The sequence below is a fragment of the Pseudodesulfovibrio sp. 5S69 genome (assembly GCF_037094465.1).
Classification (GTDB): Bacteria; Desulfobacterota; Desulfovibrionia; order Desulfovibrionales; family Desulfovibrionaceae; genus Pseudodesulfovibrio; species Pseudodesulfovibrio methanolicus.
The window spans coordinates 3,416,022-3,473,692 of sequence record NZ_CP146609.1; the positions used below are offsets into that span (position 1 = coordinate 3,416,022).

Here is a 57,671-nt window from a genome sequence, read left to right on the forward strand (position 1 = left end):
CTCGGTGTCTCCGAAATCCCTGTGGCCGGGATCGGGCTCGTCTGTTATGCGCTTCTTGTCTCTGCTACCTCCCCATATCCTCAGTGTACCCAGGACAAAGAAATTCCCAAGGTGTTGGATACGTAGTCCTCCGCATACCGCTCCGCATCGTTGTCCTTGAAACGATAGTTGAGGCTGCAGGTGAAGTCTTCCGAGAGTGCGTAACGCAGGTTGGCCAACAGGAACAGGTACTTGTCGCTGTCCGGATTCGTATCCATTTCCATGTAGACATTGTAGTCGAGCCCCAGCCGCTCCGTGAGTACGTGCGATCCCTGTATGCTCGGCCGCCAGTAAGTCGTCCTGCTGGAGGTGGTTTCCGATTGGTAATCCCGGTATTCCAATTTGATGCCGACGTGCCCCCGCTTGTACTGATGATCCAGCCCCACCCCGTGGTTGAATTGGTTCTTGGTCACGGCCGATTTCGGATCCTCCGAGAAGCTCATCTCGGTATAGGCTGTGGCGATCAGCGTATCGGTAAAGGCATGCGTGATGCGCAACGAATAGGGGACGTACTGCTTGTCCGAGGAGCCCTCGATGACATAATCCGTGTAGGTGGGCGAGATGCTCATCTCCACGAAGGAGTTCTCCGCATACGCGTACTCGGCCCCAAAGGTGGTGCTGTAGCGATTGAATCCGCCCTCCTCGAACCGAGGAGCCTGTTTGTCGTAAGCCGCGCCTACCTGAAGGGACAGCCGCTCGGTCAACTCGTGGTTCACATTGGCATAGAGAGAGTACACCCGCTTGTCCACATTGCCCTCTTTCGCATACCAAATATCCTGAAACCGGCCGCCCGTTGTCAACATCGTCCGTTCCTGCAAGGGGAAACTGAAATACGGATTGAGGGTAAAGGTGTTCTGGTCCGTGGTCCCATTGCTGGTATCGCCTTCCGGCACATCGCCCCTGTTCACATTTTCGTAAACTTTTTGATACGTGTCGGAAACGTCTACGTAAAAAAGGTCTTTGACGGCTTCCACGGCCAGTGCCGAATTCAGATAGTTGTTGTACTCGTCGCCCTTCACCTTGTTGCGGTAACGTTTGTGCTCGAAATCGTAGGACAGGTTCATGAGCACCCTGCTGTGGTCGTACGTCATGCTCAGGCCGGGTTTGACGATGGCCAACCAGTCCCCTTTCCCGCCTTTGGTCTGCTCCACATTGTCGTTGTACTCCCCCGTCACCCGTATACGGGGATGAAAGGTCAGATCCGCGGCCGACGCCACCGGGCACAGGCACGCAAGAAGCAGCGCGGTCACAATCAGTTTCGGGAGGGTTGATGGCATCACGGGTTCCAGAAAAATCAAAACGGTTTATGTCCGAACGATAAAAAAACGCCTCAGATATACTCTGCTTTACGTTCAACATCAAATATTTGCAAGTGTCCGGCGCCATATTATTCCCCTCCGAACAACAGCCTGTAGGCCCAACTTCTCTTGCGGGGCCGCTCGGGCTCCTCGGCGGGCCGGGCCGGGGTTTCCATCCGGGTGAGCATCACCCGATCCGGCATGGAGAGCCTTAACCCTTCGAGTTGCTGCCTCTGCAAAGCGACCTGCTTTTCCAGCTCCTCGATTCGGTCCAGGAGACCCACCATGGTCGAGGGGGAATTTCTGTTCTCCTGGCGCTCGAGATAATCCATCCGGTCCTCGAGAGTACGGATGGCGCGCAGGACCTTCTGGGCCTGGCCGGGCATGCTGCGTCCACGGCTCTGAACCATGCCGGAGGCAGGCCGTTTACTTTTCTTTTCCGGCCAGTATTGCCGCTCGAAATCCAGTTCCGCGATGATCTCGGTCACGTCCTGCTCCCCGACCTCGCGCCGACCGGCGGCAAAGGCGTCGATAAGCAGATAGTCGCACAGGATATTGATGAGCCGGGGGACCCCTCGGGTCTGCTCGGCGATCAGGGCAAACGCTTCGTCGGAAAAATCGACAGCTTCCCGGTTGCCCGCGCATTCCATACGGTAAAGGATATAGTCCCTAACCTCGTCGGGCTTGAGCGGCGACAAATGGCAACCGATCTGGATGCGCTGGCGCAGTTGCAACAAGGTCGGGCTGTTGAGCGTCTCTTTGAGTTCGGGCTGACCCGCGAGAATGATCTGCAACAGCTTCCCGCCGTCCGTCTCCAGGTTGGAGAGCATGCGCACCTCCTCCAGGAGTTCGGCGGACAGATTCTGAGCCTCGTCGATGATCAGGACGCACCGCTTGCCCAGGGCGTACTGGTCAATGAGGAATTCATTCAGCTCCCGCACCAGGGCGGCTTTGGTCCGCCCTTCGGTTTCGAGACCGAAATCGTCGTTGATCATGGTCAACAGTTGATGGGAGTCTACCTTGGTGTTGGTCACCTTGGACAGGACCACATTGTCCAGGTGGTCCTTGATCAGCAACCGGATCAGCGTGGTCTTGCCGGCGCCCACGTCGCCGGTGAGCAGGATGAACCCCGCCCGTTCCTCGATACCGTACCGCAGGTACGACAACGCCTTGCCGTGGGTCCGGCTCAAATAGAGCAGGTCCGGATTCGGCAGGAGGTCGAACGGCTTGGAGCCAAAATTAAAGAATTCTTCGTACATTAGGATCCGGTCATGTCCGTTTAGCTGGCATAGTGGTAGTACTTGTACTTCATGTACGCGTCCGTGTTCAGGCTGCGGTGCGTCCGGCTGGCCTGTGTGTACACCGCGCCAAGGATGTTGGCCCCCTGCAAGGCTTCGATGGTATCCCGCAGGTCCGCCTGGGACGCCTGCCCCTCCTTGATGACCAGGACCACAGCGTCGGCCAGGCGGCTCAGGTTGCGTGATTCGGCAAAGGGCAGCACCGGCGGCGAGTCGATGATGATGTAGCGGTCGGCGTACCGATTCTTCATCTCGGCCAGGGACTCGGTCATCCGTTTGGAGGCCAGGAGCTCGCCCACGTTGGGCACGACCGAGCCTGCGGGCAGGAAGGAAAGCTTGCCGATGCCGGTCTTGACCAGTCCCTTGCTGATGGGAGAGCCGTCGACCAGGCAGTCGGACAGGCCGTAGCCGTTCTCCATGCACAGGAGTTCATGGCAACTGGGGGAGCGGATATCGGCGTCCACCAGCAGCACGGTGTGGTCGAACTCCTGGGCCAGGCTGATGGCCAGGTTCACGGCGGTCACGCTCTTGCCCTCCCCGACCGTTCCGCTGGTCACCAGGATGGTGTTCTGGAACCCCTCGCGCTTGGTCTTCCGGACCAGGATCTGCTTGAGCTTGCGGAATTCCTCGGCGGCCAGAGAGACCGGTTCGTTCATGGCCACCAGCATGCGCTGCTGCCGTGCCCGGTCCAGGCAATCCGACTGCACCGGCAATAAATCCAGGGAAGGCTTTTCCACGGGGCCTGCGGCCTCCATGACGGGTGCCGTGACGGCCGCCTTCTCCGGCTCCCGGCGCCGGGTCTCGTCCCGTTTCTCCGAAGCCTTCTTCAGTGCGTCTTCTATTCTGCTCATGCCTTATATCCTCCATTGCTGCACGACGGCCGCGCCTTTCTCGATCAACTTGTCGACAATACCCAGGCTCAGAAACTCCGTGCCGAAGAAAGCCAGGACAATCAGAAAGCCCACGGCACCGATAAGATAAATTCGAAGATTGCGCCGGGAGATCTTTCGTTCCTCCTCGACGTTCTTGAGCTTGGGGATGACCGCGAGCACCGGGATGCCGAACGCGCGCAAATCATCCACGTTCTTGATGGACGGATCGATGAGATCCATAAGGAAAATCACCCCGAAAGCGATGCCCACCCCGGCGGCCATGCCCGCGAGCATGATCAGGGGACGGTTGGGGCTGGCCGGGATGGTCGGGACCACCGCCGGGTCGAGCACCCGGAAGGAGACCGCCTTGTCCTGCAGTTCCATCTCCTTGGAGACCTCGGACTGCCCATAGCGGGAGACCAGCTTCTCGTAGATGATGACCTCGTTCTGCTCCTTGCGCTGAAGCTCCTGCAACTGGGCCTGAGCCTTGGGCAGCTGATCCAGGAGGGCCTTGTTTGCCGCGATCTCCTCTTCGATATTTTTCTTCTGGGCCTTCAGGGCCTTTATCTGAACTTTAATATGCTGGTATTCCGGCGAGCTGTAGATGAGGGACAACTCCTCCTCGCCGTTGTGCGCTATCTGCCGCTTGGTCTCGGCAATGGCGCTCTCCAACTGTTTCACCTGCGGATGATTTTCGGTGTAGCGGGCAAGCATATCATTCAAGGCCTGTTCCTGTTTCCTCAGGCGAGTTCGGGAAGGTGAATTGGTCAACAACACCTTGCGTGAGGCCTCCTGAGAGTTCATTTGAATATCTATGGCCTTGATCTCATCCTCTCCTCTCTCGATCTCGCGCCTGACCGTGTATTCGTTGGTGGCCAGCACCTTGCCCGAAGCCACCTTGAAGTCCTCGATATTCTTCCTTGCCTCGTCGATGCGCTTTTTAAAAACGTCGATCTGCTCGGCCAGGAAGCGGGTTGCTTCGAAGGACTCCTTGCGCTTGTTGGACACGCTGTCCTCAATATAGACGCGGGTCAGGGTATTGACCACGTCCCGTGCGAGCACCGGGTCGGTATCCGCGAAACGGATGTCGAACACCCCGCGCCTCTCGTCCAGTCCGATTCGAATCCGCCCGCGCAGACTCGCGATCAGCCCATCCAGGGAGACTTTGTTCTTGAGGCTCACATCGAGGTCCAGCCCTTGGATGACCTTGGAGAGCATGTTGCGGCTGAGCATGGTCACCTTGATGGCCTTGATCTTGGTGTCCATGGACGGCGTGACCGCGATACCCTTGACCAGGTCGCTGATGACGTTTTCTTCGATGAAGACGATACTCTTGGCCTCGTACTTCTTGGGCAGGACGTAGCTCGTGACGACGGCCGCGAACATGACCGTCAAGGCGATGAATACAAACAATCCCTTGCGCTCGCCCACCAGGTGGACGTAGCGCATGATGTCGAATGAGGCGTCAGGCCCCGACGTATCGAATTTGTTGTCCGTCATCGGTTCAGCCTAGAAGAAGCTTTCACTGGCGACGATATAGTCGCCCGCCTGGAGCAGGACATTCTGGCTCAGATCACCTTTTTTGATCAGGTCCTTGGTCTTGACGGGAATGGTGATCTTCTTGTCGCCGTCCTTGCGGATGATCAGGACCTCGTCCTCATCCGCGTATTTGCTGAAACTGCCCGCCTGGAGCAGGGCGTCCAGGACGGTGAAACCCTCATGGAAAAAGATCGCCTTAGGCTGATTCACCGCGCCGATGACAAAAACATTGCGCTCATATTTCACCGGCAGAAAAATCATGTCCCCGGGTTCGAGTTGAATATCCTTGTCGAATTCACCCTTGCTGAACAGTCCGGAAAAATCGGACATAACCTTTTTCCCCTCGCGATAGACATAGGCCTTGGTCAAATCTGCCGCATCCAGGGAGCCCACCGAGGCGAGCACGTGCAGCAGGGTAGTGCGCTGCGGCATGTCGTACACCTGCGGCTGGACGCCGCCGCCCACCACGAAGACGCGGCTGTTGACGCTCTTGAGCAGGGAGATGCTGACGATGGGACTCTTGACCAGTTTGGAAAGCTGTACAGTGACTTCCTTTTTCAACTCGGGCACGGTCTTGCCTGCGGCCATGATGTCATCGATGCCCGGCATGGACATCTTTCCGTCGGGACGGACGATGACGGTGGACTTGAGTTCATCCTCGCCCCACACGTGTACGGACAGAGTGTCTCCTTCACCCACGACGTAATCCTCCGCATGGGCCAGGACGGGCAAACACAATACGACCAGCAACACCAGCAACAATTTTTTCACGGGATCACCTCATTCCTTGCCTACCGGCCCATCTTCTTCAACACGACCGACACGGTCTTGAACATAATCTTGAAGTCGAACCAAAGGGAATAGTTTTTAATGTAATACAGGTCATAGCGCAATTTTTCAAAGGCGTCCTCCACGGAGGCCCCATACGGATAGGAGACCTGCGCCCAGCCGGTAATCCCCGGCTTCACGAAATGCCGCTCCGCATAATAGGGCACGATCTTCTTGAGGTCCTGCACGAACTCGGGCCGCTCGGGGCGGGGGCCGATCAGGCTCATGCTGCCCGTGAGCACGTTGAACAGCTGCGGAATCTCGTCGATGCGGGACTTCCTGAGGAACTGGCCGAACCGGGTGATCCGGTTGTCGTTCTCCTGGGCCCAGACGGCGCCGGACTTCCGTTCAGCGTCCTGGCGCATGCTGCGGAATTTGTAGATGATGAATTCCTTGTCGCCCTTGCCCACGCGAATCTGTTTGAAGAGTACCGGCCCGGGGGAATCCAGCTTGATGCCGATCATGACCAGGGGCAGGATGGGCGAAACAAGAATGATGCCGACCATGGAAAATGCCAGATCCAGTACCCGCTTGATGAAGCGGCGAATGCCTATGATCTTGAACCCCTTGGCAAAGATGAACCAACTCGGGGTGATTTTTTCGAGCATCAGCTTCTGATTGACCCGTTCGTAGAACTCCGGAGCCTCGAGGACCTCGATGCCGCTCAACTTGCAGTTCAGAATTTCCTGGAGGGGGAAGGCGGCCCTGCGCTCGCTCAGGGAAACCACGATCTTGCTCGCCTTGGCTCGTCTGGCTGCCTCAAGGATTCTGTTGGTGGGCTGGTCCACCTGGGCCGCGGGGTCGGCAAAGTCCCCGGACTTGCATTCCACATAATCCTTGAACTCGTATCGTCCACCCGACTGGGCGGCCAACAGGCGCATGTCCTGGGCCAACGCGCCGTTGCCCACGATGATAACCCGATGCACCATGATCTTTCTCCAATAGGAGGAGAACAGGAGCCACAGGGTGTGGTTGAGGCCGAACAGGCACAACAGAACCAGGATCATCTCCTCAAGCCGCTTGAACAAGTCGGTCTGCCAATAGATGAAGAAGGTCATGTTCGACGCCACGATCAGGCTGATGACCAGTCCCAGCACTCCGGCATTGCGCGCCGGGGCCATGTAATGGACGATGATATGCACGACCAGGAACGAAATCAGAATGACTCCGATCAGTATCGACACGTCCGCCGGACGCCCTTCCAACAGGGCGAGCATCTCGGTCGGCTCATTGAACAACATCACCGAGCACAAAAACAGTGCCACGACCAGGAGCAGGAAGTCCTTAAAAACCCTGACGGATGCTATTGCTACCATTGTCTCTCTCCTTCCTAACGTTCCCGAACTATTCGCTCTTGATGGCGGCCAGGAGTTTCTTGGCCTCACCAGCCTGTGAACAGTTGGAACAATTCGCGACCTTCTCCAGCAAGGGCAAGGCCTTATCGATCTTACCGGACTGCTTGTAGGCATATCCGAGGTGGTATTCTATTTCCGAGTTTTCCGCGTCGGCCTCCAAGGCCTTTTCCAGGATCTGCACGGCCTCGTCGTTGCGCCCGTTGACAGCCAGGGCATACCCGAAGGTGTCCAGAACCGCGGCCTCGCCGGGCTGCTGCATGTAGGCGGTGTAGCTCAGCCTCAGGGCCTCGAGCCGGGTCTTGGGATCCTTCAGGTAGAGCATGGCCAGATTGTTCAGGGCCGGGACATAACGCTGAGACAGTTGGAGCGCCTTGTTGTAGCTCTCCACTGCATCCTTGTCCTTGCCCAGCACCGTGCAAATGTTGCCACGGACGGTTCTGGCCACGTGATTGTTCTCGTCGCGTTTGATGGCCGCGTCCACGTAGCTCAAAGCCTTCTTTGCCTCCCCGGAGGCGAGATAAACGTTGCCGAGGGCCACCAGGATGGGCGAATCGGCTTCGCAATGTTTCCGCCCCTCTTCCAGGGTCGCCAGTTGGTTGGTCTTGTCGCCCATGCTGCCATAAATTTCGGCCAGGGTCAGGTAACCCACCGACTGGTCGGGGAAGAATTCGATAATTTGCTTGGCCGACCCCACGGCCTTGTCGGAATCGCCTTTGAGCATATAGGTCCGGGTGCGCAGCCCCAGGGCAGCACTTCGGCTGTGCTCTTCCAGGTCGTCGCAGAGCGCCAGTACGTCGTCATACCGCTTCATGGACAACAGGGCCTGCGCCCGGAGACGTTCTATGGCAGCGTTGAAAGGCAGCTTGCCGCGGCCGTCCTCAAGCACGGCCAGCGCCTTGTCCTGCTCGCCGCTGCGCATCAGGCTCTCGGCATAGCTGATATATGCTTCGGGGCTGTTGGTCTTCAACGCCTCCTGGAAGCTCTGGTCGGCCTCGTCCGGGCGGTGCAGGAGTTGCAGCACCAGGGCCTTGCCCAGCCAGGCGCGGGCATAGTTGGGCTTGCGCTCAAGCAGGGCCGTATATTCCTGGAGTGCGCCGTCGGGATTTTTCTGGGCCAGGTGCAGGGCGGCAAGGGTCAGATAGGGATCGGGGTTGTCCGGGTTGCTCTCCTTGGCTTTGGAAAGATATTCCTTGGCCTTGTCGACATTGTTGTCCGAGAGTTCCACCCTAGCGAGGAGGAAATAGAGGATGGAATCATTCTTGCTCCCGTTCAGTCCTCCTTCGAGGGTGCTCCGGGCCATGTCCTTCTCGCCGTTCTTAACATAGAAGGCGGAGAGAATAACCATGGGACGGATGGAATCCGGCGACGCGGTCACGGCACGGGTCAGGTCGCTCTCGGCCTGCTTCACGTTGCCCATCGAATAGTTCAGCGCTCCCATCTTGAGGAACGTGGTGCTGTCGTCGGGACGTTTCTCGGCGACGGCCTCATATTGCTCGATAGCCTGTTCGGTCTCGCCCTTCATGGTCAAGGCGTCGGCCAAGGTCATCCTGGCGGCGGTATTGTCGGCATCCTTCTCAAGGATCTTGCGGGCCTCTGCGATGGACTCGTCCAACCGGTTCTGCTGCAGGAGAATGACGGAAATCATCTCCCGGGCCTGGACATAGTCCTCCGCGCGGTCCACCGCCAGCCGAAGATGGCTGATGGCCGTCTCCAGATCGCCCACGGCGTAGTAACTCAAGCCAAGGAAGAACTCCGAATCGACGTCGGGCCGTATGGACAAGGCCCTGTGATAGGCGTTGATAGCCTCCCGATAGTTCTGCTGCAGATACATGGACAAGCCGATGATCTTGTCGCTGTAAGGCATCTTGGGAGCCATGGCCTTGAGTTCCTGGGCCAATTGGTCAGCCTTGTCGAACTTCTTTTCCTCCAACAGGGCCTGGGCCTTGATGTATTTGGCATACAAATCATGGGGGTAGGCATCGCTGATGGCGGTGAACGTCTGGCGGTAGGCCTTCTTATCCTTCTGCTCCAATTCGCGGGATGCCTTGAAATAGAGGGCGGAGCGGTTGGTCGGATCCTTGGCCAATATCTCTGCGATGGCCTTGTCCGCGGCATCCATCTGGCCCCGGCTCCTGTAGACCGTGGCCATACCGATGCGCCCTTCATAGCGATCAGGGGCCATCTGGAGCGCCTTGCGGAACCACTCCTCGGCCTGCTTGTCCTTTCCATCCTCGAGCAAGAGCTGTCCATAGAGCAACGCGCCGTCCACGGAATCCGCATGATCCGAACAATAGGCACTGATATACTCCAACGCCTTGGGCCGGTTCTTGGAAAAACGCTCCAGGCGGGCCAGATCGTAATTCAGTTCCTTGTCGTAAGGATTCTGGAGCTGGTATTTCTCGAAATTCTTGCGGGCCTGGTCCAGCTTCCCGGTGGCCAGGTACGACTTGGCCAGGCCAAGCCGGGCCTTCAACTCATTGGGATGCTCGTCGAGGATCGTCTTATAGATAACAATGGCGCCGGAATAGTTGCCATCGGTCCGGTACTGCTCACCCTCGTTCAGCATGCTGGTGACGTCGCTTTTCCCGCAGCCGGCGAGAACTATCAGGACCAAGATCAGGTATATAAAATTCCTCAGCTTCACGGCAACCTCCCAAAACGGTTCTTCGTGCTCCAGGCGAGGCTATCTAGCTAGAATCATGCCAGTAGCATTTACAGAATTAAATACAAATTAAAACAAATGGTTAAATATATTATCCCCATTCAGAAAATAAAATTCCGTATGAATGAGTCCGGTAAATACAGACTTTTCATCCCTTGCTCAATACGGTTTTGGGAGACAGCAAATTGTCTAAAAAAAGACGAGTAACAATCTAAAAAATAATCTTGAAACTTTTCCACAGGGGGAATCTTTTTTTTCAGAAGCGTACGATTGTTTTTACCGGATTAGCATCTTGGTCTATCAATCATCAGCGTTTAGATAGACTTGATCTATTCATAGATTCCACTCTGTCTGATTATGAATTAAAACCAAATTATCTCGATATGATATATTATGGAAAACACTACTGTCCGATTTTCCCGGACCAAATGACGGCGCTATTCCGGACACAATGCGAGGGCCGGGGATCGGACACGGCCGCATCCCCCCTGCCAACCATTATTTTGCACAAACGTCATGGATGCCGAAACATACGGTGGATGGCATCTTTCCGGTTGGCACCCTGGCTCTAAATTTGCTATTTGATATAGTCATCAACGAGAACAACCAAACCACAATGATTACAACCATAGCCTGCCAGAACCTCCTTCACGACAAGCTCCGCCTGGTCGTCACTCTGACCGGGATCGTCTTTTCCGTGGTCCTGATCACCATCCAGGTGGGCCTCTTTCTTGGGTTCACCACGACCATCTCGTCGGTCATCGACAATTCCGGTGCCGACGTCTGGGTCACCTCGCCCGGTGTCAAGAATTTCGACATCGCCCTGCCGCTCAAGGAAAGCAAGTATTACGACACGTTATCAACTCCTGGCGTGGCCTCGGCCGCCAAGTTCATCACGCAGTTCGCCAACTGGAAAAAGCCGGACGGCGGCCAGGAATCGATTCAAATTATCGGGTTCGAGCCGGCCAAGGGAATGGGTGGCCCCTGGGGCCTGAAGGTCGGGTCCACCGACCTCCTGGACCTGCGCGACGGGATCATCCCTGACCAGCTCTACGCGGACAAACTCGGTATATCCAAACAGGGAACGGTCGCGGAGATCAACGACAAGCGGGTCCGCGTGGTCGGGTTCAGCCAAGGCATCCGCTCCTTCACCACCTCGCCCTTCGTCTTTGCCAACCTGGATACGGCATGGAAGGTTTCGAGTCTCAAACCGGGTGAATTCACTTATATTCTGGTGCGAGCGGACAAGGGCGTCTCGCCCGAGGCCTTGCGCGACTCCATCCGTCGGCACGTCCAGGGAGTAGACGTATACACCACCAAGGAATTCAGTTGGAAGACCCAGCGTTACTGGATGTTCAATACCGGCGCAGGCACGGGCATCCTCATCGCCGCCTTTCTCGGCCTGGTTGTCGGCATGGTCATCGTGGCCCAGACTCTGTACGCCACCACCCTGGACCACATCTCGGAGTTCGCCACCCTCAAGGCCATGGGCGCGCCCAATTCCTATATATACGGCATCCTGCTCACCCAGGCATCCCTGAGCGCCCTGCTCGGCTACGGGTTCGGCATCGCCATCTCAATCATTGTTTCCCGGTTCAGCAATTTTTCGGCAACGGCCATTGTCATCCCCCCCCTGCTGGGTGGGGGCATGTTCTTCCTGACATTGTTCATGTGCGTCAGCTCGGCGGTTATCTCCATCCGCAAGGTCATGACGCTCGACCCGATCCTGGTCTTCAAGGGGCGGTAGGATGACGGCGAAAACAGCCATCGTGCTCAAGGACATCTCCAAGGCATACGGCCCGGCCAACAACCGGGAGTACGCCCTGCGCAGCGCCACCCTGGACGTGCTCCGGGGAGAGCTGCTCATGCTCATGGGCCCGTCCGGCAGCGGCAAGACCACCCTGCTCTCCATCATGGGCTGCATCCTCAAGCCTACTTCCGGCTTTATCTCCGTGGCGGGCCGCGACGTCGCCAACCTGTCCGAACGTGCACTGGGCAGGATCCGCCTCGACAACATCGGCTACATCTTTCAGGAATACAACCTGTTCCCGACCCTCAACGTCCTCGAAAACGTCATGGTCGCCCTGGACCTGCGCGGCTACACCCGACGCCGGGCCAGAGACACGGCCATGAAGACTCTGGCCGACGTGGGACTGGACGACAAGGCCCACGTCAAGCCCTCGACCATGAGCGGCGGGCAAAAGCAGAGGCTGGCCATTGCCCGCGCCCTGGCCGGATCGCCGCAGGTTATCCTTGCCGACGAGCCCACGGCCGCCCTGGACTCGGTCAACGGCCACCAGGTTATGGAACTGATGCACTCCCTGGCCAAGAAGGGCGATTGTGCCGTGGTCGTTGTCACCCATGACCCGAGAACCGTGGGATTCGCCGACCGCATCGTGACCATCGAGGACGGCCTGCTTCACCCACAGCCCCTGGACGGGGCAAAGGCTCCAGAGAGGAAACCATGAAAATCGTACTGCTGCTCCTGGCCATCACCATCGGCGCCGCGGTCTATGTGGTCCAGGCATCGCCGCAATGGCTGTCGGACTACCTGCCCGACGTCGGCACCTCCACCGAGAATATGGCCGCGACTCCACCGCTCAGCGACCGCTCCCCGTGGGTGGCGGCATACGGCCGCGTCGAACCGGCCACCGAGGAGCGCGACCTCGCCTTCGAGATCAGCGGGGTGATCGAATCCGTGGTGGTTGAAGAGGACGAGCATATCACCAAGGGGCAACCCCTGGCCTATCTCCGCGATGCACAGTATGTGGCGCACCTGGCTACGGCCAAGGCCAACGCCCAGGCCAAAAAGGCCTACTACGACAAACTGGTGGCCGGGGCGCGCAAGGAGGAAAAGAGCGAGGCACAATCCGTGGTCCAACGGACCCGATCGGTCATGATCAACGCCCGCAACGAGATGAACCGACGCAAGGAACTGCTCGCCAAGAACCTCATCGCCAAGGAAGAGGTGGACCGGGCGACCAAGGACTTTCTGGTGGCCGAAAAGCAGCACGAAGAGGCTGTGCAACGCATGCTCATCACCGAGAACCAGTCGCGCAAGGAGGACATCCTCATGGCCTGGGCCGAGTATCAGGCTGCGGTGCAGAGCGCCCTGGAAGCCGAGGCCCAGCTCGACCAGACCGTGCTCCGCTCGCCCATTGACGGCATCGTCCTGCGGCGGCACCGGCTGCCGGGCGAACACGTCTCGGTCTTCGTGGAGACCCCGGTCATGACCGTGGCCGACGTCAGCAAGTTCAACGTCCGGGCCGAGCTGGACCAAAAATTCGTCACCTATGTCCATGCGGGACAGGAGGCCTTCTTCACCAGCGAGGCCTTTGGCGACGAACGGATCAAGGGCCGGGTGCTGCGCAAGGCGGGCACCATGCAGCTGACCGAGATACCGCCCCGGACCCCCGGCGAAAAGGTGGACAAGATCGTGCTCGAAGTCCTTGTCGAGCTGGAACCCAGGGAAGGCATGGTCACGGGGCTGACCGGCGATGTCTTCATCCTGACGGACAAGGCCGCCGGCTCCGAATTCAACTCCATCGTCAACGGCCAGCCTTGAGGTTCCCATGACGCCGCTCATCGACCGCATCCTCCCATTCTGCCTGTACATGGCCTTTGTCGCGGTCCCGGAAATCGGGAGCCGGTCGGGGTTGTTCGAGATCTCCGCCCACACGGCGGCCGCCCTCTACCCGCTCAAGATCGGCCTGGTCGGCCTGAGCCTGCTCTGGCTGTGGAAGCGCTACGACGAACTGCGCTGGTCGGAACTCGCCCGCACCCGCGACACGCTCTTGAGCCTCGGCCTGGGCGCGGCCGTGTTTCTCCTGTGGATCAACCTCGACCTGCCCTTCGCCACCATGGGCGCCTCCCAGGGATTCGACCCCAACCAGTTCGGGGGATTGCGGCTGCCCATGATCGCCGTCCGGCTGTTCGGCGCTGCCGTGATCGTGCCGGTCATGGAGGAACTCTTCTGGCGCTCCTTCCTGACCCGCTACCTGGTGGACAAGAATTTTACCGCGGTCCGGCACGGCACCTTCACCCTCTTCACCTTCACGGCCACGGCCGTCCTGTTCGGCCTCGAACATCACCTGTGGCTGGCGGGCATCCTGGCCGGTGCGGCCTATAACTATATATATATGCGCACCGGCAGCGTCGTGCAGTGCGTCGTGTCCCACGGACTGACCAATCTCCTCCTCGGCGGCTACGTCCTCGTCACCGGCCGGTGGCTGTTCTGGTAACTGTCAAGTGTACCGAATATTCCGTCGGGATATCTTACAGTCTATGGCGAGTCCGTAAGTTTTAGAATTAAAAACTCAATGAAATCAAGGAAAAACAATTTGGCACACCCCTTGCTACCATGTAGGGAAACGCACACCTTTATGGAGGCAACGACTATGAAGAGACTTACTGCAATTTTCGCGACTTTGGCCCTGACGCTGATGCTCACCAGCGTCGCTCAAGCAAACTTCCTGGGCATGGACAGCGGCGACTCCACCTACCTGTGGAACTTCAGCATGTCCCAGCAGATTACCAACGGAAGCGGTGCCCAGTACGCAAACATCGACACCAGCAGCCCCGGCGCCGCCATTGCGGGCATTCAGGCTAATCTTGATGCCGGTAACGCCATGTATCTCTGGGGTGTTTACGACGTCAACCAAGTATCGGATACCGGCGTGGATCCGGCCACATATAACTGGGTGAAGACCGCGGATACTCCGCAATCCGTGACGGGTGTTTTCTGGGGCCTGAGGATCGCGCGTGTCGAATACGAGGGTGCTACCCCTACCGCCCTGTTGTTCACGGGTGGTCACAGCGCTCTCTACTCCGGTGGTACGGTAAACGCAGCTTTTGCCGCTCCCGGCGCGGATTTCGACATGACGGACGGTAATCTCAACCTCTCCTGGTTTGAAACCTTCTATGGCACCTCCCGGGCCTTGGGCGAACAGTTTGCCACCTTCGACTTCGACGAAGGCATTCTGCCCGGTTACACTCAGCTTGCCCAGTTCTCCGGCGGCACGAGCGCGACTCAGTCTCAGGGTACGTTCTTCGGTAGCGTGACTTCCAACAACAACTTCAGCGAGCTCATCGACTCCAACGCTTACAACAATGGTGAGTCTGACATCTACGGCGCCGTCAACGTCCAGTCCGGCACCGGCGGTTGGGATTTCGCCGCCCAGTCCGGCGAATTGAATATGACTACTGTTCCCGAGCCCAGCACCTTCCTGCTGATCGGCCTGGGCATGATCGGCTGCTTCGCCTACGCTCGTCGCCGCCGCAACAACGCCTAACCGAACGGTTGCCTTCAATTAACCGATACGCGGGGCCAACAATGTTGGCCCCGCTTTTTGCTATTCGGAGCCCCCATGAGCATCCCCCCGCGCAAGCTTGAAGAAGAAGTGATGATGGGCCGCGAGGAGGCCGCCGCCTACGACGGCCTGACCCGCAAGTTCCTCGACATCCTGCACGCCGGCTTCGTGGAGTCGGTGGTCAATCTCGCCCCGGCCCAGGGGCGTTTTCTTGATGTGGGCACCGGCACCGGCTGGATCGCCATCGGCGTGGCCAAACACTCGGGAGCGCAGGTCACCGGCATCGACCTGTCGGAGGACATGCTGGCCATCGCCCGCATGAACGCCGAAAAGGAAGGGGTGCGCAACGTGGAGTTCGTCAAGGGGAACGCCTCCCGCATCCCCTTTGACGACGACACCTTCGACGCGGTCTTCTGCCACAACATGCTCCACCACATCCCCGAGCCCGAAGGGCTGGTCCGGGAGATGCTCCGGGTGGCCAAGCCCGAGGGCGCAGTGGTCATCCGGGACCTGAAGCGGTTGTCGAAATTCATGACAGCATTGCATGTCAACCTGTTCGGATTGACCTACAACGAGTTGATGAAGAAGGAATACCGCGATTCGATCATGGCCAGCCTGACCGAAGAGGAGATGAAGGCGCTGGCCGACAGGGTCGGACTCGGCCGGGACGTCTTTTCCCGTGCCTTCGTCACGCACATGACCCTGGCCCGCCCGGCCGCAAGGCGCAGGACGGACAAGGTCACGGTGCCCGTGGCCCTGAACAAGCGCCTAGCCAAACGTTTCTACGTCTGCAAGGACTAGTTTTATTTCGTCAGGAATGCGGCGAGCGGCTTTCGGTAGGTGCCGTATTTGATGCCCGGCCCGAAGCCCACCCGGAAGAAAAGCACGGGGTTGGTCGCCAGGAACCCAGGGAAACAATCCTCGGCCAGCGACCATGCCTTGCCCAACAACTTACCGTGTGCGGGCGAAAAGGATGCCTCTCCCTCCAGGAGCCATCGCAACCGGAACAACGCGGGCGCGGCCGCAGGCTGGAAGCGAATGCCGTAATGGGTGAAGGTCAGCCAGGCACGCTCAAGCGCCCGCCCCGCCTGGAACAGCGACTCCGAGTCCAGGGACTGGGCGCTGATCAAGCCGACGCCCCCCGAACAACGGATCCCCTTGCCCGAATGAGCGGCCACGCCGCGCGACGCGCCCAAGGCGTTGAGTGCGCTCATGACCGGCCAGGACCGGGTCGCCTTGAGGAACAGATTGCCCATCCTCCCCGCCTCCAGATTGCCGAGCGGGAACCCGTCCCGGGTCTCCTCGGCATCCTTTTGCGTGAACCGGATCATGGCGTTCAAATGCTCGTGGAGCCCGCGATGCTCCGTGCGGATGCGGTCCGCCAGGCTCACGGACTCGGCGAAAATCTTCAATTGATCAGGGCCTGATATCCATTGCAGGTTGGTGCCGGGGAACCGCTCCACCGCCTCCCGGATATGGTCCCAGACACCGTCGGAAACGGGCTCCTTGCGGTAGAACTTGCGGTTGGTGCAGCGCAGCCAGACGGCGTCATGCAGAATCGGTTCGGGGACGGTTTTTCCCTGCTTCAGCGTGAGCGTGGCCATGTGAATCTTGCCCGCGCCCTCTTCGGGCTTCAGCTCCACCTCGGGGTCAAGCCCGCAGGCCTGGGCGGCCAGGGTCATATTCTCCATGGCCGCGCCACAGGCCACGATGGACGCGGCCTGGCGGACATTGAAAAAGCTCTCGTCCGTGCCCTTGTCCAGGGACAGGGAGATGGTCTCCTCCCCGGCGGAAAACCGCCACGGCTGGCAGTTGTCGCCAGACGGGGCCTGCATGCCTGCCCGGATGACGTATTCGCGCACGGCGGCTATGCCGTCGGCCGACAGGTCCGGCTGGTCGGGCTTGACCGGCCCGATGACCTTGTTACGGTCCAGCATATAGTTCTTGGCGATCCACAGCTTCAGGCGCTGGAGCGGATGCCGGTTGCCCATGCGCAGCCTGCCCTTGACAAACTTGCGCGCATAGGGATCGAACTGCTGGAAATAGGGGACCGGCTTCACTCCCTTGCGCCCGAGCAACAGGCGCAGGGCCTCGGTCACGGCCAGGGACGCGCACAACTGGCAGGCGCAACCCAAGGACGGCCCCCGCTTGGCCCGGAGATCCACAAAATCCATGTTCACATACCGGAAGTGCGTGGGCCGGGGAGCCAGCCCCATGGCGAATTTGAGGATACGTTCTATGTACGTGTCCTCCTCCCGGATATTGAAATATTCGTCGAAGCCCATGCCGTCGGGCGTGAAGACCAGCAGGGCCGAACTGAAGCCCATGGGCCCGGCGGTGATCACCGGGATGCCCTTTTCCAGGGCCTTTTTGAAGACCATTCGCCGTACTTCGAAGACAAAAAAATCCAATCCGTCCAAGACCAGGTCCACGCCGTCCAGAAAAGCGTCCACGTTGGCCTCGGTCACGCCCTCCTCGAAAACCGTCAGCGACAGGTGCGGATTCACCTCAAGGACGTTTTCCTTCATGACCTGGAGTTTTTCCCGCCCGAACGCGGAGACCGTAGCCCCATATTGGCGGTTGCCGTTGACCGGATCGAACCGATCGAAGTCGGCCAGCCGAAATCCGCCCACTCCGCTGCGGGCAAGCGCAATCAGATGACCGCCCCCGACGCCACCCAACCCGGCCACGGCCACCACTGCACGCTGCAACCGGTTCTGCTCATTGGCGTCGAGCAGCCCGAGATTCCGGCAAAAGGCCGCTTCTTGATATGTATTATGGGTTGCGACGTGAAACACGTCCAGTTTTTGCCGGATTTCCGGATTATTCAAGGCAGAGTCCTTATTCAAACAAAGGGGTTAATGCTGCACCAGGCCCAGTGCATAAAAAGCGTCGTGGTACATGAGCCGGAACCGGTTGCGCTGTTCCTTGGTGAGCGAGTCCAGAATTTCCGGACGCTTCTCCAGGAAGTAGCACAAGTTCTCCGGACTCAGCGGTCTTTTTCTTTCCACAGGGTAGAGGATATGGGGATCCATGATGGAGTTGTTGACCTTGGTGAAAAAGCTGTGCAGGTCCGTTTCGAAATCGGACTGGCCATACGCATCGAGCATGGCGTCGTCATAATCACGAAACGAAATCCGCAAGGCCACTGCCGGGGCGCCAACGCCCTTGTACCAACGCTCTTCGCCGAAGTCCTCGAACAGGAAAATTTCCTTGTAGAAACGGACGTGTTTGGGATTGACCATGATGCACATGTCGTCCACTCCGGTCTGGTGCCCGTAGTTGAACATGGCCTTGGACAGGTAGACGACCAGGTTGGACCACCGCCGCCGGCGAGGCGTGGCCAGTGCGCCGAGCTCCGCGATCTTTCTTCCCTGCGCACGCAGAACGTCCAGTTCCTTCTTGTACAACGAATCCATGGGCAGGCCGAAGGTCTCGCTGTCGGCATAATAGGACATTGTCGAAATGACCTTCAGATATTCCTTGAAAATAAAGGCACACGTGGTGGGGAGCAGGCTGTGCACACTAAAAGACATCTCCGAAGGATGATCCTCGGTGATATACTTGGTTGACCGGTAGACAGAATAGACCGTCCTAAATGCCTGCTCAAGTTCGTCCCTGGTCTCGGCAATCTTTATGCTAGGCTTATCAAGACCTTCCAGCCTGCTGTCCACCAGGGAAGACCGTCGGATGCGCAAGGTTCTACGACGTTCGACTCCGTTCTGCAAATCCATGCTGACCTTTCCTTTGCGTGATGCCATTGATCTTCATATTGCACGAGCAGGCTCGCTTTGTCTATGCAACGTAATGTTGTAACATAATATCCATCATGGAGGCAGTCTCGGCGTTATCCCCTTCGAATACGCCGACCACGGTCAAATCGCGCTCGAATTTATGCCGGAGTCGCTTGCAGTAGAACGACACTGTCTGTGACAATTCGGGCACGGTGAAAAACACCTCGAAAAATGATGAATTCGCCAACCTGTCTCCCATTTCCGGAGAAACGTCCTTGAACGATATGCGCAACCCGCCCTGTGAGATGTCGTCAACCATCACCGGGTAGCTGCGCATCTCCCTGTCGGAAAACTTTACGCATGATATCGCGGGAATTGACACATCCACTCTGGGATACCGCCGCCGTTCCTTCCCATTTGTCGTCCAATCTCTGCTGACGAAGTCCTTCAGGCATCCCTCCACAATACTTGAAACAAGCTTGGAACAATCCACCCCTTCTCCACGGGCCAAACGTTGGAGTGCCTGGAAACTCTCCCGATTCATGTCGAAACACACTTTCACCACTTCAGACATCTTTTCCGCTACCTTGACTCTCTTCTTGCAGTGTGTGGGACGGTTCCCCCCGGTGCCCCTTTCCAATGCCGCAACAATTTTCATTTTTTTTGCAATAAACATACCGCCATCATCATAACAACTGGCCAGCGGGCCACATGCGCCGGCTGTTCAGAGAGGGCTTGATCTCATAAAGGCCGCGCGATTTGGCATTATTGCATTATGCTGAATAGTTATACTATTGCGGGAAATGGCAAGGCAACAAAATGGAATCAACCCTGCGACATGGCCGCAACAGGACGGGCCCCTCAGACTCGCCGGACGTCCGCAGAAAAGTGTCTGGCAATCCGACAGGGGAACCAGGGAGTTCGGGCACAGAGTCTGCCCAGCCAGCGCTAACCCAAGCTATTCTATTAACATTGCGAGATGTGATGGAATACCGCCATGCCCACCTGCCGTGCCGGGTAAAGGGAATGTACACCTCCGGCAGAGACTGACCGGCATTGCCTACATGAGGAACCGCTGAATGCTGGCCCCCTGCTCGGATTCGTCGGAAACTTCAATTCCGATTTCCACGGGGTCATCCAGAACTATACGCCGCGGCAGGCATTCCAGGGTGACCATGGCATCCTCCAACATGAAGGTTACGCTCAGCCCTTCGATTTGCTTGAGCATACCGGCAAAGACGTGACCTTTGTCCATAAATTCCAGGAGCATGCCTTGCCGCGAAATATTCTTTATCAGGACGGGAAAAACCATGATTTCCTGGCTGGCCTTGACCACCTCTACAAGCCCGGAAAGCGTGACCGACAAGCGCGGGGCCACCCGCCGCTCCCGACCATCCGGCCCTCCGCGAGCCGTCTCATGGACCTCGGCCGCCTCAAGCCGGTTGACGATCTCAAGAAGCGCCTCACCGTCCTTTACGGCAACATGCATGCGCTTGTTTGTCTGATAAGTGTACATGTAGTTTTAAAAGCAAAATTCGCGCCACCAAAGTGATGTTCGCAAAAAAAGAATACCGGAGCCGAATGCGGCACCGCGTCAGTTGTTTTTCAGAGAGAGATTGTGCTTGCTCAGCAACTCGTACAGGCGGGCACGGGAAAGGCCGGACAGCCTACAGGCCGTGGAAATGGAGGCGTCGCTCAACTGGACCAGCCGCTGAAGATATGCCTGTTCCATGGCATCCACTGCCTCCTGCCGGGCCGCCTTCATGATTGGAAACTCCTCGACCGTCGTGGGCAGGGAGAACAGGTTCGGCATCACGTTGACTTCCTGCGGCTGCCCGTCGTTTTCCCCCATGTCCTGAAACACCCGACGCATGCGCATTTGCTGAGGAAGGTGATAAATATTCAGGTACTTGGAAAAGCGAGCCTTCTGAAGAGAGACGTGCAGAACGTTGACCAGTTCGCGAACGTTGCCGGGCCAGTCGTAGAGCCGCAGGGTCTCGATGAACTGGGGGTCGACCTCCTTCTCCTCCATGCCGTTCTCCTTGCAGAGGGTAGGCAGGTAGTGCTTGGTCAGCATTTCGATGTCGCCGTTGCGCTCGCGCAGGGGCGGCAACTCAATGATGAAGCTCTGGAGTCGGTAATAGAGGTCGCTACGGAACTCGCCCCTGGCGACCATCTCCTCAAGGTTTCGGTTGGTGGCCGCCACCAGCCTGAAATCACTGTATACTTCCTTGCTTGAACTGAGCGGGCGGAAGGTCTTTTCCTGCAGGACGCGGAGCAGGGACTTCTGGATGCCCAGGTCGAGGTCGCCGATTTCGTCGAGGAACAGGGGGCCGCCGTGGGCCAGGTGAAACAGCCCTTTGCGGTCCTGGTCCGCACCGGTAAAGGACCCTTTGGCGTGCCCGAAAAGCAGGCTTTCCGCCAGCGTCGAGGGGAGGTTGGTGCAGTCCACCACAATATACCGCTTATCCTTGCGGTCGCTATTGTTGTGCAGCGCACGGGCGAAGAGCTCCTTGCCGGTCCCCGTCTCTCCGGTGATGAGCACGTTGCCGGTGCCCTTGGCGGAAATGGCCAGCCGTTCGAGGCACTGGTTCAGGGCGGTGCTGTCGCCGATGATTTCGTCGCGATCCAGGGAGTCGGTCTGCTCTTTCTGGACGGTCCTCTGCTGTAACAGGTTCTGGATGACCTGGCGGAAGCGGTCTTCCTTGATGGGCTTGACCAGGTAGTCTTTGACCCCGGCGGCAAAGGCCTGGGAGATGCAGTCGGTGTCCGATTCGCCGGTGAGCATGACAATGTCCACGTCGGGATCAAGCTCGGTCAGGCGAGGGATATGGCTCAGCCCGCTGCCCTCATGCAGGTTGAGGTCCAGAAAGATGATGTCGAAATGGCTGCTTTTGAGGAGCGTCAGCCCTTCTATCCCGGAATACACGCAATGGCAGTCGTAGCCCATCTTCTTGATGATGGACTCAACGGCGGCGCACTGAAACGGATCGTCATCGATTAGCAGTATCTTACCCACGAAAGGTCCCACTCCATAGTTCATTGCCCGAGGCTTGCAGATCACTCTCCGGCGAACAAAAGGCAAAAGTTGGTCATCCTATACATAGGCGCATTTTTTCTGTCCATAGGGAAATCTCCCATTTCCATTTTTTCCGGACAGGGATCAGCCGTACGGACAAACGCCTCGCAATGACACGCTTTCAGCATACCCGCCTTTTCCGATTTTTCAAGACTTTCCGAACGTAATCCCGAAACAATCCGAGACAGGGGCGGGACGGAGGTGCCGAGCCATACTCCGACAAAAAGGGCCGGGCAATCCGCAGATTGCCCGGCCGTCCATTACATAAGTATAAGAAAAGATCAGAGAGAGCGCTTTCTCCTGCGGCCATAAAGCAGCAGCCCCAGTCCGCCGAACCCGAGCAGCAGGAAGGTGGAGGGTTCGGGAGTCTGCGTTATTGTGGTTGGCGGGTTGCAGGGGGTGTCATCCCAGCAGCATCCACCGCCCCCCCAAGGAAAATCGTAGCCGCCGCCGTAATAACCGCCATCACCGTAGCCGCCACCGTGCGAACCGCCGCCGTAGTAGCCGCCGTCACCGTAGCCGCCACCGTGCGAACCGCCGCCGTAGTAGCCGCCGTCACCGTAGCCGCCGCCGTGCGAACCGCCGCCGTAGTAGCCGCCGTCACCGTAGCCGCCGTGCGAACCGCCGCCGTAGTAGCCGCCGTCACCGTAGTAACCGCCGTAACTGCCGCCGCCGTAGGAGTTGCCGCCGTAGAAATCTCCACCGTAGTAGCCGTTGAAGGAAGGATCAGTACTCGTTATGACGCATGCAAATGCATAGGGTGCTTGGAGTAGGCTGATAGCGAATAGTGCTATGACGATAAGGCGTTTCATGATGTCTCCCACGTTTTCCCCTTTTAATTCTTCATTAATATGCATAAAATGCGCCAAATACGTGAAACATGTGTTTTATGGGGTTGAGTATTCAAAAAATGTCATTTTGCCCGACATTTTGTCGGATTCTCTTACAATTTGCGTCAAATTGAAGATGATTCCATAGCTTTTTGCCATCCCACCCGGCCAAAACCGGATTTCTATCCATAGCCGGCTGGAACAGATATTTCTCTGGACCGGATCCGCCCCCGCAACCACGCCAAAAAGATCGAGAATAATTATTTGTTGCGCCTTTACTCTCCATTGTGGATACTTATTTGAATGAGAACGACCAACCCACATCCGTGAAAGGAGCTATAATCATGGGCGAAAGAACCGGAATCATCACGTTTAAAGGGAACCCATTAACCTTGATCGGCCCGGAAATCAAAGTCGGGGACACCGCTCCCGACTTCACCGTGACAGCCAACGACCTGGCGCCCGCCACCCTGGCAGATTTCTCTGGAAAGGTGCTCGTCATCGCCTCGGTGCCCTCCCTGGACACCCCCGTGTGCGACATGGAAACCCGCCGCTTCAACACCGAAGCGACCGCATTGGGCGACGACGTAAAAATCCTGACCGTCAGCATGGACCTGCCCTTTGCCCAGGCGCGCTGGTGCGGTGCGGCCGGGATCGAGGCCGTGCAGACCCTGTCCGACCACGCCCAGGCCTCCTTCGGCGAGAACTGGGGCACGCTCATCAAGGAACTGCGCCTGTTGACCCGCGCGGTCTTCGTGGTCGACAAGGGCGGCAAGATCGCCTACGTCCAGTACCTGAAGGAGATCACCGAGGAGCCCGACTACGAGGCCGCCCTCAAGGTGGTCCGCGAACTGATCGGATAATCACGTATCCTACGCGCAACACATGACGCAAGGCCTGGAAGGTTCTCCTTCCGGGCCTTTTTCATGACGAGCGGGATAAAACGCCTCCGGACTGCATAGCTCCCTCCCGTGGAGCGGCCAGACGGCACACCCACGGCTTACGGCCCAATTCACCGAACATTTTCTTCTGACTTGATCTTGCTACGAATAATTATAAAGTATACAGAAACAATATACTAACCTCAAAATAATACGGTGTAATCAGGTATGAAAAAGAAAATCATCTCCGCACGAGTGTTCCTTGTCCTGCTCCTGTTCGCGGCCTCTTCATCCTGGGCCGCCGGATTCGGCCCGGAAGCGACGCCGCGCATGAACTCGGCGAATTCGGCCCTGAAAGCGGCCATGCAAACCCTGGCCGTGACGCCGGACGCGCCTGGATTCATGGTCCTGACCAACGCGGGCTACGGCCAGGCCGACGCGGGGTCCACCGAGGCGTACCTGGACGTGGTCGCGCAGGCCACGGGCCGGACGCCGGGCACTCGGACCCTGCTCCTGGTGAACACCCCGTGCACCGAACCGCTCTGGTTTACGGTCTTCCGCAAGGACAACCAGCGGGCCGTGTTCATCAAGCTCACCCCCGACGGATTCAAGAGCCAGCCCCTGGCCCTGGCCCCGGCCTCCCTCTTCAAGCCCGAGGGCTGGGACTCAGCGCGCAAGGGACTGGTCGGCGCCCGCCTGTTCTCCGTGGCTTCCATCTCCCTGTCCTGGGCCGAGGACGCCCCGTGGCCCATGCTCAAGGGGGCGGAACTGCACGACCATTTCTGCCCCGGACTGAACGCCGGGTTCATGGTCAAGGCCTACCTCGACCAAAACCTGCCGCTGGGACCGGGCGATGCCTATGTATTCGTGGGCGCGCCGCCCATCTGCGCCATGGACGCCCTGCAATCCGCCTATGGCGCAACAATGGGCAAACACGGGGCCTACTCCGTGCTCTCGGCAAAGGCGGCCGACAAACGAGCCAAGGACGGTGTGGCCCCGACGCTCATCGCCATGCGCGTGAACAAGAAAAAGGACACCTGTGAGGGCGTGTTTATCGGCTTCGACTGGGCCAAGTCCGAATCGTTCACCGGCGTGACCAACGCGGACCGCACTCCGCCCGGCGGCAAGAGCAACCCGTTGTTCTTTATCTCCCGCGTCAAGATGTCCTGGAAACTCGCCCAGATGGACATGCAGGACAAGCTGGCCTGCATCAAAGCCCTCGGCCGCTTCAGCGGTCCCGCCGCGCTGGCGGGCAAGGTGGCGGGCGCCGGGGCCGACCCCTATGCCCTCGCCCTGTCCGATTAGCCCGTTCGGTCAACCGCGACCGCTCCGATCCGGCCTGCCCCCGCAGCCCGATCTCCCGCAAAAAGGCTTGGAAGGCAATCCTTCCAAGCCTTTCCTTTGGGCGTTTGCCGAGCGGCCGGGCCATGAGCATGTTGCCGAATCAGGCAAGACGGTCCCGCCTCCTCGCAGACCGGGGTTGCCATGTGACCCGGCTTGATATATCAATACATCTTGATATACAGATTTATCACCGGTTCCCGACAGCGCCGGATGCCGCCGGTCCCAGCTCCAACCGATCTCAAAAAGGATACGCCATGAAAATCATCGACCGCCTCCAGGACAACGGCCCGTCCCTTTCCCTCGAATTCTTCCCGCCCAAGGAGCGGGAGCAGTGGCCGCGATTCTTTTCCCAGGTGGAACGGCTGGCGGGGCTCGACCCGCTGTTCGCCTCCGTGACCTACGGGGCGGGCGGGTCGTTCCGGGACAACACCCTCGACATCGCCGCCGAGATGCATAAACGATTCGGGCTGCCGGTCATGTCGCACCTGACCTGCGTGGGCGCGGAGAAGCGGTCCATCGCCGAGTACGTCGAGCGCCTCCTGGACGCGGGTGTCCGCGACGTCCTGGCACTGCGCGGCGACATGCCGGGCGAGGACAAGGACATATGGAAGGATTTCCGCCACGCCTCGGACCTGGTGGAGTTCGTCCGGCAGGGCTGGCCGGAAATGGGCGTGGCCACGGCCTGCTACCCGGACGCCCACCCGGAATCCCCGTCCATCGACGACGACCTGCGCTGGACCTGCCACAAGTTCAACGCGGGTTCGGACTTCGCCGTGACCCAACTCTTCTTCGACGTGCGCCGCTACCGCGACCTGGTGCGTCGGCTGGAAACCCGGGGCGTGACCGAGCCGGTGCTTCCGGGCATCCTGCCGGTCCTGAGCATGGCGTCCCTGAACCGCATCCTGGCCCTGTGCGGGGCGAACATCCCGCTCAAGCTCTACCTGGAACTCCAGGAGGCAGACCGGGCCGGTGGCGACGACGCCGTGCGGCGCAAGGGCGTTGAGATCGCCCGGCGGCAGATACGCGAATTACTGGACCTGGGCGCACCGGGCATCCATCTGTATTCATTGAATAACGCCGATATCTGCCTGGACATCCTGGCGGGCCTCCCGGAGCTCGGAGGCTGACCGCGGACGGCAGATTCCGGCGAATGATCCTTGCGGTCTCCCCCGGCTTGCGATAGCTTCTGTCTCGTCACGATGTCCTTCAGGTGGCCCACGGGCCATAACAGGGAATCCGGTGCGAAGCCGGAGCGGTCCCGCCGCTGTAAGCCCCATGAAGGTCCGGTCCGAGAGCCACTGCCGCAAGGCGGGAAGGCGGGCCGGGCGGGGAGAGCCAGAAGACCTACCTGAAGCGTTTCTGCCGGATGCGGATCGCGGAACCCGCATGCGGACGAAAATGAAGCCCACCCGATAACCGTCGCCGGGTTCGCGGTTCCGCCGCGAGACCGTTCATCGGCGACAGCGCAGGCAGTTCAACAAACGGCCGCACCCTGATCGTGCGCCGTCCTCCGCGTTGCCTGCAAGAGACGTACATGCCCAGCAAAATACTCAAACGAGACGGTTGCATCGAAACCTGGTCCACCAAACGGATCGGCAACGCCATCTTCAAAGCCCTCAAAGGCAGCGGCATCAAGGACCCGCTGCTCGCCGACCGGCTGGCCGGAAAGGTGGAAAAGAAGCTCAAGGACGTGGACATCCCCGAGCAGGAACAGGTCCAGGACATGGTCCAGGAGGTCCTCATGGAGGCCCGCCTCTACAAGGTGGCCGAGCGGTACATCATCTACCGCGAGAAACGGCGCGAGCTGCGCTCCCAGGACGAGGCGTTCCTGGACATCGCCAAGGTCACCGACGGCTACCTGGACAACGTGGACTGGCGGGTCAACGAGAACTCGAACATGACCCACTCCTTCCAGGGGCTGATCCTGCACATGGCCGGTTCGGTGCAGGCCCGGTACATGCTCGAAAAGTACCCCGAGGAGGTCCGCCTGGCCCACACCCACGGCTACTTCCACATCCACGACCTGTCCTTCGGCCTGGCCGGATACTGCTCCGGCTGGTCACTGCGCGACCTGCTCCTCGAAGGGTTCAACCTGCGCGACCGCTGCTCGTCCACCCCGGCCAAGCACTTTGACGCGGCCTGCGGCCAGATGGTCAACTTCCTCGGCACCCTGCAGAACGAATGGGCCGGGGCCCAGGCCTTCAACAACGTGGACACCTACCTGGCTCCGTTCATCCGCAACGACGGGCTGAGCTACCACGACGTCAAGCAGCAGGTCCAAAAGCTGCTGCACAACCTCAACGCCACCTCGCGCTGGGGCGGACAGTCGCCGTTCACCAACTTCACCCTGGACTTCGTGCCGCCCGCGCACATCGCCAAGGAAGCGGTCATCATCGGCGGCCAGCTTCAGGACTCCACATACGGCGAGTACGCCGAAGAGATGGCCATGTTCAACCGGGCCTTCCTGGAGGTCATGATCGAAGGCGACGCGGACGGCCGCATCTTCTCCTTCCCCATCCCCACGTACAACGTGACCAAGGACTTCCCCTGGGAATCCGAGGAAGGCAAGTTGCTGCTCAAGATGACCGCCAAGTACGGCGCGCCCTACTTCCAGAACTTCATCAACTCCGACCTCAACCCCGAGGACGTGCGCTCCATGTGCTGCCGTCTGCAGATGGACCTGCGCGAGATCCGCAAGAAGACCGGCGGCCTGTTCGGCGCGGGCGACCTGACCGGGTCCATCGGCGTGGTCACCCTGAACCTGCCCAAGCTGGCCTACCTGGCCCACAACGAAGAGGACTTCATGGATCTGGTCACCGAGTACGCCCGGCTGGCCTCGGAGTCCCTGGAGTTCAAGCGCAAGGTGGTCCAGAAGAACCTGGACGCGGGCATGTTCCCGTTCTCCCGGCGCTATCTCAAGAACGGGTTCAAGGGCCACTTCTCGACCATCGGGCTCATCGGCGGCCACGAGGCGTGCATGAACCTGCTGCACAAGGGGCTCGAAACCCCGTCCGGCTCCCGGCTGATGCAGCGGGTGCTCAACCTCCTGCGCCGGCTGGTGGTCCAGTTCCAGGAGGAGACCGGCAACCTGTACAACCTCGAAGCCACGCCCGGCGAAGGCACCTGCTACCGGCTGGCCAAGATCGACAAGGAGTTGTACGCGGACATCCACACCTCCGGCGGCGAGACCCCGTACTACACCAACTCCACCCTGCTGCCCGTGGGCATCAGCTCGGACGTCTTCTTCGCCCTGGAACACCAGAACGAACTCCAGACGCTGTACAACGGGGGCACAGTCTTCCACACCTTCCTGGGCGAGGCCGCCCCGAACGAGGAGAGCGTGAAGAACTTCCTGCTCAAGGCCATGAGCAAGACCAAGATCCCGTACATCTCGGTCACCCCGACCTTCTCCGTGTGCGAGGACCACGGCTACATCTACGGCGAGCACTTCAACTGCCCGACCTGCGACAAGGAGACCGAGGTCTACACCCGCGTGGTCGGCTACTACCGCCCGGTGGGCCGCTGGAACAAGGGCAAGCAGGAGGAGTACAAGGACCGCATCGAATACTCCAGGGAAACCTTCTGCCAGCCCGCATAGGCGATCCGACACCCGATGATACTCGACGCCAACCAGCTCGCCTCCATCAGGCAGCACAACGACGAAGAACTGCGAAGGGGGAGCCGTGCCACGCACGGCTACCCCGCCCGCACCGTGCAGGACCTGCTGCACACCGTCGAGGCCCTGAAAAAGGAAAAGAAAAAATGGAAGAAGCTGGCCCAGGACCGGGGCAAGACCCTCAAGGCGATCAGCGAGCTGGCGTCCAGCCAGCCCGACTGATCCCCGGCCATGCGGTGTTGCCGAAGCCGCTCTTCGGGCCATGCCGGGCGCTGGACGTCGCGAAAGACCAACCAAAAGGCCCCGTTCAGCGGGGCCTTTTTCGCGTCGTCCGTCCCTGTATGCGGCTACTCGCCGAGGGCCTGCCGCAAGGCGGCCACGTCGCCCGTCAGCAGGTTCAGGTCGCGCCGGATGCGCTCCTCCGGCCAGTCCCACCAGCGGACTTTTTCCAGCAGCGCAATGTCCTCGTCCGGGAACCGTTTCTTGACCGGCCTTGCAGGGGCCCCGGCGACCACGGCATAAGGCGGGACATCACGGGTGACGATGGCCCGTGAGCCGATCCTGGCCCCGTCGCCGATGGTCACGCCCGCCATGACCAGCGCCTCGAAACCGATCCAGACGTCGTTGCCGATAATGATGTCGCCCTTGTTGTCCCAACTGTCGGCAATGTGCAGATCGTGCTCCCACTGCTCGCCGAAGATGGCAAAGGGGTAGTTGGCGCAGGCGGCCTGCCTGTGGTTGCCGCCGTTGAACAGGAATTTGGCCCCGTGGGCTATGGAACAGAATTTCCCGATGACCAGCCTGTCGTTGTTCACGGGGTAGTGGTAGAGGACGTTCCTGTCCTGAAACCGCAGCGGGTCGTCGAAATCGTGGTAGTAGGTGTATGCGCCCACCTCGATGTTCGGCTTGGTGACCGCTTCCCGCAGGTTGCACGTATTCTTGTCCCCGGACCGAGGGAATATCGGAAGGCTCATTTCGTTTTCCTCTGTTACGAGCGAGCCGAAGGGGTTCACCCGCGATGTTCATGGATGATTGAAAGGCAATTCGTCCGACGGGTTATAGGCCATCCGGAAAGATGGTGTCAAAATATGAATAGATGTGGAACCGTTCGCCGCCCTCCGCGGATTGCGGGTCGCTCCGCAGGCCCCGGCAAGGGGGAGCGAACTCGGATGCTCGGCGCGCAAACCCCATTCCCATTTGCCACATCGGTTCCGGGGCGGTACCGTGTCGGCGGTGTCCGAACGGCTGTTCCAGCGAGCCGGGCAGGCGGCCCCCCGGCCGCACGCGCCCGCAGGGAGGTCCGGTGAATCGAATCGAGCGACTGCAGGGGTTGATCCTCTATCTCCAGTCCAGGCGCTATGCCACGGCGGCGGATATGGCCGACCACTTCGGCCTGAGCGTGCGGACCATCTACCGCGACCTCAAGGCCCTGGGTGAGGTGGGGGTGCCCATCCTGGCCGAGTCGGGTGTGGGCTATTCCCTGATGAAGGGCTACAGCCTGCCGCCCGTGAACTTCACCAAGGCCGAGGCCTTCGCCCTGGTCACCGGCGGGCTGCTCCTGCAGCGCCACGCGGCCCCGGACTTCCGCAAGCACATGGAAACGGCCCTGCAAAAGATCAAGGCCGCCCTGCCCGCCGCCGACCGGGCGGAAACGGACCGGATCGAGAGCAGCATGGCCAGCATCGCCGAAGCCGTCATCCCGGAGCAGGCCGACCTCTCGCTCATCCAGCGGGCTCTGGGAACGCGCCGGGTCTTGCGCTTCCTGTACCAGGGGTACGGCAAGATCGAGGCCGAACCGCGCGAGGTCGAGCCGCGCGGCCTGCTCTACTACCTCGGCCGCTGGCATCTCATCGCCTGGTGCCGGTTGCGCGGGGGAATCAGGGATTTCCGCACCGACCGGATGCGTAGCCTGAAAATCCTGGCCCAGGGGTTCACGCCAACCGAGGAGTTCGACCCGGCCGCCTATGTGCGCGAACACATGCCCGCCCCGGACCTGCCGGTGCGGGTCCGGTTCGAGGCGGATGTCCTGGACAGAGCCAGACGGGAGTGGTGGATGGGACTGCTTGAGGAGCGGGCCGAGGCCGACGGCGGCGAGCTGACCCTGCGCACCCCGGACCTCGAGACCATCGCCTCCTGGCTGCTCTCCTTCGGCGCTTCGGCCACCGTGCTCGACCCGCCCCTGCTCCGCCGGATGCTGGCCGAGCGGGCCGAGGCCGCGGCCGCCCATCACCGCCGCGCGCCCTGACCGGCCCGGCCGGCTCGGCGGCCGGAAGCCCCTAACGCGTGAAGACGATCTTACCTCGCGTGCGCCCTTCGACCATGGCCCTGACGCCCTCTTCGGCCCGCTCCATGGGGAGCACGTCCCCGATGGCCGGGACGATGGACGCCCCCACCACCAGCCCGAGCAGGTCGCGCATCTCCTCCAGGGTGCCCATGATGGTCCCGGCGACGGTCAACTGGTTGACGATCACCGGGAGCAGGTCCATGGCCACGTTCTGCCCGGTGGTCACGCCCATGGTGACCACGATCCCGCCTCGCTTGACCGACGAGAACGAATGCGCCCAGGTGGCCTTGCCCACGCTGTCGAAGACCGCATCCACCTTGCGGGGCAGGGTCTCGCCGGACAGGAATCCCCGGTGCGCTCCGAGCCCGGTCGCCAGATCCAGACCGCGGGCGTCGCGGCTGGTCGCCCATACCTCCATGCCCGAGGCGCGGCCGAGCTGGATCAGGGCCGTGGACACGCCGCCCGTGGCTCCCTGAACCAGCATGGTCTGACCGGGGCGCAGGCCGGACTTGGTCGCCAGCATGCGGTAGGCCGTGAGCCAGGCCGTGCCCATGACCGAGGCATGGAGCGGCGACAGCCCGTCGGGCAGGGGCAGGACGTTGCGTCCGGGCACGACCACGTGGTCGGCGAAGGTGCCCTGCACCTTTTCGCTGAGCACGTGCCATCCGGGGTCCAGGGTCTCGTCGCCCGTGCGGTCCGGGCCGGTGATCAGCGGATAGATCGCCACCGGCGTGCCGTCGTCCAGCACGCCCGAGGCGTCGTTGCCCAGGATCATGGGAAAGGGGATGGGGGTATCATGGCCTGTGATGCCGCGCAGGGTGAAGATGTCGTGACGGTTCAGGCTGGCGTGGGTCACGCGCACCCGGACCCAGCCGTCGGGCACCACGGGCTCGGGGCGCTCCCCGACCACCAGGGCCGCCAGCGGGTTCTCGTTGTCGGGTTTCTCACAATAGACTGCGAACATGTCGTTATCCTCCTGTTGTCTCGGCTCAATCGTGCGCCTCGGCACTGACAAGGGTATGTCAGCAGGCGGGCGGAACGGCGGGCTGACATACACCTGTCAGCCGCCCGAACTATCCATGGAGATACGGAGGCAACAACGCCGCCGCAAAACAAGGAGAACCGCCATGATGAATCTGCACCCCACAGTAAAGGCGTATTTCGATGCCGCCAACAGGCAGGACGCCGATGCGCTGCTGGCCTGTTTCACCCCCGACGCGGTGGTCGAGGACGAAAACAACCGGTACGCCGGGCACGCGGCCATCCGCGCCTGGAAGGAGGAGAGCTTCGCCAAATACCGCCCGGTCCAGGAGCCGCGTTCGGCGACGGAAAACGGTGCCGTGGTATCGGTGGTCACCACCGTGTCCGGGGACTTTCCCGGCAGCCCGGTGGACCTACTGCACGAATTCACCCTCGCGGGTGATGCCGTCGCGCGGCTGAAGATCACCCTGGCCTAGCGGCTCCGGCGGCGTCCCGACCCGGATGTCCGGCTAGTGCGTCTTGAGGAACATCAGGCCGATGAGCGCGGCCAGGAGCACCGTCCAGATCAAGGCCGCCTTCAGGGTGGCCTTTTTTGCGCGCTCCTTTTCATACCATGACAGAGGGCGGATGCCCTGGACCAGGAAGGTGCCGACCCCGGCCAGGTTGAGGCAGATGATGTTGGCCGCGAAGAGCAGGCCCGCGCCGCCCGCCTCGGGCAGGAGCCCCGCGCCGAGGAACAGGCCGCAGGCGATGAGCGGCGGGAGCAGGGACAGGGCGACCATGACCCCGACCAGGGAGGTGGGCACGCCCAGGGTGACGGTGATGATCCCGGCCGCGCCCGAAACCATGGCCAGGATGATGTCGGAATAGGAGGTCATGCTGCGCACGGCCAGCTCGTGGGTCATCTCGGGCAGACCCAGGAGCAGCCCGGCCCCGGCGGACAGGGCGAAGCACAGGGCCACGCCCACGGCCAGGGTCTTGAGGGATTCCCTGCTGAGCTTGGCGTCGCCCAGCGTGGTGGCCAGGGAAAGGCCCACGTTGGGGCCGAGCAGCGGGGCCAGGACCATGGCCCCGATGATGATGGCCACGTTGTCGCGCAAGAGCCCGATGATGCCCACCAGGGAGGAGAACAGGACGAGCATGACGTAATTCTTGGAAAGCAGGGTCGTGTCCAGGACGTCGGCGTACAGCTCCTCGCGGCTGATGGCCGCCTGGCCGCCCTTGTCCTCCTCGGGGAAGAGATCGGACTTCTTCTCCTCCTCCTTGGCCAGCTTGTCCAGCCTCGGCAGGGTCGCCTCGGCGGGATAGACCACGATGCGATACTTGTCGGTCCAGGCGAACAGCTCTTCCAGCTCGTCCATGACGTTCCCGGTCTCGGCCACATCCAGGACCACGCGGAAGGCCAGGGATTCGCCGTCGTCGAGCGGCGAGGCCCAGAACACGTAACCTGCGTCGGTCTGGTGCTCCTCCAGGGATTTCTTGACCTCGTCCTTGTCCGCTCGGGGCGTGACGACTTCGATAACGCGCAATGCCATGATGTCGACCTCGTAGGGTTCCGATACAACAGGCAATACCACACGCCACGCCCGGAGTACATGCGCAACTCCCCCTCTCCCCTGTCGCAACTTCGCCACCCCTGCCATGCTCAAGGCGCAGCAGTCCGCCACGCCACCTCGCACCCCGCGAAGCGGCACCAAAAAGATTTGGAAAAGGATGGGGATGGGGGGCCGGGGAAGGGGAAGGAAAGGACCTTTCACGAAAGGTTTTTCCTTCCCCTTCCCCCGGCCGCCGGAGGCACTCTTCAGCCCGACCGCTAGGCCGAGCCGAGTTCGTTGATCAGGCCGTCGAGTTCCCGGGCGATGGCGGTCAGTTCGCGGCAGGCCTGTGCGGACTGGGCCATGGCCCGGCTGGTGTTCTCGGAGATGCGGTGCATGTCCTCGGTGGCCTGGGTGATCTGCTCCGAGGTGGCGGACTGCTCCTCGGCCGCGGCGGCGATCCCCTGGACCTGGCGCACGGAATCGCGCGAGAAGCTGACGATCTCGGCCAGGGATTCGCCCGCCTCTTCGGCCAGGGAGGTGCAGGTCTCGACCACGTGGGCCACCTTGTCGGTCTCGGCGACGTTGCGCTGGGCCATGGCCTGAATGGCCCCGATGGCGCTGCCCACCTCGGTGGTGGCCACCATGGTCTTCTCGGCCAGCTTGCGGACCTCGTCGGCGACCACGGCGAACCCGCGCCCGGCGTCGCCCGCGCGGGCGGCCTCGATGGCCGCGTTGAGCGCCAGCAGGTTGGTCTGGTCCGCGATGTCGTTGATCACGGTCATGACCCGGCCTATGTCGTCGGCCTGGCCGCCGAGTTCGCCCATGTTGTCCCGGAGCAGGGAGGCGAGTTCCCGGACCTCGTTGACCGAGGAGACCACCTTGTCCACCACGTCGCGCCCGGCACGGGCCTGGCCCTCGGCCTGTTCCGCATTCCGGGCGGCCTCGTTGGCGTTGCGGGCGACCTCGAGCACGGTGGCGTTCATCTCCTCCATGGCCGTGGCCGTCTCGGTGGCGCGGGCGCTCTGCTCCTCGGCCCCCTCGCGGGACTCCTCCACGCGCTCGGAGAGCTGCTGCGAGGCGGAGGTCATGCGCTCGGACAGCCTGCCCGCCTGGTCGGCGGCGTGCCGCATCTTGCGTTGGGAGTCGAGGATGTCGGTCTGGTCCACGATGACTTCCAGGGCGCCGACCACCCGCTTCTGCTCGTCGAGCAGGGGGCTGGCATAGCCCTTGATGTCCACGTCGCCCGCCTCGAGCTTGCCCCTGGTGGAGCCCACGACCCGGTCCATGGCCCGCATGGCCTGGGTGCAGACGCAATCGTCGGTCCGGCAGATGTCGGTATTGAACACGCCGCTGCACGGGGTGCCCAGAAGCTCCTCACGGTCGCGCCCGGCGATCTCCTCGGCGTTCTTGTTGACGAAGAGCAGGTTGTGCTCGCGGTCCACGGTGAAGATCGGGAACGGGAAGGAATCGAAGGTCGCGGTGTAGGTGTCGGCCACCCTGTTCATGCTCCTGATAAGCTGGGCGTAGGCTCCCTCGTAGCGGTCGGCGTCGCCCCGGGCGCGGACCACGCCGCGCGCGACCTCGCGGGCCGTGGCCTCGCAGTCGTCGATGAGCGCGGTCAGGTTGACCGGGATGCGGCTGACGGACCGGTGGATGGCGCCGATCTCGTCACGGCTGGTCACGGGTTTGCCCTGGGCCAGGTTGCCGCGCGAGACCTGTTCGGCCAGGTCGCGGATGCGCTTCAGGGGCCGGAACACGGCGTAGCGCATGACCCCGAGCAGGGAGAGGATGGGCACGACCACGGCCAGGCCGAAGAGGATCAGGACCAGGACCACGGCGCCGTCCAGGATGGCGTTCTGGACCGAGATGTCGCGGGCCAGGGTGATCACGCCGATGGGCTTGCCCTGGTAATCCTTCACCGGCAGGTAGGCCACGGCGTAGTTGCCCTCGATGTCCACGTACTGGCCGTCAACGGCCTTGCGCAGTTGCTCGGGCGTGACCCGGCCGTCCAGTTCGGCGTTCTCCTTGCCCGCCACGCGGACATAGGCCTTGCCGACCAGGGGATACTTGGCGGGATCCTGGAGATTGGTGGTGGTCGGCAGCAGGGAGGCGTCCATGTACAGGGTGTAGAAGCTGCCCTCCTCGTCCTTGAAGAGCTTGAAGACGTCGCCGTAGCTCTTGAGCACCTCCACGGAACCGAGCTGGTTGCCCGAGGCGTCCTTGACCGCCACCAGGCCCCGGATGGCGAAGCCGCCTCGTCCGGGCTCAATGCCCCGGCGGGGCTTGCCGTCGCGGTTCACGTCCAGGACGGTCTTGCGGAAACTGGAAATATCGTCGGACACATCCACCCACTTGCCGTTGCGCTTGGCCTGCTTGTCGCGCCACATGCGCGCCAGGCTGCGCCCGTTGGGCAGATGGAAGTGGAGCCTGAGCTTTTCGCCCATGGCCTCCTTGTAGCCGTTCAGGGCGGGCGCGAGATCTTCGCGCAGGGCCTCTCTGGCGCTCTGCACCACCGGGTCGGCCTCGTCGCCGATATTCCCCTGGTGCGCCAGGGTAAAGGCCCGGATGACCGCGGGCAGACGGCTGAACAGGGCCGCCTCTTCCTCGGCCCGCACCGCCGCCTCCTCGGTGTTCTGCTCCAGGGTCTTGGCCGCGTTGCCCACCAACATCTCGGCGAACGAGGTCCGCAGTTCGCCGAACCGGCCGGTCAGCAGGAAGAAGCCGATACACCCGATCAGCAACACCAGCGGAATGGTCGGCAACAGGATTTTATACTTGATGCTCATATTGTATCCTCTCAAGATACGCGGACGGCCCCCTCTCCCGGACACGACCGCCGACTATTGGTAATAAAAATCGGACCGCAGGCACAGCACGCCGATCTGTGATCATAGCATGCTCCAACAACATACGGCCAGGGAAACGGCATCGTATGGCCCTCGTTCGCAATTTCACATTATTTTTGTCAGGATTTTCCGGCCGGGACGGCTCGAGCGATTTCGCTTGTGAAAAACTGGCATAAGTCCGCCTGAAGCTGCGGCACCGTATGTCGGGCGCCGCAGCCCCGGAAGGCCCGCTCCTGGGAACAATTATGCCGGAAGGCCGCGTAAGTGGGAAAAAACGAACACCCGCGCCGGCGGTTCGCCGCAGGATACTGGGCCACGCCCTTTCCCCCGGCTCCAGGCGGAGCCGGGGGAACAGGAGCGGCACCCGAACTCCCCCGCCCTTCCGTCAACGGGGGGGCCGCCGCATGTGGGAGTCCTTTCAGTCAGAGGTTGAAAACGGCGTTATTTTTGGTACCGCCCGTTTTCATAGTCCTTGATGATCCTTTTGGAAGGATGGCGACAGGTTTGCGGCGCGTCGGAGAAGTAGAGACAGGCCGGGATGTCGTTCTGGAATTTCAGGAGGACCTGGCCGCTGGCTCGCTGCCCCATGCTGGAAAACGCGTAGCTTGCCCGCACCGTAGAGGGAAGTCCGGCACCGTTTTTATCGACCCTGATATTGCTGACGCTGCCGCGCTGGTACACGTTCATCATCCACCCCTTTGAATTCTCCGCGATCAGATCATCCAGCAGGGCTCCCAGGTTCTGGGCATTGGCGCTGCGGTCGACGTTCACCGCCTGCCGCACCATTGCCAGGGTCTCTTTCCCCGGCAAGAGGAGCGGCGGCCGTCCCTCAACGAAGTTATAAAAATTGCGCTCGAAACGATCGAGCCCGGCATTGCCGCATCCATTCTCCCGGACCAGCCGTTCCATGTCGTCCCCGATGGACACGGCGTCGTCCACGACAGACAGCCCCGAAAAGGGGTTTTTGGACTTGAACATATCTACGAAGATTTTCGTACCCGCCTTGTACCCCAAGCGCTTATGCGCCCCGTAGAGTTCCCTGTCGGCGTAAAAACCGGTTTCCTTGGTTTCCCACTGTGAACAATGCCTTTCCACTTCCCATCCATTCTCGGTGGTCGCTGTTTCCTCAACGCAGATCTGTTCCGTGATCGGGACCTTGTCCTTGGGCAGGTAGTCGGCGCAATACTTGCCGTAGGCGTAGAGATACCTTTCAAACAGACCGCTGACCACGGCGTCGTCGGGGCGCAGGCGGGCGTGCCCGAAGTCGCCGAGATAGATGGCCATCATTTCGGTTCCGTAGTTCAGGTTCTTGGTGGTGAAGCTGCCGATGCCCAGGTCGGCGGCCCGCTTGACGGGCTTGAAGGCCAAGAGCTCGTCGATCCTTTTCCGCTGGGCCGAATTGATTCGTTTGACCACCGGGGTTTTCTGGTCCTCCCTGATCGTCAGCCCCGCCAGCAGATCGTTTATCTGCGACGGGGAACGGGCTGTCTTGATTTTTGCCCGGATTCCAGGCTCCAGGGATTCGAGCTGCGAAAGGCATTGTTGCCGCAACGCCCCGGCGGTCCTGGCCGGGATCGGCTCGTTGAGGATGGCCCGATTGGACTTGAGGAAGGAGTCCCGCAACGCGACCAATGCCCGCAGCCTGGCTTCCGAGGCGGTGCCGTCGGCCAGAATCGCGTTCATCTTCCCCGTGGCGTCGTGCGCGATACGTTCCTCGATCGCGGTCCTGCGGGCATCGAAAATGCCCTGCACCGTCTCGACGTGTTGCGGGGAGGCATATTGCGCCAGGGCGGAGAACTTTCCGGACCGGAACGGCGCGAGGTTGCCGGTCAGGTCCGCCACGGATTGCTGCCGGGCGGCAAATTCGTTGGCGGCGGCGACGACATCGGGCGTCCCCGAATCCACCCGGCTCGCGATACGGGCCTTCACCTGCGCCTTTTCCTGCGCCGTCAAGAGCTTGTAGCTTTCCCCGTGGCGGGCGGGGAACTGCGCCAGCCTGTTCAGGTCCTCAAGCGTATTCGCGCCCTTCGCCATTTCTCGGTCAAGACCTTGCAAGAACTCGTTTTTGGTCAAAACCGTCCGCGCGGCATGCACCTGGTCCCCATAGCCGGGCGCCTGGGGGGGCCAGATATGCCGGCCCATGCGTTCGGAAGTCGCGACCAGGGCGTTGACTTTTTTCAAACCGGCGGTCGGCTCCCCGGCATAGGCCTGGGTTATGGCTTCAAACCTTGATTCGTTCCCGGCCATCCAGTTCCGGACGACCTGGGCGGCGGCGTTGTTGATCATGACATAATCGCGCGTCAGGGGCGATCGGTTCTGCAAAATCATGACAACGGCATTCATGACGTCCCTGGACAGGCGCGACCTGGTGTTGACCTGCCCGCAGCCCTGGGTCTGCCCCAGCTTGTCGGCGAGGGCCTGGCCCTCCTCCAGGCCCATCTCATGAAACGGCTCGCCAAAAACCGAACGGAAATGCTCATCGTTGAACATGGCCGTGGCCAGGGCGCCGATGTTCACCTTTCCCTTGATCTTCCCGGCCTCGTCGGCGGCCTCCTGAATCTGTTTCGCCCAGGCCGTCTCATCCTTGGTGCACCCCCTGCCTTGCGCCTTTATCCTGAGCACGTTGAACAGCGTTCCCAGGGAGCTGTGGGACAGTATTTTCCCCAGCTTGGAGTCGGCCTTGGCCATCAGGGCCTCAAGATCATCCCTGCCTTTCTTTCTGACGCCGATCAGCAGGCTGGCGTTTTGCCAGCCCTTGCCCACGACCACGGCGGCGAAACGGTCCCGCGCCCCGAACACCCCGATCAGCCGAATGGGATTGGCGCCGCCTTGGTCGGCCACGTCGAAGGCTCCCGCCTCGCTGTCCCAACGGCCGCTCAGGACCCGCGGAACCGCTTTGACCGCAGCGACACGCCCGCCGGAGGTGGGCATGTTCATGACCTTCCCCTCACCGGACAAGGCGAGGTGAATCCGGCCGGGTTCGGTGGAAATCCGCGTCTCCAGGAAATAATCATTCCCCTGGTTGTGAAACAGGGTCAGCCATTCTCCGTCGATGTCGCTCGTCCGCGCAATCTGCTGAGAGGAAGCGGTGGTTTGCGCCGGTGCCGCCGGACCTTTTTTCAGAGACAAGGTCTGGCAGCCGGCAAAAAGGCCAAAGGATACACACAGAAAAAACAACGCCACGTATCGCGCCCCGAACCTCATACCTTTTTCTCCCGTCAGCACAAACAACTACTTAATATCAATATATTATGTCGTTACAAAATAGACAGACCAATAGCTTTTAATAACTCTATACAATTAAATCAACCACCAACTACATATGATCAATAATCAATATTTCAACCTATTGATTTCGAAGTAATAAAAATTTGTATGGCCCTTTTGGCGCTCATGGAAAGGGCCGAAAGCACCCCAAATGGGCGGTCAGCTTGCCCACCTGCGCGGCGGCCACGTCACCGGTGACCATGACGGCCACCAGGGTGGACCCGACGTTTTCATATGAAACAAGTTCCACGTCCGCAGTCTTGAGCATGGCGTCAGCGCCGCCGATGGCCGGAACCATTCCGAGAGTTTCAATGAGACCGAGGGCTTCTTCGCCGTGAGTCCTCAAGCTGTTCTCCGTCGATAACGAAATAGAGGTTGATTTCTGGACGCATCCTTCGCTCATGCCGCAAAGCCGATCCCCGACCTTATAGGTCCGGCAAATGCATCCTACCCCTTCCCGTTAAAGGGAAAGTCAACACTCCACGGCAACTTTTCCCAATTAAGGAGATAACAAATCGGTATTAAGAGATAAAAATTCGATATCGCCAAAAAACGGCCAAGCAAAAGGGCTCAAAGCCCCCTTTGGGCTCGCCCGTTGACACCGTTTGGACAATACATTGATTTTTTTGATATTTTGATAACAAAACCTCAACAAGCGCAGTCCGGAGCGACCTTCCCCTTAGGGGGATGGATGCCGACCGGATATTTCCCGGCGCAGAGAGGTCGGGACCGATCCTTTATTGAAGGACCGGCAGCAAGAAGGTCGCGGAGCCAAAGAGCCCAACCGCCGGGCCGCATCGTCAGGAGTACGCCCGGTTTCCTCCGTACGATTCGCCCGCCCGCTAAAAGCTGCCCGATGCAGCTGGAGGAAATTGAACCCACGATTTCGTGAACGCCATGCAAGGAGTTATGAGGATATGTCTGACGCAACGGCTTTGTCCGCGCGCAAAATCTAACGTGTCACCAAGTGTTGTTCGCAACGCCAACTTTGCTTTTCGAGGCGAATATGCTGTCTTCAACGCATTGAGATACGATCGGCGGTCGACCTTCCGGCTGATTATTGACGGCCTTCCCAGTCCACTGCCTGTTTCTTGATTTTAAAGAACTTCGTGCGCCTGATGGTCGGACCATGCTTCAGGGTGAAACGCACCACGCTCCTCCACCGTTTTCCTTCCTTGTATGGCATATTTTCTCCTGCAAGGAAGGTCACTTACCGACATTAAAGTCACCCAATGCCATGACGATCCGTCAAATCGGACCGGCTGCCGCCTTCGTCCGTAATTGGCGTCTTTTCTGCCTGGTCGACCTGCCCCCTGGCGATGTACGCCTTGAGCAGGTCATGGTGAAACCGGACGCCCCGTTTCCCGATTCGAAAAGCCCTCAGCGCGGCAAGCATGGCCGGAGTTCTGACCAGGCTTTCCGAACAATTCAGGATTCGGGCGACATCCTTGACCTTCAATACGTTCGACATGCGACCTAAACGAAAGGGTTAAACACCTGTCCCGGCGCGGGACTTCCAGCCAACCCTTCAGTTTAAGCACGCCGGTATCTTTGAAAGCAAGGAACCGGAAACGGATATTTTCACTATTTTTGTCCAAGCAGAAGCCCCGCCGGAAATGGCGGGGCTTCTGCTAACGGGAACTGCCCAGATAGGCGTTCGATACGTCCCGACGGCCAGGCGAATGCCCCGCCGCCACTTCGATGTTGCTTCGTCGTCGAGCCGGGGCCAATCGCCCACGGCCGTTGCCTGGGTGGCTTCGTGGAATGCCTGAACGCTCTCATGCCGATTCGACGATTCGAAGCCCGTGTGGTCCACATACATCTGTCGGAAGCGCTCGTGGCGGAGGCCGTGCAGGGTACCCCCCGGCATCCTTGCCTGTCAGGCCGTGCTTCCCGGCTGCATAATCCAGCCGATGCAACCATTCGTCGCCCATATGCTCGGGTTGGCGGTACGGTTTCTTCCCCTCCCGCCGATGTTCTGCTAGCGTGACGGAGACAGCCGCAAGGGCAAGGCCAAGCCCTTCGGGCAGACACATTTCGCCCCCGCTTTGTCCGAAATTTTTAGCTTAAACGTAAGCTACTGGTTGTTTGTGCAATCAATATATAATAAATGATACGCAGAAATAGCAAATGTTATAGATAGCTTGTATTGAATGGAGCTGTATGTATGAATAGAGATAGCAATATCGAATTGTTACGTATTGTTAGTATGATGCTTATTGTAATGCATCATTACGCAGTTCAAGGTGGATTTATTCTCGATCCAAACGTCGTCTCGTTGAATAAAATTGTTGTTCAATTTTTATCGGCTGGGGGAAGTTGGGGGTCGACTGCTTCGTTTTGATAACTGGATACTTTTTAGTCAACTCATCATTTAAATTTGAAAAGCTATTGAAAATATGGGTATCTGTTTTCACCTATTCATTCCCTATCTACCTTATTTTTTTATCCATTGGAGTGGTAGACTTCCATATTAAGCAAGCCATAGTTAGTTTTTTCCCGATTATATTCAATACGTATTGGTTCATTACGACCTACGTGTTGCTTTATGTCTTTTCGCCATTCATTAACATATTCATAAGGGCTATTGATAAGAGAACCCATCTATATGTGATCATGGTGCTAACTTTTGTGTGGTCTGTTGTTCCAACATTTACACCAGCGAGTTTAAATTTCTCAGCAATGGCGTGGTTTTCTACACTCTACATTATAGGCGCATATTTAAGATTATATCCAAATATAAAAATGACTAGAGTCAGTTTAACTGTTCCGGTAGTGTGTTACCTTTTTGTTTTATCGTCTATAGTTGTTTTTGACTTTGCTGGCCTTAAAGCTAGATTTTTTGGGATCCATGCCACATATTTCGTCGGCATGAACAAACTCCCTATAGTTGTTTGCGCAGTTACGCTGTTTATAGCGTTTAAAAATTTGAAACTTAGCAATATTAAATTGATTAATATTATTTCTTCTTCCATGCTTGGTGTTTATTTAATACACGGCAATCAGTTTATAAGAAAGGTTTTGTGGATTGATGTTTTCAAAAATTATCAATATTATGAATCTGATATTCTCATATTGCATGCAGTGATTTCGATTTTGTTTGTTTTTTTTGCGTGCATTGCTATCGATTTAATAAAACAAAAAACAATAGATAAGTCAGTTTTTCGTTTGTTGAGAACGATTGTAGATTCAAAATTAATATTTTTTCTATGGCGACACTGCATCAAAGTAGTTGAAATGTATAAGTGTACACCAAAAGAATTACAGGTTGACGATAAATGAAGGCTAGCTTCCGTCATGTCCGCCATGTGTCTGTTTTTTCTCGAACCCATGCGAAAACGATGACAATCCGCGCCTTCCGCACAGCATGCGACGGGGAATTTCGAATAGGTTTGGCGGCGGATAAGTCCAGCTTGATTAGTGTGTTATCTCTTAGTATTGGTTGAACGCCCTCAAAAATGGCATTCAGGGAATCGTAAAGATATAATTGGCTCAGCTTGTCTGCTCCTAATCCTACTGAAAGATCCCCCGGTTTTGCCGGAGATGTTATGACTATCTCACGTGTCACCCAAGTGTCTTTTTCAGCGGCAACCATGGTTTTTGTGGTGAATATGGCATTTCCAACCCATTGAAATAACGTAGGTAAGCGTCCTCCCGGCTGATTGTTGACGGCCTTTCACGCCGTTAAGCGGGGGGCAACTCCACTTGGGAGGGCACGAAGGCAAAAGGCCTTGCGCACCATGCGCAAGGCCCTTTCCGTTTGGTGTTGATTCCGGTCCGGTCAGCCCAGAGCGGCCATGACCGCGCCGGTGACGAGGACGTTGACCAGGGCCAGCGGCATGAGGACCTTCCAGCAGAAGTGCATGAGCTGGTCGTAGCGCAGCCTGGGCAGGGTGCCGCGGGTCCAGATGAGCAGGAAGGGGACGATCAGGATCTTGAGCAGCAGCCAGACCGGACCGGGGAGCCACGGGCCGCGCCAGCCGCCCAGGAAGAAGACGGCCATGAGCGCGCCGAGCAGGATCATGTTCACATACTCGCCCAGGAAGAACAAGGCGAAGCGCATGCCGCTGTACTCGGTGTGGAATCCGGCCTGGAGTTCGTTCTCGCCCTCGGGGATGTCGAACGGGATGCGCTTGGACTCGGCCAGGCCGCAGACGAAGAAGATCAGGGCGGCCACGGGCTGGACCACGATGAAGGGATAGCTCGCCTGGGCGTCGACGATGTCGGTCAGACTGAGCGACCCGGCGAGCATAAACACCGGGACCAGGGACAGAGACAGGGGCAGCTCGTAGCTGATCATCTGGGCCACGCCGCGCACGGACCCGATGAGCGAGAACTTGTTGTTGGAGGCCCAGCCGCCCAGGGCCACGCTGTACACGCCGATGGACGACAGGGCCAGAAAAACCAGGACCCCGATGTCCGTGTCGCCGATGACCAGGGGCACGGCGCGGCCGAAAAGATGGATGGTTTCGCCGAAGGGGACCAGGGCGAACACGGCCAGGGTGGTGAAGGTCAGGATGCCGGGCGCCAGGAAAAAGAGCACCCGGTCCGCGCCGTCCGGGACCAGATCCTCCTTGAGCAGCAGTTTGACGCCGTCGGCCAGCAGTTGCAGGGAGCCGTAGGGCCCCACGCGGTTGGGACCGTAGCGCAGTTGCATCCGCCCGAGCAGCTTGCGTTCGAACAGGACCATGTACGCGGCCAGGGTCAGGACCACCAGGAGCACCACCGCGCTTTTGATGATCAGTACCGTCAAGCCGAGCAGAAAATCTTCGCCCATCACAGGTTCCCTCCGGGGCAGCTATCGTCCGTATCGGCCCGCGCCATGGCCGCCCTGTCCTCGTCGCCCTGCTCCCGCCACAGCCGGTTCATGGAAATGGTCACGGCCATCCCCCCGGCGGACTGCCAGCCGGTGCCGGGCGCCTTGGGCAGGACCACCGTGTTCCGGGCCATGTCCGGGCGGCAGCGCAGCACGTTCCGGGCCACACCCTGGGCCAGCGGGATCAGGATGGTCTGGCCCTCCTCGAAATGCATGGCTGCCGCGTCCTCGGGGTGCATGAAGACGCAAGGTTCGGGCAGCAGCGTGTGGCCCGGCTCGCCCAGGTTGGCCAGCCGGTCCGCGCCGAAGGTGGAGCCCGAGACGAGCACGTCGCACCGCCCTTCCTCCTGCCCGGCCGCGACAAACGGGGCCAGCCAATCCAGAGAGGCGAAGCGCACCGGGGCCGTGGAAGGCAGGATCGGGACACCGCGTTCGGCCGAAGCCTCGGCCATGGCCGTGCGCAGGCGTCCTTCGGCCGGGGACACCGTTTCGGGCTCGGCGGCATCGGACAAGAGCAAATCCGCCCACCCGGCCGCGCCGCGCGGGTCGTTGCCGGGGATACCGGCGCCGAGCGTGCGCGGCGGGTGCGAGCCGTGGCCGTCCTGGATCACCGGGAGCCCTCCGGCAAAGACCGGTTCGGCGCGCTGCAGCAGGCCGTGGTTGTCGACCAGGCAGCCGCCGGTCTCGAAAATCGTGTTCAGGGGCAGGGCCACCTGCGCCCGGCTCCACGTGGCCGACGGCGCGCAGTCCATGCAGACCAGCAGATCGAGCTTGCCGACCGCCGCCTCAATGGCCTGGCCGCCGGGATACTCCCCGAGGGGATCGGCCCCGATGCAGACGAGCGCCTTGGCGGCCTTGCCCTCCTCGGCGGGCAGCATCCGCCCTTCCAGGCTGGGCCCGTCCCCGCCCGCGAGCAGGGCCGCGCCCAGGGAATCGGCGCGCGGCAGCAGGCAGAACAGCCCGGAGCGGACCTCAGTTTGGTCCTCCGTGCCCGTCCGGCGCAGCAGCCGGGCCACTCCGGCGGCCAGGGTCGGCCACTGGGCGGGCATGGCCGCGGCCGAGCAGACCACCACCGGGCGCTCGGCCCGGGCCAGGGCATGGGCCACGGGGTCCAGTTCGCCGTTCCATTCGCTGAAATCTCCGGCCCGCCCTTCCGTCACGGATTGCAGCTCCCGCCAGAAGGCGAGCGCCTCGCCCTGAAAATCCGCCTCGGTGAAGGCGCGCCCGAGAAGCGTCGCCAGGGCCACGGGGAGCAGCCGCCTCGGCACGGACAGTTTGACCGCCTCGCAGGGCAGGTCCACGGGCCGGGGATCGAGCACGCCCACCACGGCCCCTGCCCTCGCCGCCTGGCGGATAGCCAGGGCCGCCATGGGCGCTTCACGCAGAGGGTCGGCCCCCAGTACCAGGACCATGTCGGCCTTGCGGACCTGTTCCATGTTCCAGGCCAGGTCCACATCCAGGCCTGCGGCCGCGTTCAGGCAAGCGAGCCGCTCGTCCTCGGTCAAAAAAAAGCTCGGCGCGGGCACGCCCAGTCCATCCGCCAGCCGCCGGGCCGCGAGCAGGTCCTCCACGGTGCACCGGGAGGACGCGTGCACGGCCACGGACTCGGGGCCGTGGGAGGCGATGACCGCTTTCAACCGGTCCATGGCGGCGGTCGCCGCCTCCTCCGGAGACACGGGCCGTCCGTCCACCAGCGCGGTGCGGGGCCTGTCGGGCATGGAGGCGTAACCGAAGCCGTAGCGGCCTCGGTCGCACAGAAAATCGCCGTTGACCGCCTCGTTGAAACGGTTCTCCACGCGCAGGACTTCGCGGTAGCGCACGGCGGGCAGGGTGTTGCAGCCGAGCGAGCAGTGCGCGCAGACCGACGGCTTGCGCTCCAGGTCCCAGCGCCGGGCGCGGTACCGGGACGGCTTGTCGGTCAGGGTGCCGGTGGGGCAGATCTCGCCCAGATTACCGGAGAACGGCGATTCCAGCCTGCCCGGCTCGAAACGTTGATAAGTCACCCGCCCGGCGATGCCGAAGGTTCCGAAGTCCGTGCCCCCGGCGTATTCCCGGTAGAAACGCACGCAGCGGTAGCAGTGGATGCAGCGGTTCATCTCGTGCTCGATGAGCGGGCCGAGATACTGGTTCTCATAGGTCCGCTTGGGCCCCCTGTAGTTGCGCAGGGAATGGCCGCCGGACACGGTGGTGTCCTGAAGCAGGCAGTGCCCGCCCTCGTCGCAGATGGGGCAGTCGTGGGGATGGTCGAGCATCAGCCACTCGATGATCTGGGCCCGGAAGGCCATGGCGTCCGGGTGGTCGGTGGACACGACCATGCCGTCGCGCGCGTCGACCATGCAGCTCATGTCCAGGTCCTTCTTGTGCCCTTCCAGAAATTTGACCGCGCACATGCGGCAGGCCCCGACCGCGCCCAGGGACTTGAGGTAGCAGAACCGGGGGATCATGATCCCCAGGCTTTCGGCGGCGTCGATAACCTTGGTGCCCACGGCCACCTCCACCTCGCGCCCGTCAATAATCAGCCTGGGCATCAGCCGTCCCTCCCTTCGGCGTCCGCGTCACCGGAGTCCGTGTCCCGGTGCGCCGCGTCCGGGTGCGCCGCGTCCCGGTCCAGGGTAGTCCACAGGCCGGGCTTGACCACGCCCGCGCCTTTGAACGGGCAACCCCGGCCGCCCAGGTGCTCGCGCACCTCGTCACGGAAATGGTTGAGCAGCCCATGGACCGGCATGGCCGCGCCCGGCGCGAAGCCGCAGTAGGCGTGCTGCATGCCGTCGGCCACCCGTTGCAGGAGCGCGACGTCCCGCTCCCCGGCCTCGCCCGCCTCTATGCGCTCCAGGATGTGCTTCATGTAGGGGATGCCCTCGCGGCACGGGGTGCACCAGCCGCAGGACTCGCGGGCGAAATAGGTCAGGATGTTGATGGTCGCCTGGACCAGGCAGGTGTTCCTGTCGAAGACGATGACCGAGCCGGTGCCCAGGGACAGCCCGGCCTTCTTCATGGAGTCGAAGTCCATGGGCGTCTCCAAGTGTTCCCTGGCCACGAAACTGGTGGACGTGCCGCCCGGCAGGCAGGTCTTGAATTCCGCGCCCGGCAGCATGCCTCCAGCCGCCCCGAAGATGATGTCCCCGAGCCGGGTGCCGCCCGGCAGCTCGAAGCAGCCGGGCTCGGCCACCTCGCCGCTGACGGAGTAGAGCTTGGTGCCGTCCCCGGTGGGCGACGCGGCCAGGGACTTGAACCACTCCACCCCGTTGCGCAGAATGGCCGGGACCGAGGCCAGGGTCTCCACGTTGTTGACCACCGTGGGCAGCCCCCACAGGCCCGAGTCGGTCATGTGGCTGTTCTTGTCCGGGTTGGGCCGCTTGCCCATGATGGCGTTGGCCTGGGCCGAACTCTCGCCGCAGATGTACCGCCCGGCGCTGCGGTGCACGTCGATGTCGAAGGAAAAATCGCTGCCCAGGATGTTGCGGCCCAGGAACCCGGCCTCGCGGGCCACGTCCAGTTCCCGCTCCAGCAGCCGGGCATCCGCGTCGTAGGACGGCCGGATGAAGAACACGCCGTGGTCCGCCTGGACCGCGTAGCCGCACAGGACGATGCCCTCGATGACCAGGTGGGGGTCGGTGTTGACCAGGATGCGGTCCTTGAAGGTGCCGGGCTCCATCTCGTCGGTGTTGCACTGGATGTACCGGGGATGGGGCGCGTCCTTGCGCACGAAGCTCCACTTGCGCCCGGTGGGGAACCCGGCCCCGCCCCGGCCGCGCAGCCCGGAGTCCATGACCTCTTTGATGACGTCGTCCGGGGTCATGGTCCGCACCGCCTGGATGAGCCCGTCGTAGCCCCCGCCCGCGCGGTAGTCCGCGAGGCTGGCGGGGCGGCAGTCCGCACGCCGGTTCTTGAAAAGCACCTGTTCGCTCATGGCCTCACCTGCACAGACACAGCGGGATGGTGTCGGCGTTTTCGCGCAGTTCTTCGAGAATCCGGTCCACCTTTTCCGGGGTCAGCCTGCCGTAGTGCTCACCGTTGACGAGCATGGCCGGGGCGTTGTGGCAATTGCCCAGGCAGGCCGTGGGCAGGACGGTGAACAGCCCGTCCGGAGTGGTCTCGCCCACCGCCACCCCGAGCTTGCGGCAGAGGTAGTCGAACAGCCCGTTCTCGTGGTGCATCCAGCAGGCCACGCCGTCGCAGACGTGGATCACGAACCGGCCCAGCGGCTCGCGGTAGATGAAGTCGTAGAAGGTGGCCAGCTCCTCGAGCTCGACCTCGGTCTTGCCCGTGAGCCGGGCCGCGTGGCCCATGGCCTCGTCCGAAAAATAGCCGAAATGCCGTTGCAGGAGGTAGATCACATCGATGATCTTCTCCTCCACGTGGTCCGTGTCCCGGACCATGGCCGCTATTTCCTGTTCCAATTCCCTGGGGAGCATGTTCCCTGTTCTCCTAGCGGTCCAGATCGGGCGCGATGTAGTCCAGCGAGCCCATGATGGCGATGAAGTCGGCGATGGTGTGGCCGATGGTCATCAGGGGCAGGGCCTGTACCGAAGCGTAGCCCGGCGAGCGCATGTGCAGCCGATAGGGCATGTTGCCGCCGTCGCTGACCACGTAGAACCCCTGCTCGCCGCGGGGGGCTTCGGTGGCCGCATACGCCTCGCCCGCGGGCACCTTGGGGCCGCGCGTGGCGTTGATGAAATGATGGATCAGGCTCTCGATGTCCCGCAGGGTGTCCCGCTTGTCCGGGATGCAGTAGCGGTAGTCGTCGGCCATGAACCGGCCGGAAGGCATCCACTCCAGGCACTGGGCGATGATCCGGTTGCTCTGGACCATCTCCTCGAAGCGGACCTCGAAGCGGGCCAGGCAGTCGCCGTCCTCGCGAGTCGGGATGTCGAAATCGTACTGCTCGTAGCCGGAGTACGGGGCGACTTTCCGCAGGTCCCTGGTCGAGCCGCAGGCCCGCAGGTTGGCCCCGGAGATGCCGTGGTCCACGGCGTCCGCAAGCGACAGGCGGCCGATGCCCTTGACCCTTGCCCGGACGATGGGGTTGCCGGTGATCATCCTCCGGTAGCCTTCCACCCGCTTCGGAAAAATCGTGACGAAATCGCGGACCAGCTTGTCCCAGCCGTCGGGCAGGTCCATGGCCAGGCCGCCGATGCGCAGCCAGGCCGGATGCAGCCGCGCCCCGGTGATGGCCTCCATGATGTCCAGGATCTGCTCGCGCTCCCGGAAGGTATGGAAGACCGGGGTGATCATGCCCAGGTCCTGGACCATGGTCCCGAGCCAGAGCAGGTGGTTGGACAGGCGGTAGAACTCGGCCAGCATGACGCGTACGCACTGGGCCCGGTCGGGCACGGCCACGCCGCAGAGCTTCTCCACGGCCAGCAGATAGGTCAGGTTGTTGGCCGCCCCGCTCAGGTAGTCCAGCCGGTCGGTGTAGGGGATGAACTGGTGCCAGGACTGGTGCTCGGCGATCTTCTCCACGCCCCGGTGGTGGTAGCCGATGTCCGTGGTCATATCCACGATCTCCTCGCCGTAGAGTTCGAGGATGAAGCGGACCAGCCCGTGGGTGCTGTAGTGGTGCGGGCCGATGTTGAGCACGAACTCGCGCCGGGCGGGCGGCGCGGCGTGGGCCTTTTCGAGCAGGCTGACCGCGTCCTCGGGCTGCTCGCGCCGGGCGTCCTCGGCCAGGTACGGGGCCATCTCCGTGGCCCGCTGCGGGTCGCCCTTGCGCAGGGGGTGGCCCTGCCACTCCTCGGGCATGATCAGCCGCCGCAGGCCGGGATGGCCCGCGAAACGGATGCCGAACATGTCCCACATCTCGCACTCGTACCAGTTGGCGCTGGGCCACACGGCGGTGACGCTCGGCAGTTCGAGGCTCTCGCCCACGGGCACCCGAATCCGCAGGTACTCGATGGAGCTCAAGGACGTCAGGGTGTAGATCGCCGTAAAATCGTGATCGGGCCGGACCTTGCGGGCGGTCTCGTCCACGGCCGTGATGTCCTCCAGCCGCTCGAACCGGATGGGCGCCTCACGCTTGCAGAAATCGAGGACCTCGACCACGCGCTCGACCGGGACCGTGACGGTGGGCATGTCCACGGGGGACTCGTGCCAGGCCAGAAGCTCGCCGAACCGGGCGGCCAGGGCCTCGCGCAGGGATTCGTGGACGGGAGTGAACGGAAATTTCGGGGCCGGGGGCGTCCACATGTCGTCGGACCGGGAGCCCGCGAAGAGGGGCGGGGTCACCGAGGTGCCGCGCGCCGGGATGCCGGCCATGCCGGGCCCGCGCGTGTCGCGGTCCTTGGTCTCGCCCGGGACCAGGATGTCGTCGCGCCCGCCCAGGTGGCCGCCCTCCAGGTTGAGCACCGGGCGCAGGGGGCGGTTCTTCTGGCGGATCATGTCCTGGAGGGTGATCAGGCCGTGCAGCAGCGCCTCGGGCCGCGGCGGACAGCCGGTCACGTAGACGTCCACCGGGATGATCTGGTCCACGCCCTGGACCACGCTGTACACGTCGTACATGCCCCCGGTGTTGGCGCAGGAGCCCATGGAGATGACCCACTTGGGCCGGGGCATTTGCTCGTAGACGCGCTTGACCATGGGCGCGGCCTTCTTGAAGACCGTGCCCGAAACCACCAGGAGGTCGGCCTGGCGGGGCGAGCCGCGCAGTACCTCGGCCCCGAAGCGGGCGATGTCGTACACCCCGGTGAAGACCGTGGCCTGCTCCACGAAGCAGCAGGACAGGCCGAAGAACAAGGGCCACAGGCTGTTCGCCTGGCACCAGTTGAGGACCATATCGCCCAGGCCCGCCCTGCCCGGCAGGGTCTTGGCCGCGTCCGCGTCGCCCTTCATGGCGGCCCGCACGGCCCGGTCTATCGCTTGCGCGTCATGCCCCATTCGAGGCCTCCCTTGCGCCAGACCCAGAACAGACCGAGCATCAGCACGCCGATGAAAAAGGTTATCTGGCCCCAGGAGGCCCAGGTCAGGCGGGTGAAGGACACGGCCCAGGAGACCACGTACACCGCCTCCACGTCGAAGAGCAGGAAGAAGACCGCCACCAGCCAGAACGGGGCCGGGTAGCTCGGCCGGGCCGAGCCCGAGGGAATCACGCCGCACTCGTACGGGCGGCCCTTCTCCCCCTCGCTCCGCCTGCGGGTCAGGACCACGGACAGGGTCAGCAGCGCCGTGACCAGACCGGCCGCCAGCAGGGCGAAGACGATCAGGGAAAAGACGCTGGGGTCCCAGGCGTTGAACCCGGTGGACATGTATTCCGGTGATTGCGGCATGCGTTGCGATCCTTTTTTCGGTCAACGGCCGACCGGCCGTTGCGGGCCCGCGGGCCGGCGTTTCCCGGCCCGGCGAATCAAGCCCGACCCCTCCTGTTTAATAGCTTCGGTCATTTAAAACAAGTTACTGTTGGCAAAATACTGAAAGAACCTTTATCTATGGGGTCATGTTGCTGGCAATTTTCACAGACCGGTTGCCTCTTCGAGTTTTTTGAGGGACACTGCAAGGCGGTTTCCGGCAGGGCCTTTTGCCGTGCCGAAACGGCGGAATCGAGCAGCGAGACATGGTACAATTTACCGATTACATATTTCTCTCCAGAGTCCAGTTCGCCCTGACCACCATGTTCCACATCATCTGGCCGGTGCTGACCATCGGCCTGTCCGTGTTCATCCTCCTGGCCGAACTGGCCTGGGTGCGCACCGGGCAGGCGCACTGGTACCAGCAGGCCCGATTCTGGAGCCGGTTCTTCCTGCTGGCCTTTGCCATGGGCGTGATCAGCGGCATCCCCCTGGAGTTCCAGTTCGGCACCAACTGGTCCGGCTTCTCGGCCGCCACCGGCCACTTCCTGGGCCAGATCCTGTCGGTCGAGGCCATGTCCGGCTTCCTCCTCGAATCCATCTTCCTCTACCTGATGGCCACCGGATGGACGCGGCTGTCGCCGAGGCTGCACCTGTTCACCACGGCCATGGTCACCCTCGGGGCGGTCCTGTCCGCCTTCTGGATCATGGTCGCCAACTCCTGGATGCAGACCCCGCGCGGCGGGCATATGGAAAACGGCGTGTTTGCGGTCACCGACCGGGTGCGGGCTATGTTGAACCCGGACCTGCTGGTCTCGTTCCCGCACATGCTCCTGGCCTGCCTGACGGCCACGGCCTTCATCCTCGGCGGAGTCGCGGCCTGGCACCTGCTGCGCGCCCGGCACACGGCCTTCTACCTGCGCGTCTTCAAGTTCGCGGTGGCGGCCGGGCTCTTCCTGGCCCTGCTCCAGGCGGGTACCGGCGACCTGTCCGGACGCAGCGTGGCCAAACTCCAGCCCGCCAAGCTGGCCGCCACCGAGGCGTTCTGGAACACCAACGGTCCGGGTCAGGGCGCGGCCTGGTCCGTTTTCGCCTGGCCCGACGCGCAAAACGAACGCAACGCCGTGGAGTTCCGCATCCCCTACGTGCTCAGCCTGCTGGCCACCCATGATCCCTTCGGCCGGGTCGTCGGGCTCAAGGACATCCCCAAGGACGAGCGCCCGCCCATCACCCTCATTTTCTATTCCTTCCGGATCATGGTCATCACCGGCACGTTGATGATCCTGGCCGGGCTGCTGGCGGCCTGGGCCTGGCGCGGGGGACGCCTGACCCCGGAACGGGCGGGGGCCCAGCGCAAGCTGCTGACCTTCTTCGTCTGGCTGGCCCCCTTCTCCATGGTCTCGGTCTGGACCGGCTGGATCATGCGCGAAGTGGGCAGGCAGCCCTGGATTCTCTACGGCCTGCTGCGCACGTCCGACATGGCCTCGCCGCTCACGGCCCGAGCCGTGGGTCTGTCGCTCGGCATGTTCGCGGTGGCCGCCGTGGGCCTGACCTGGCTGTTCCTCGCCTTCAGCCGACGGCTCCTCAAGGAAGGGCCGGGACGGGACGCCCCGCCCGATCACTGCGAGATAGGGAGGCGGCCATGACCCTGCACGACTGGTGGTTCCTGCTCCTGGGCGGGGTGCTCTTTCTCCACCTGGGGCTGGGGAGCATCGACCTGGGCGTGTGCCTGCTCTCCCTGTTCGCGTCCCAGGAGCGGGCTGAAACCATGCTCGGGTCCATCGACTCGATCTGGCACGCCAACCAGACTTGGCTGGTGGTCCTGGGGGCTATGCTCTTCGGGGCCTTCCCCCACGTCTACGGCGAGGTCCTGACCCGCCTGTACGGGCTGGTCATCCTGCTGCTCTTCGCCCTGGCCCTGCGCGCGCTGGGCCTGGAATACCGCCATCACGCGACGGATCCCGCCCCATGGCGCAGGCTGGCCGGCTGGGGCGCGGCGGCGGTCATGGTCGCGGAGGGGCTGCTGCTCGGCGCGCTCCTCCTGGCACCTCCGGACAGCACCTCCTTCCTCGGACTGGGGGCCGTAGTCCGGCCCGTGTTCTTCCCGACCCTGCTCTTTCTGTTCTGCTGCGGCCTGCTCATGGGCGGTGCCTGGGGGCTCGGCTGGCTCAGGCGAACCCGTGGGGACGGCATCGACACCGAGCTGTACGCGGTGCTCACCCTGGTGGGCGGGCTCGGCGCGTGCCTGACCGGCGTACTGCTCTGCGCCCAGTTGGCGGAAGCCCCGGGCGTCGTTCCGTGGCCGTTCCTCATCCCCATCGCCGTCGCCGGGCTGGCCGATCTGGCCGTCCTGTACGCCAGCCTGCGGCCCCGTTGGCAGGGCTCGCCGCTGCCCTGGGGGCTGATCCTGATCGGGCTGGTCCTCGCGGCCTGCGCAGCCGTGGTGCGCGGTTCCCTGGTGACGGCCGGAGCCGGCGACGGTGGCGAGTTGTGGTTCCTGACCATAGCCACCGTCGTGCTGCTGCCGCCACTGCTGGCCTTCCAGATTTTCCAATACCGCCTGGAGCGGCCCCGTGTCAGGACCGGCCGCCCGGCCCAGGCAGCCCCGGCAGGGGAGGAGCGGCCATGACCCGAAACCGGCTGATCGACATCCTCTCGGGCGTGGGCCGGGGCACCAAAGGATTGCTCCAGGGGTACGGCGAGACCTTCAAGGCGATCTTCACCAAGCCCATCACCGTGCAGTATCCCGAGGAGAAGCGCACCCCGCCGCCACGCTCCAGGGCGCACATCATCCTGACACGCTCCCCGGACGGGGACGAGCGCTGCGTGGCCTGCTATCTCTGCTCGGCGGCCTGCCCGGTGAGCTGCATCTCCATGCAGGCGGCCACCCGCGACGACGGCCGCCGGTACGCTTCCTGGTTCCGCATCAATTTCGCCCGCTGCATCTACTGCGGCCTGTGCGAGGAGGCCTGCCCCACCCTGGCCATCCAGCTCACCCCGGCCTACGAATTCGCCACCGACGCGACGCTCAAGCTGGTGGCCGAGAAGGAGGACCTGCTGGTGGACCACGGGGGCAAGGACAACGAATACGATTTCTACCGCCACGCGGGTGTGGAGGAGAAGTTCCCCCGCGAGGAACACGAGGGCGAGGCGCCGCCCGTCAACTACAAGAGCAATCTGCCATGACCCTGTACGCCGTCCTCTTCTACGCCTTGGCCGCCGTGACCCTGTTTTGCACGCTGGTGGCCGTGACCCGCCGGGTGCTGGTGCACGCCGTGGTCTGGATGGTCGGCTCGCTGCTCGGCACGGCCCTGATCTTCCTGCTGCTCGGCGCGCCCCTGCTGGCCGGATTCGAGGTGATCATCTACGCCGGGGCGATCATGGTCCTCTTTCTGTTCGCCATCATGCTCATGGCCCAGGAGCCCAACGAACCGCCCGAAGTCCGGACCATGGTCCGCCGCAGGCTGCGCGCCCGCATGTTCTGGCCCGCGGTCTGGGGCCTGGCCGGGATCATGGCCTGCATGGCCCTGATCTCCTTCGACCCGACCAACGCCGCCCCCCTGGCCGCCGGGCGGGTCTCGCCCAAGGCGCTCGGGGCCTGGGTCTTCGGCAACGCCTGGCCCGCTGTGGAGGCCGTCTCCCTGCTGCTCTTCGCGGCCCTTGCCGGGGCCCGCTATCTCGGCCTGCCCCTGGTGCGCTCCGACCGGCCCGAAAAGATGGGCGAGAGCCTGGACCTGGACCAGCCGCCCTGCGCCGTGACTCCGGAGGACGAACGATGATCGTGCCCCTTAACCACATCCTGCTCTTTGCCGCGGCCCTATTTTTCATCGGCCTGGTCGCGCTGGTGGCCCGGCGCAATCTGATCATGATCCTGCTCGGGGTGGAGGTTATGCTCAACGCGGCGGGCGTGGTCTTCGTGGCCGCAGCCCTGCGCTGGTGGGACATCGCCGGGCAAGGCATGGTCCTGTTCATCATGGGCGTGGCCGCCGCCGAGATCGCGGTGGGCCTGACCCTGGTCTTCCGCGTCTGGCGCCGAACCCGGAGCCTCAACCCCGACTCGCTGAAAGCGCTCAAGGACTGACGGCATGACCGCGACACTCTGCCTGACCCTCTTCGCCCCCCTGGCGGGCGCCGTGATCCTGGCCCTGGCCGGACGCGCCTTGCCGCGCGCGGTGTCCGGCTCGCTGGCCTGCCTGGCCGTGGGCGCCTCCCTGGCCGGTGCGGTCCTCGGCTGGACGCAGCTCGGGCGCGGCCAGGAACTGTCGGTCCACCTCTTCGACTGGTTCGAGGCGGGCGGGCTGCGGGTGTCCGCGACCCTGCTGTACAACCCCCTGTGCGCGGTGATGACCACCATGGTGGCCTTCGTCTCGCTGGTTATCCACGTGCACTCCCTGTATTTCATGCGCGACGACGACGGCTGGGTGCGCTATTTCTGCTACCTCAACCTGTTCGTCTTCTTCATGCAGTCCATCGCCATGGCCGACGACCTGGTCTTCCTGTTCATGGGCTGGGAGGGCGTGGGCTTCTGCTCCTTCGCGCTCATCGGCTTCTGGTACCATGAGCCCAAAAACGTGCTCGCGGGCAACAAGGCCTTCCTGGTCACGCGCATCGGCGACGTGGCCTTCCTGGGCGCCCTGGCCGTGCTCTTCAGTTCCACCGGCGACCTGAGCATCCAGCACCTGTCGCACAACGCCCCGGTCATGGCCGCGGGCACACTGACCCTGGTTGGCCTGCTCCTGCTCGTGGCCGCCACGGGCAAGTCCGCCCAACTGCCGCTGCTGGTCTGGCTGCCGGACGCCATGGCCGGCCCGTCCCCGGTGTCGGCCCTGATCCACGCGGCCACCATGGTCACCGCGGGCGTCTACCTGCTCATCCGCACTTTCCCGGTCCTGCTCCACGCAGACGCCATCGCCCTCCAGGCCGTGGCCGTGGTCGGCGCGCTGACCGCCTTCGTCGCCGCCTGCTCGGCCCTGGCCCAGCACGACATCAAGCGCGTCCTGGCCTGGTCGACCATCAGCCAGGTGGGCTACATGTTCCTGGGCGTGGGCGCGGGCGACCCGTCGGGCAGCTTCTTCCACCTGCTGGTGCACGCCTTTTTCAAGTCCCTGCTGTTCATGGTCGCGGGCATCGTCATCCAGGCCCTGGACGAGGAGCACGACATCTTCCGCATGGGCGCGCGGGTGCGCAAGCTCGTGCCCGGCGCGGCCCCGGCCTTCTTCTGCGGAGCCGCGGCCCTGGCCGGGCTGCCGCCGTTCGCCGGGTTCTTCAGCAAGGGGCGCATCCTGGAAAACGCCCTGAACATGGCCCAGACCGGCCAGGCCATCTGGGTCCTGGTCTGGGCGGCGGGTACGGTCACCGCGCTGCTCACCGCCGTCTACAGCTTCCGCGTCTTTCTCCTGGCCTTTACGGGCCGCCCGGCCCTGCCCCCGGAAACCGGCACCGAGAAGACGCCCGCCGCCATGCTCCACGTGCTCTGGCCCCTGGCCCTGCTGGCCGTGGTCGCCGGGCTCCTGGACCTGCCCGCACACTTCGCCCATCGCATCGGCGCACCCGCCCAGTGGCTCGATCACCTGACCGGGCTCATCCTGTCCACGTCCCACGGGGCCGAATGGACCGGCACCCTGGCCGAAGGGCTGGACGCCGGGCTGGCCGTGCTCGGATTGGCCGTCGCCCTGTACCTGTACGGCCCCTGGCGCGAGCGCCGCGCCCCGGCCCCGGACAGGGGGGTGCCCCGCTTCCTGCTCAACGGCTGGGACCTGGACGCCCTGTACATGAACGGCGTGGCCCGGCCCTATGCACGGGCGGCCTCGCGGGTGTGGCAGAACGTGGAGGACCGGCTGGTTGACGGCGCGGCCCTCGGCCTCGGGTCTCTGGCCCTGCGCGCGGGCGGACGACTCTCCAAGTGGGGCGTCGAGCGCCTCTCCAACTATCTGCTCTGGCTCCTGCTGGGCATGGTCGCCATGCTCGTGGTCATG

General features: G+C 61.7%; 45 protein-coding genes, 1 pseudogene and 1 riboswitch (1 of these 47 only partly in view). Of the genes and pseudogenes, 20 read left to right on the top strand and 26 right to left on the bottom strand.

The genetic code is table 11. The annotated features are described in order from the left end of the window. Positions 1-80: 80 nt before the first annotated feature. From V8V93_RS16200 to prsT, 7 genes are all read right to left on the bottom strand, one after another. A complete protein-coding gene (locus V8V93_RS16200) occupies positions 81-1,337 on the bottom strand; it encodes a TIGR03016 family PEP-CTERM system-associated outer membrane protein (RefSeq protein WP_338667647.1) in 1,257 nt (418 codons plus the stop codon). 89 nt (positions 1,338-1,426) lie between these two features. Beyond that, positions 1,427-2,596 carry an XrtA/PEP-CTERM system-associated ATPase gene (locus V8V93_RS16205; RefSeq protein ID WP_338667648.1) on the bottom strand — a complete coding sequence of 390 codons (1,170 nt, stop codon included), beginning with the start codon at positions 2,594-2,596 and terminating at the stop codon, positions 1,427-1,429. A 20-nt stretch (positions 2,597-2,616) separates the two neighbouring features. Beyond that, the gene (locus V8V93_RS16210; RefSeq protein WP_338667650.1) at positions 2,617-3,486 is read right to left on the bottom strand and encodes an XrtA-associated tyrosine autokinase; all 870 of its coding nucleotides are present in this window, start codon (positions 3,484-3,486) and stop codon (positions 2,617-2,619) included. A 3-nt stretch (positions 3,487-3,489) separates the two neighbouring features. Next, positions 3,490-5,007: an XrtA system polysaccharide chain length determinant gene (locus tag V8V93_RS16215; RefSeq protein WP_338667652.1), complete on the bottom strand. Its 1,518-nt coding sequence runs from the start codon at positions 5,005-5,007 to the stop codon at positions 3,490-3,492. A 9-nt stretch (positions 5,008-5,016) separates the two neighbouring features. Next, on the bottom strand, positions 5,017-5,817 hold the full coding sequence (locus V8V93_RS16220; RefSeq protein ID WP_338667653.1) for a polysaccharide biosynthesis/export family protein: 801 nt from the start codon (positions 5,815-5,817) through the stop codon (positions 5,017-5,019). A 20-nt stretch (positions 5,818-5,837) separates the two neighbouring features. After that, on the bottom strand, positions 5,838-7,190 hold the full coding sequence (locus V8V93_RS16225) for a TIGR03013 family XrtA/PEP-CTERM system glycosyltransferase (protein WP_338667654.1): 1,353 nt from the start codon (positions 7,188-7,190) through the stop codon (positions 5,838-5,840). Positions 7,191-7,218: 28 nt separating this feature from the next. Further along, positions 7,219-9,873, bottom strand: coding sequence for an XrtA/PEP-CTERM system TPR-repeat protein PrsT (prsT, locus tag V8V93_RS16230; RefSeq protein WP_338667655.1), 2,655 nt, complete (start codon positions 9,871-9,873; stop codon positions 7,219-7,221). Between the two features lie 634 nt (positions 9,874-10,507). On the opposite strand from prsT, the gene V8V93_RS16235 reads away from it, so the two are divergent. The 6 genes from V8V93_RS16235 (at position 10,508) to V8V93_RS16260 (ending at position 16,001) form a co-directional block, all read left to right on the top strand. After that, entirely contained in the window at positions 10,508-11,638 is a 1,131-nt protein-coding gene (locus tag V8V93_RS16235; protein WP_338667656.1) for an ABC transporter permease, read from the top strand. A gap of 1 nt (position 11,639) precedes the next feature. Beyond that, on the top strand, positions 11,640-12,359 hold the full coding sequence (locus tag V8V93_RS16240; protein WP_338667657.1) for an ABC transporter ATP-binding protein: 720 nt from the start codon (positions 11,640-11,642) through the stop codon (positions 12,357-12,359). Continuing rightward, a complete protein-coding gene (locus V8V93_RS16245; RefSeq protein ID WP_338667658.1) occupies positions 12,356-13,456 on the top strand; it encodes an HlyD family secretion protein in 1,101 nt (366 codons plus the stop codon). Before V8V93_RS16240 ends, V8V93_RS16245 begins: the two co-directional genes overlap by 4 nt. A 7-nt stretch (positions 13,457-13,463) precedes the next feature. Then, on the top strand, positions 13,464-14,132 hold the full coding sequence (locus V8V93_RS16250) for a CAAX prenyl protease-related protein (RefSeq protein WP_338667659.1): 669 nt from the start codon (positions 13,464-13,466) through the stop codon (positions 14,130-14,132). 156 nt (positions 14,133-14,288) lie between these two features. Then, positions 14,289-15,182, top strand: a complete 894-nt coding sequence (locus tag V8V93_RS16255; protein WP_338667661.1) for a PEP-CTERM sorting domain-containing protein — start codon at positions 14,289-14,291, stop codon at positions 15,180-15,182. 75 nt (positions 15,183-15,257) lie between these two features. Further along, a complete protein-coding gene (locus V8V93_RS16260) occupies positions 15,258-16,001 on the top strand; it encodes a class I SAM-dependent methyltransferase (protein ID WP_338667662.1) in 744 nt (247 codons plus the stop codon). Between the two features lie 2 nt (positions 16,002-16,003). On the opposite strand, the gene V8V93_RS16265 is transcribed toward V8V93_RS16260, so the two are convergent. From V8V93_RS16265 to V8V93_RS16290, 6 genes are all read right to left on the bottom strand, one after another. Beyond that, positions 16,004-18,031 (bottom strand): ThiF family adenylyltransferase, encoded by a 2,028-nt coding sequence (locus tag V8V93_RS16265; RefSeq protein ID WP_338667663.1) that lies wholly within the window; start codon positions 18,029-18,031, stop codon positions 16,004-16,006. A 27-nt stretch (positions 18,032-18,058) separates the two neighbouring features. Further along, positions 18,059-18,934 carry an N-acyl amino acid synthase FeeM domain-containing protein gene (locus V8V93_RS16270; protein WP_338667664.1) on the bottom strand — a complete coding sequence of 292 codons (876 nt, stop codon included), beginning with the start codon at positions 18,932-18,934 and terminating at the stop codon, positions 18,059-18,061. Positions 18,935-18,995: 61 nt separating this feature from the next. Then, positions 18,996-19,610, bottom strand: a complete 615-nt coding sequence (locus V8V93_RS16275; RefSeq protein ID WP_338667665.1) for a PilZ domain-containing protein — start codon at positions 19,608-19,610, stop codon at positions 18,996-18,998. A gap of 384 nt (positions 19,611-19,994) precedes the next feature. After that, a complete protein-coding gene (locus V8V93_RS16280; protein ID WP_338667666.1) occupies positions 19,995-20,450 on the bottom strand; it encodes a hypothetical protein in 456 nt (151 codons plus the stop codon). 78 nt (positions 20,451-20,528) lie between these two features. Further along, entirely contained in the window at positions 20,529-21,953 is a 1,425-nt protein-coding gene (locus tag V8V93_RS16285) for a sigma-54-dependent transcriptional regulator (RefSeq protein WP_338667667.1), read from the bottom strand. A 341-nt stretch (positions 21,954-22,294) separates the two neighbouring features. Then, entirely contained in the window at positions 22,295-22,870 is a 576-nt protein-coding gene (locus tag V8V93_RS16290; protein WP_338667668.1) for a PEP-CTERM sorting domain-containing protein, read from the bottom strand. Positions 22,871-23,187: 317 nt separating this feature from the next. Between V8V93_RS16290 and tpx the strand changes: the two genes are divergently transcribed. The 5 genes from tpx (at position 23,188) to V8V93_RS16315 (ending at position 28,906) form a co-directional block, all read left to right on the top strand. Then, positions 23,188-23,706 (top strand): thiol peroxidase, encoded by a 519-nt coding sequence (tpx, locus tag V8V93_RS16295; RefSeq protein ID WP_338667669.1) that lies wholly within the window; start codon positions 23,188-23,190, stop codon positions 23,704-23,706. A 246-nt stretch (positions 23,707-23,952) separates the two neighbouring features. Next, entirely contained in the window at positions 23,953-25,029 is a 1,077-nt protein-coding gene (locus V8V93_RS16300) for an FmdE family protein (RefSeq protein ID WP_338667670.1), read from the top strand. A 293-nt stretch (positions 25,030-25,322) separates the two neighbouring features. Then, positions 25,323-26,195 carry a methylenetetrahydrofolate reductase gene (locus tag V8V93_RS16305; RefSeq protein WP_338667671.1) on the top strand — a complete coding sequence of 291 codons (873 nt, stop codon included), beginning with the start codon at positions 25,323-25,325 and terminating at the stop codon, positions 26,193-26,195. 64 nt (positions 26,196-26,259) lie between these two features. Further along, a riboswitch (cobalamin riboswitch) is annotated at positions 26,260-26,434 on the top strand. A 168-nt stretch (positions 26,435-26,602) separates the two neighbouring features. After that, the gene (locus V8V93_RS16310; protein ID WP_338667672.1) at positions 26,603-28,666 is read left to right on the top strand and encodes a ribonucleoside triphosphate reductase; all 2,064 of its coding nucleotides are present in this window, start codon (positions 26,603-26,605) and stop codon (positions 28,664-28,666) included. 15 nt (positions 28,667-28,681) lie between these two features. Further along, entirely contained in the window at positions 28,682-28,906 is a 225-nt protein-coding gene (locus V8V93_RS16315; protein WP_338667673.1) for a hypothetical protein, read from the top strand. A 125-nt stretch (positions 28,907-29,031) separates the two neighbouring features. Here the strand turns inward: V8V93_RS16315 and V8V93_RS16320 are convergent, their stop codons facing one another. Beyond that, entirely contained in the window at positions 29,032-29,658 is a 627-nt protein-coding gene (locus V8V93_RS16320) for a CatB-related O-acetyltransferase (RefSeq protein WP_338667674.1), read from the bottom strand. 329 nt (positions 29,659-29,987) lie between these two features. Between V8V93_RS16320 and V8V93_RS16325 the strand changes: the two genes are divergently transcribed. Beyond that, a complete protein-coding gene (locus V8V93_RS16325) occupies positions 29,988-30,929 on the top strand; it encodes a helix-turn-helix transcriptional regulator (RefSeq protein WP_338667675.1) in 942 nt (313 codons plus the stop codon). A 31-nt stretch (positions 30,930-30,960) separates the two neighbouring features. Here the strand turns inward: V8V93_RS16325 and V8V93_RS16330 are convergent, their stop codons facing one another. Continuing rightward, complete coding sequence (locus tag V8V93_RS16330) at positions 30,961-31,932, bottom strand: quinone oxidoreductase family protein (RefSeq protein WP_338667676.1); 972 nt, start codon at positions 31,930-31,932, stop codon at positions 30,961-30,963. Between the two features lie 163 nt (positions 31,933-32,095). Between V8V93_RS16330 and V8V93_RS16335 the strand changes: the two genes are divergently transcribed. Beyond that, a complete protein-coding gene (locus tag V8V93_RS16335; protein ID WP_338667677.1) occupies positions 32,096-32,425 on the top strand; it encodes a nuclear transport factor 2 family protein in 330 nt (109 codons plus the stop codon). Positions 32,426-32,458: 33 nt separating this feature from the next. On the opposite strand, the gene V8V93_RS16340 is transcribed toward V8V93_RS16335, so the two are convergent. The 5 genes and pseudogenes from V8V93_RS16340 to V8V93_RS16360 all read right to left on the bottom strand — a co-directional run bounded on the left by V8V93_RS16340 (position 32,459) and on the right by V8V93_RS16360 (position 41,071). Beyond that, positions 32,459-33,484, bottom strand: a complete 1,026-nt coding sequence (locus V8V93_RS16340) for a TIGR00341 family protein (protein ID WP_338667678.1) — start codon at positions 33,482-33,484, stop codon at positions 32,459-32,461. Positions 33,485-33,762: 278 nt separating this feature from the next. Then, a complete protein-coding gene (locus V8V93_RS16345; protein WP_338667679.1) occupies positions 33,763-36,273 on the bottom strand; it encodes a methyl-accepting chemotaxis protein in 2,511 nt (836 codons plus the stop codon). Between the two features lie 501 nt (positions 36,274-36,774). Then, positions 36,775-39,558, bottom strand: a complete 2,784-nt coding sequence (locus V8V93_RS16350; protein ID WP_338667680.1) for a hypothetical protein — start codon at positions 39,556-39,558, stop codon at positions 36,775-36,777. A 214-nt stretch (positions 39,559-39,772) separates the two neighbouring features. Beyond that, positions 39,773-39,898, bottom strand: a pseudogene (locus tag V8V93_RS19515) (BMC domain-containing protein); the annotation flags it as partial. Positions 39,899-40,825: 927 nt separating this feature from the next. Beyond that, positions 40,826-41,071 carry a hypothetical protein gene (locus tag V8V93_RS16360; protein ID WP_338667682.1) on the bottom strand — a complete coding sequence of 82 codons (246 nt, stop codon included), beginning with the start codon at positions 41,069-41,071 and terminating at the stop codon, positions 40,826-40,828. An 869-nt stretch (positions 41,072-41,940) separates the two neighbouring features. On the opposite strand from V8V93_RS16360, the gene V8V93_RS16365 reads away from it, so the two are divergent. After that, on the top strand, positions 41,941-42,882 hold the full coding sequence (locus tag V8V93_RS16365) for an acyltransferase family protein (protein ID WP_338667683.1): 942 nt from the start codon (positions 41,941-41,943) through the stop codon (positions 42,880-42,882). A 499-nt stretch (positions 42,883-43,381) separates the two neighbouring features. On the opposite strand, the gene nuoH is transcribed toward V8V93_RS16365, so the two are convergent. Genes nuoH through V8V93_RS16395 form a run of 6 tightly spaced genes read right to left on the bottom strand, consistent with a single transcriptional unit; the run spans position 43,382 to position 51,678 of the window. Then, on the bottom strand, positions 43,382-44,377 hold the full coding sequence (gene nuoH, locus V8V93_RS16370) for an NADH-quinone oxidoreductase subunit NuoH (RefSeq protein ID WP_338667684.1): 996 nt from the start codon (positions 44,375-44,377) through the stop codon (positions 43,382-43,384). Continuing rightward, positions 44,377-46,944 carry an NADH-quinone oxidoreductase subunit NuoG gene (nuoG, locus tag V8V93_RS16375; RefSeq protein WP_338667686.1) on the bottom strand — a complete coding sequence of 856 codons (2,568 nt, stop codon included), beginning with the start codon at positions 46,942-46,944 and terminating at the stop codon, positions 44,377-44,379. The genes nuoH and nuoG overlap by 1 nt, the downstream gene beginning before the upstream one ends. After that, positions 46,944-48,326, bottom strand: a complete 1,383-nt coding sequence (locus tag V8V93_RS16380) for a complex I 51 kDa subunit family protein (protein WP_338667687.1) — start codon at positions 48,324-48,326, stop codon at positions 46,944-46,946. Before V8V93_RS16380 ends, nuoG begins: the two co-directional genes overlap by 1 nt. Before the next feature lie 4 nt (positions 48,327-48,330). Next, the gene (nuoE, locus tag V8V93_RS16385) at positions 48,331-48,831 is read right to left on the bottom strand and encodes an NADH-quinone oxidoreductase subunit NuoE (RefSeq protein ID WP_338667688.1); all 501 of its coding nucleotides are present in this window, start codon (positions 48,829-48,831) and stop codon (positions 48,331-48,333) included. 13 nt (positions 48,832-48,844) lie between these two features. Beyond that, entirely contained in the window at positions 48,845-51,289 is a 2,445-nt protein-coding gene (locus tag V8V93_RS16390) for an NADH-quinone oxidoreductase subunit B/C/D (protein WP_338667690.1), read from the bottom strand. Next, entirely contained in the window at positions 51,265-51,678 is a 414-nt protein-coding gene (locus tag V8V93_RS16395) for an NADH-quinone oxidoreductase subunit A (RefSeq protein WP_338667691.1), read from the bottom strand. Before V8V93_RS16395 ends, V8V93_RS16390 begins: the two co-directional genes overlap by 25 nt. A gap of 284 nt (positions 51,679-51,962) precedes the next feature. Between V8V93_RS16395 and V8V93_RS16400 the strand changes: the two genes are divergently transcribed. The 6 genes in view from V8V93_RS16400 to nuoL are tightly spaced (at most 4 nt apart) and all read left to right on the top strand, a layout consistent with a single transcriptional unit that may run on beyond the window. Then, entirely contained in the window at positions 51,963-53,342 is a 1,380-nt protein-coding gene (locus V8V93_RS16400; protein ID WP_338667692.1) for a cytochrome ubiquinol oxidase subunit I, read from the top strand. Beyond that, positions 53,339-54,325, top strand: coding sequence for a cytochrome d ubiquinol oxidase subunit II (locus V8V93_RS16405; RefSeq protein ID WP_338667693.1), 987 nt, complete (start codon positions 53,339-53,341; stop codon positions 54,323-54,325). The genes V8V93_RS16400 and V8V93_RS16405 overlap by 4 nt, the downstream gene beginning before the upstream one ends. Then, positions 54,322-54,882, top strand: a complete 561-nt coding sequence (gene nuoI / locus V8V93_RS16410) for an NADH-quinone oxidoreductase subunit NuoI (RefSeq protein WP_338667694.1) — start codon at positions 54,322-54,324, stop codon at positions 54,880-54,882. The genes V8V93_RS16405 and nuoI overlap by 4 nt, the downstream gene beginning before the upstream one ends. Beyond that, a complete protein-coding gene (locus V8V93_RS16415) occupies positions 54,879-55,475 on the top strand; it encodes an NADH-quinone oxidoreductase subunit J (protein ID WP_338667695.1) in 597 nt (198 codons plus the stop codon). The genes nuoI and V8V93_RS16415 overlap by 4 nt, the downstream gene beginning before the upstream one ends. Beyond that, positions 55,472-55,777, top strand: a complete 306-nt coding sequence (nuoK, locus tag V8V93_RS16420) for an NADH-quinone oxidoreductase subunit NuoK (protein ID WP_338667696.1) — start codon at positions 55,472-55,474, stop codon at positions 55,775-55,777. The genes V8V93_RS16415 and nuoK overlap by 4 nt, the downstream gene beginning before the upstream one ends. A gap of 4 nt (positions 55,778-55,781) precedes the next feature. Further along, positions 55,782-57,671: the 5' portion of an NADH-quinone oxidoreductase subunit L gene (gene nuoL, locus V8V93_RS16425; RefSeq protein WP_338667697.1), read on the top strand. Its footprint extends 21 nt past the window's final position; 1,890 of the gene's 1,911 nt are visible here — the first part of the coding sequence; its start codon is at positions 55,782-55,784; its stop codon lies off the right edge, out of view.

Bases quoted from the DNA above. Each gene is read 5' to 3' on its own strand.
- V8V93_RS16205 (WP_338667648.1), bottom strand. From the start codon at position 2,596: ATGTACGAAGAATTCTTTAATTTTGGCTCCAAGCCGTTCGACCTCCTG.
- V8V93_RS16210 (WP_338667650.1), bottom strand. From the start codon at position 3,486: ATGAGCAGAATAGAAGACGCACTGAAGAAGGCTTCGGAGAAACGGGAC.
- V8V93_RS16215 (WP_338667652.1), bottom strand. From the start codon at position 5,007: ATGACGGACAACAAATTCGATACGTCGGGGCCTGACGCCTCATTCGAC.
- V8V93_RS16225 (WP_338667654.1), bottom strand. From the start codon at position 7,190: ATGGTAGCAATAGCATCCGTCAGGGTTTTTAAGGACTTCCTGCTCCTG.
- V8V93_RS16235 (WP_338667656.1), top strand. From the start codon at position 10,508: ATGATTACAACCATAGCCTGCCAGAACCTCCTTCACGACAAGCTCCGC.
- V8V93_RS16240 (WP_338667657.1), top strand. From the start codon at position 11,640: ATGACGGCGAAAACAGCCATCGTGCTCAAGGACATCTCCAAGGCATAC.
- V8V93_RS16245 (WP_338667658.1), top strand. From the start codon at position 12,356: ATGAAAATCGTACTGCTGCTCCTGGCCATCACCATCGGCGCCGCGGTC.
- V8V93_RS16250 (WP_338667659.1), top strand. From the start codon at position 13,464: ATGACGCCGCTCATCGACCGCATCCTCCCATTCTGCCTGTACATGGCC.
- V8V93_RS16255 (WP_338667661.1), top strand. From the start codon at position 14,289: ATGAAGAGACTTACTGCAATTTTCGCGACTTTGGCCCTGACGCTGATG.
- V8V93_RS16260 (WP_338667662.1), top strand. From the start codon at position 15,258: ATGAGCATCCCCCCGCGCAAGCTTGAAGAAGAAGTGATGATGGGCCGC.
- V8V93_RS16270 (WP_338667664.1), bottom strand. From the start codon at position 18,934: ATGGATTTGCAGAACGGAGTCGAACGTCGTAGAACCTTGCGCATCCGA.
- V8V93_RS16275 (WP_338667665.1), bottom strand. From the start codon at position 19,610: ATGTTTATTGCAAAAAAAATGAAAATTGTTGCGGCATTGGAAAGGGGC.
- V8V93_RS16280 (WP_338667666.1), bottom strand. From the start codon at position 20,450: ATGTACACTTATCAGACAAACAAGCGCATGCATGTTGCCGTAAAGGAC.
- V8V93_RS16290 (WP_338667668.1), bottom strand. From the start codon at position 22,870: ATGCATATTAATGAAGAATTAAAAGGGGAAAACGTGGGAGACATCATG.
- tpx (WP_338667669.1), top strand. From the start codon at position 23,188: ATGGGCGAAAGAACCGGAATCATCACGTTTAAAGGGAACCCATTAACC.
- V8V93_RS16300 (WP_338667670.1), top strand. From the start codon at position 23,953: ATGAAAAAGAAAATCATCTCCGCACGAGTGTTCCTTGTCCTGCTCCTG.
- V8V93_RS16305 (WP_338667671.1), top strand. From the start codon at position 25,323: ATGAAAATCATCGACCGCCTCCAGGACAACGGCCCGTCCCTTTCCCTC.
- V8V93_RS16310 (WP_338667672.1), top strand. From the start codon at position 26,603: ATGCCCAGCAAAATACTCAAACGAGACGGTTGCATCGAAACCTGGTCC.
- V8V93_RS16315 (WP_338667673.1), top strand. From the start codon at position 28,682: ATGATACTCGACGCCAACCAGCTCGCCTCCATCAGGCAGCACAACGAC.
- V8V93_RS16320 (WP_338667674.1), bottom strand. From the start codon at position 29,658: ATGAGCCTTCCGATATTCCCTCGGTCCGGGGACAAGAATACGTGCAAC.
- V8V93_RS16330 (WP_338667676.1), bottom strand. From the start codon at position 31,932: ATGTTCGCAGTCTATTGTGAGAAACCCGACAACGAGAACCCGCTGGCG.
- V8V93_RS16335 (WP_338667677.1), top strand. From the start codon at position 32,096: ATGATGAATCTGCACCCCACAGTAAAGGCGTATTTCGATGCCGCCAAC.
- V8V93_RS16340 (WP_338667678.1), bottom strand. From the start codon at position 33,484: ATGGCATTGCGCGTTATCGAAGTCGTCACGCCCCGAGCGGACAAGGAC.
- V8V93_RS16345 (WP_338667679.1), bottom strand. From the start codon at position 36,273: ATGAGCATCAAGTATAAAATCCTGTTGCCGACCATTCCGCTGGTGTTG.
- V8V93_RS16360 (WP_338667682.1), bottom strand. From the start codon at position 41,071: ATGTCGAACGTATTGAAGGTCAAGGATGTCGCCCGAATCCTGAATTGT.
- nuoH (WP_338667684.1), bottom strand. From the start codon at position 44,377: ATGGGCGAAGATTTTCTGCTCGGCTTGACGGTACTGATCATCAAAAGC.
- nuoG (WP_338667686.1), bottom strand. From the start codon at position 46,944: ATGCCCAGGCTGATTATTGACGGGCGCGAGGTGGAGGTGGCCGTGGGC.
- V8V93_RS16380 (WP_338667687.1), bottom strand. From the start codon at position 48,326: ATGAGCGAACAGGTGCTTTTCAAGAACCGGCGTGCGGACTGCCGCCCC.
- nuoE (WP_338667688.1), bottom strand. From the start codon at position 48,831: ATGCTCCCCAGGGAATTGGAACAGGAAATAGCGGCCATGGTCCGGGAC.
- V8V93_RS16390 (WP_338667690.1), bottom strand. From the start codon at position 51,289: ATGGGGCATGACGCGCAAGCGATAGACCGGGCCGTGCGGGCCGCCATG.
- V8V93_RS16395 (WP_338667691.1), bottom strand. From the start codon at position 51,678: ATGCCGCAATCACCGGAATACATGTCCACCGGGTTCAACGCCTGGGAC.
- V8V93_RS16400 (WP_338667692.1), top strand. From the start codon at position 51,963: ATGGTACAATTTACCGATTACATATTTCTCTCCAGAGTCCAGTTCGCC.
- V8V93_RS16405 (WP_338667693.1), top strand. From the start codon at position 53,339: ATGACCCTGCACGACTGGTGGTTCCTGCTCCTGGGCGGGGTGCTCTTT.
- nuoI (WP_338667694.1), top strand. From the start codon at position 54,322: ATGACCCGAAACCGGCTGATCGACATCCTCTCGGGCGTGGGCCGGGGC.
- V8V93_RS16415 (WP_338667695.1), top strand. From the start codon at position 54,879: ATGACCCTGTACGCCGTCCTCTTCTACGCCTTGGCCGCCGTGACCCTG.
- nuoK (WP_338667696.1), top strand. From the start codon at position 55,472: ATGATCGTGCCCCTTAACCACATCCTGCTCTTTGCCGCGGCCCTATTT.